Origin of the sequence: Amycolatopsis sp. DSM 110486 (genome assembly GCF_019468465.1) — a bacterium.
In the GTDB taxonomy this organism is placed as follows: domain Bacteria; phylum Actinomycetota; class Actinomycetes; order Mycobacteriales; family Pseudonocardiaceae; genus Amycolatopsis.
Map to the genome: position 1 here is coordinate 6,395,872 of NZ_CP080519.1, position 57,026 is coordinate 6,452,897.

Consider the following 57,026-nt stretch of genomic DNA (forward strand, 5'->3'; position numbering starts at 1 on the left):
TGATCACCGAGGCAGAACCGTCCTACGACGATCAGCTGGCCGCACGGAAGAAGAAGTACATCATCATGATGGTGTGCCGCATCCCGTGCCTCATCCTGGCCGGGCTGACCTACCACACGTGGTGGCTGGCGCTCACGTTCCTCGTGATCTCAGTGCCGCTGCCGTGGATCGCGGTGCTGATCGCCAACGACCGGCCGCCGCGCAAGACGCAGAACGTCAACCGCTACGAGCGGGAGGCGAAGCAGATCGAGAACCGCGAACACCGGGTGATCGACGGCTGAAGGCCGCTCGTGGGTGCTGCCGCCGGTTCTCGCCGGCAGCACCCACGGGTTTTCAGGCTGAGGGCTGGGGGCCGAGGCGGCTCACGGCCAGCGCGCCCAGCCGCGTCCCCGCGCGCAGGACGTCCACAGTGGACTGCCCGGCGAGCCAGGTGGTGAGCACACCCGCGTCGAACGCGTCGCCCGCGCCCGTGGAGTCCACGCACGCGGCTTCGACCGCGGGCACGGTGGTCACGCCGTGGGCGTCGACCCAGGCGGCGCCGCCGAGGCCGGCCGTCACGACGACCGCGCCGACCGTGCCGAGCAGTTCCTTGGCCGACAGCGGATCGGTCGAACCCGTGAGCGCCACCAGTTCCTCGGTGTTGGGCATCAGCAGGTCGGTGCCGCGCACGTCGTCGAGGAACGCCGCCGGGTCGTGGATGTGCGCCGCCGCCTGCGGGTCGACCGACGTGGTGAGCCCGGCTTCCTTCGCCGCCGCCAGCGCCGCGAGGCCCGCGGGCCGCGACGACGGGTCGAGCAGCACGTAGCCCGACAGGTGCAGGTGACTCGCGCCGGCCAGCGCCTCGGGCGTCACGTCCTCGGGCCGGAACCGCTTGTTCGCGCCGCGGTCGGCGAGCATGCTGCGCTGTCCTTCGGCGTCCACCATCACGACGACGCAGCACGTGGCCGCCTCGGGGTCGACCGCGAACGCGCAGCGCACGCCCGTCGCCTCCAGTTCGGCCTTGATCAGCCGGCCGCCCGAGTCGTCGCCGATGCGGGCCACCAGCGTGGTGTCGGCGCCCAGGGAACGCAGCCACAGCGCGGTGTTCGCGCCCGCGCCGCCGCCGGTGAAGCGGATCTGCGCGCGGGCGTCGCCGCCGTGGGGGAGCGGTTCGTCGTGGCGGGCGACCACGTCGAGGCCGGCGTCGCCGACCACCACGATGCCGGTCACGCGCGCACCGCCAATGCGACGGCGACCTCGGTGGCGAGCTTGGCGTTGTTGAGCACCAGGGCTTCGTTGGCGTCGATGCTCACGCCGCCGCTTGCGGTGTGGAAGTGCTCCAGCAGCACGGGTGTCACGTCGGAGCCGTGCACGCCGCCTTCGCGCAGCTTCGCGAGCCCGTCGGCCAGCAGCCGGTCGTGCACCTCGCGGTCCATTTCGGACTCTTCCGGGATCGGGTTCGTCAGCAGCACACCGGAATTCGCGTACGCGCGGTGCGCGGCGATCACGGCGGCGGCTTCCTTCGCGTCGTCCACGCGCCAGCCGACCGGGTGGCCCGACGAGCGCAGGTAGAACGCGGGGAACTCGTCGGTGCGGTAGCCGAGCACCGGTACGGAGTTGGTCTCCAGCACTTCCAGCGTCGCCGCGATGTCGAGCACCGACTTCACGCCGGAGCACACCACGACCGTCGGCACCTTCGCGAGCACACCGAGGTCCGCCGACACGTCCCAGCTCTGCGCCGCGCCGAGGTGCACCCCGCCGAGGCCGCCGGTGGCGAAGACGCCGATCCCGGCCGCGGCGGCCAGCGCCGACGTGCCGGCCACGGTGGTCGCGCCCGAGCGGCCGAGGCCGACGGCCGGGCCGAGGTCGCGCAGCGAGAGCTTGTCCAGCCCGGCGCCGGGCGCGCACACGCGCTCCAGCTCGGCGGGCGACAGTCCGATCACCGGACGCCCGTCGAGCACGGCGATCGTGGCCGGCACGGCGCCGCCGTCGCGCACGACCTGCTCGAGGCGGTGGGCGACGTCGAGGTTGCGGGGGTGGGGCAGCCCGTGGGAAAGGATGGTGCTCTCGAGGGCGACGACGGGGTGGCCGTCACGCAACGCCGAGGCGACCTTCTCGTGGAGGAAGAGTTGTGTGGTCACGGACGGACATCATCGGTGATCGCCGGCGTGCTCCCGCCGGCGGGTCAGCTCGGCCGCCAGGTTGCGCCGCGCGGCCGTCTCCCAGCGTGCCCGCGCGGTTTCGCTGCGGTATAGCAGGGGCCGGGCCAGCAGGTTCGCCAGCACCGCGGCGCGCCCGGCGGCCCAGGCCGGGTCGTCGTACTTCGCGTACTCGCGGCGGACGGCGGCGGCGTACCCGGCGTAGACCGCGGGCGTGGCGCCGAGGATGGCGAGGTCGGCGTCGAGCACGGCGGTGGCCGCTTGGTCGTCTTCCGGTGCTTCGTGGGCCGCGGTGGCGAGCACGAGGGCCTCGGCGCGCGCGACGTGCTGCGCGCCGGCGCCCGCCCGGGTGAGCCAGTGGCACAGCCAGGCGGCGCTCGCGCGTTCGTCCTCGCCCGGCACGGCGTCGTAGACCACGTCGTGCGCCCACGCGGCCAGCGCGACGGCGGCGCACTCGTCGGGGCCGAGGCCGGCTTCGGCGGCCAGCTGCGCACCGTCGCGCGCGACGGCCGTGGCGTGGGCGAGGTCGTGGTAGTGGCGGTGTGGTTCGCCGTAGCGTGCTTCGAGCTCGCGCCAGGCTTCGCGGGCCACGTCCTCGTCTCCGCCCACGTGCGCGACCGCGGCGCCCCAGGCCGTCACGACGTGAACTCCCAGCGCGTCGGGGAAGTCGTGAAGTCCTTCTCCCGCAAGGCGAACACCGTCTCGGGCCGCACCCGCACAGACGCGTTCACGGCCGGGTCGAGGAAGTCGATCCCGTACGCCGTCTCGTACTTGGCGTTCATCGCGTCGAGGAATTCGCGGATCTCCTTCGCGTCGGCGACGAGCTCGGCCGGGCCACTGACCACCACCGGCTCTTCGGGGTCCTCCGTCGCGACGGACACGGCCGAGCCGGCCGCGACGTTGCGCGCCTTCACCGAGCGCAGCGACGAGGAGAACCACAGCACCTCGCCGGTCCACACGGCCCACACCGGCATGAGGTGGGGGAGGCCCGCGGGCGTGACGGTGGCGAGCCAGTAGTCGTGGGAGGTGCACAGCCGCTCGTCGGCCCAGCGCCACGGCAGCAGCCCGGCCGAAGCGGGTGCGATGCCGTAGCCCGGCATGTGCGGCCTGGTCGCGATCGGTCCGTCCATGACGCGGCTCCCGCCGTCCGGTGCCCTCGGCGCTCCTGGGGCACTGACGATAGTCCCGCGGCCGGTGATTCCGGCACCCGCGCGACTGAGGCATGATGGACGCGTGAGCACCGAGACGCTGACGAAGCCGGAGACCGACAGCACCGAGTCGACCGACGACGACTCCCCGAAGATGTTCCACTACGTGCGCAAGAACAAGATCGCCGAGAGCGCGGTCATGGGCACGCACGTGGTGGCGCTCTGCGGCGAGGTCTTCCCGGTCACGAAGTCGCCCAAGCCGGGTTCCCCGGTCTGCCCGGCCTGCAAGGAGATCTACGACGGCCTTCGCCCCGGCAAGGACAAGTAGGCACCACGAGCAGGTCCCGACGACCCGCCCCGGGCGTGGCCCCTCAGGCACGCCCGGGCGAACAAACGTGAAAATCATTCACCCGGTGGCTGTGGAGCCGGGAAAGAACTGGTAGATCTGCGATCCCGCCAGTTCCTTCCCGCAGCAGGAGACCTCCACATGCGCAGAACCGGGATCGTCCTCGCCCTCGTTGTGGTGCTCGCGGCCGCCGTGCCGGGCCTCGCCCAGGCCGTCACCGGGTGGACCGCCGTCGGGTCCGACCGCGCCCGCCCGCTCGACGAGAGCCAGGGCCTCGCCACGATCGTCCGCCCGTCGGGCACCACCATCCGCTACACCGGCGTCGCCACGGTCGACGTCGGGCTGGCCGTGCAGGGCTGGAACCACGTCGGCGACCCGGGTTCGGCGCAGGGCTGGTACGTGGAGCCCTACCAGCGCGACGACCGCGGCGCGAAGCTCTTCCGCGTGCAGGCGCCCGACGGCACGCAGACCGACTACAAGCACGCGCTGGAGCCGTGGGAGGGGAGCAACAACTCCTTCGCCGCCGTCTCGCCCGACGCGCGCTGGCTGGTGGCCGGCGAGTGGGGCACGATGGACCGCCTCCTCGTGCACCCCATGCCCGGCGTCGCCTTCACCGACCCGTCGCAGAACCTGCCCTACGCCTCCGCGATCCGCCTCGACCACCAGGTCCGCGACGTGCAGGGCTGCGACTTCGTCACGGCCACGCGCCTGATGTGCGCCTCCGACGACCCCGAGGGCAGCCTCTTCGGCACCACGAAACCGCTCCTGCAGGTCGACCTCGACGCGCCGCTGTCCAGCTCTGACGTGACCGGCCACGTGACGTCGCTGGGCCAACTGCCGCTGCAGAGCGGGTGCGGCGGCACCTTCGAGGTCGAGGGCATCGACTTCGACGAGCGCGACAGCACCCTGCGCGTGATCGTGATGTCGCCGAGCGTCTGCATCGCCGTGGACAGCAAGACCTGGCGGTTCCAGCAGCGGTGACCGAAGTCCGTGAGGGGCACCGCTACGGAGCCGGGGTGCCCTTCACGGCAGCTTGCGCACGGCGTCGTGACCGGACTGGTCGGGCAGCTCGCCCGCCGCGTCCTCGTCCGGAACCGCTTCCTCGTGCGGCTCTTCGGGTTCGGCGTCCGCGGCACGTTTGGGGCGCCGCAACGGGATCGTGGTGCGGTCCCAGAGCGTGCGCCCCTCCTCGGCCCGCATCCGCTCGTTGGCCCGCTCCATCTCGAGCCGGCGCCACTTGCGGCGCTGGCGCCGGGTCGCCTTGGCGGGCCACAGTTCCTGGATCGCGCTGTTGAAGTACGCGCCGCCGACCACGGCCAGGCCGATGAAGAACATCAGCAGCAGGAACGCGATCGGCGCGGCGAGCGCGCCGTAGGTGTAGCCGGTCTTGGTGATCCAGTTGAGGTAGATGCGCAACCCGATGCTGGAGACCAGGAACACGAGCATCGCGAGCACCGCGCCCGGCAGCCCGCGGTGCCAGGGCAGCCGCCGCGGCAGCGCCAGCTTGTACAGCGTGGTCAGCGCCAGCACGATCATCACGCCCAGCACGGGGTAGTAGAGCGTGCCGACCCACGCCGACACCGTGTCGCGCCAGGCGAGGGGGAAGAACTCCGGCAGCAGGTCCGGCCCGATCGCCAGCAGCGGCAGCCCGACGACGAGGATCACGAGCCCGCACAGGTACAGCAGCAGCGCGAAGATCCGTTGCCACACCTCGTTGCGCACGCCGTACTGGTCGTGGGCCACGGTGATGGCGTCGACGAACGACGACATCGCCGACGAGCCCGCCCACAGCGAGATGACGAAGCCCACCGACACGATCTCGCCCTTGCCGACCGTGAGGATGCTGTTCACCGTCGGCTCGATGATTTCCTGCACCGCGTTGGTGCTGAAGATGGTGCGGCTGAAGGTGATGATGCGGTCGTGCACGGCCGCGACCACGCCTTGGCCGAACCACTCGCCGACGAAGCCGAGGCTGCCCAGCAGCCCGAGCAGCAGGGGTGGGAGCGAGAGCGTCTGCCAGAACGCGGCTTCGGCGGCCTCGGAGAAGATGTTGCCGTCCCAGGCCTTGGCGAAGGTGCGCGTGATGAGGCGCCACGGCCCTTTGCGTGCCGTCTTCGTCGCCGTCGCCGCCTCGGCGTCCGGTCTCACCTCACCCATGGTGGGTCCCAGCATGGTCCATTCGCGGGAATTTGGCTCGTCGCGGGTCCCCTCCCCGGGCGTGTCGGGGGACATCACCCGTGGCGGTGCCGGGCGCCGCGGGGCCCGGAAGGTAAGCTGCCCGAAGTGCCCTCACCGCAGTCGCCGGCGTCGAAGCCGGTACCACAGTGGGGGTTTTCGCACGTCACGGCCGCGACTCGCGGCCTGGGGAGGGGGTGAGCGAGGTTGTCCGAGACGACGACGCAGGGGGTCCTCGGGGCACCACCCGCCGAGCAGGACACCACCGCGCGGCCGCTGCGCGCGTGGCAGCGCCGGGCGCTCACGAAGTACCTCTCGAGCAAGCCGAAGGACTTCCTCGCGGTCGCGACGCCCGGCGCCGGCAAGACCGTGTTCGGTCTCCGCATCGCCGCCGAGCTGCTGTCGGACCGCACCATCGAGGCCGTCACGATCGTCACGCCGACCGAGCACCTCAAGCACCAGTGGGCGGGTGCGGCCGCGGCGGCGGGCATCGACATCGACTCGAACTTCCGCAACACCACCGGCGTCACGTCGTCGGACTATCGCGGCGTCGCCGTGACCTACGCGCAGGTGGCCGCGCACCCGACGCTGCACCGCGTGCGCACGGAGAACCGCAAGACCCTGGTGATCCTCGACGAGGTGCACCACGCCGGCGACGCGAAGTCGTGGGGCGACGCGACGCGTGAGGCGTTCATGCCCGCCGTGCGGCGCCTCGCGCTCACCGGGACCCCGTTTCGCAGCGACGACTCGGCCATCCCGTTCGTCACCTACGAGCCCGACGAGGGCGGCTTCCAGCGCAGCAAGTCCGACCACAGCTACGGCTACGCCGACGCGCTCGCCGACGGCGTGGTCCGGCCCGTGGTCTTCCTCGCCTACTCCGGCGAGGCCTCCTGGCGCACGAGCGCGGGGGAGGAGTTCACGGCGCGCCTGGGCGAGCCGCTGACCGCAGAGCAGAACGCACGAGCCTGGCGCACGGCGCTCGACCCGTCGGGCGAGTGGATCCCCTCGGTGCTGCAGGCCGCCGACACGCGGCTGTCGCAGGTGCGCCAGAGCGTGCCCGACGCGGGCGGGCTGGTCATCGCCACCGACCAGGAGTCGGCGCGCGCGTACGCGAAGATCCTGGAGCGCCTTTCGGGCCAGACGCCCACGCTCGTGCTCTCGGACGACCCGAAGGCCTCGGGCCGCATCAAGGAGTTCTCCGACTCCACCGACCGCTGGATCGTCGCGGTCCGCATGGTCTCCGAAGGCGTCGACGTGCCGCGCCTGGCGGTCGGCGTGTACGCCACCAGCGCGTCGACCCCGCTGTTCTTCGCCCAGGCCATCGGTCGCTACGTGCGGGCCCGCAAGAAGGGCGAGACGGCGAGCGTCTTCCTGCCCAGCGTGCCCGTGCTGCTGGAGCTCGCCAGCGAGCTGGAGGCGCAGCGCGACCACGTGCTCGGCAAGCCCCACCGCGAGAAGGACGGCTGGGACGACGAGCTGCTCGCCCAGGCCAACCGCACGGAGGACGAACCGGGCGAAGAGGAGAAGGCGTTCACCTCGCTCGGCGCGTCGGCCGAGCTCGATCAGGTGATTTACGACGGTAACTCGTTCGGGACCGCCGTCTTCTCCGGCTCGGACGAGGAGCAGGAGTACCTCGGCCTGCCCGGGCTGCTCGAACCGGACCAGGTCCGCGCCCTGCTGCGCAAGCGGCAGGAGGAGCAGCTCTCCGACGAGAAGCGCCGCAAGCCCGAGGCCGAGAAGGCCGCTCCGGCACCCGCGCGGCCCCAGTCGGTGAGCGAGCGCCTCGGCTCGCTGCGCAAGGAGCTCAACGCGCTGGTCGGCGTCTACCACCACCGCACGAAGAAGGCCCACGGCGCGATCCACAACGAGCTACGCAGGGTGTGCGGCGGCCCGCCGACCGCCATGGCGACCGTGGAGCAGCTCGAAGAGCGGATCGTCACGCTCCGTTCCTGGTGACCCCTGCTCCCTCGCCTCCGATCCACCCAAACACCCCAATGTGGCGTTGGGTGCGCTGAACGCACCGAACGCCGCATTGGGTGCGCTGAACGCAACCAACGCCACATTGGGGTGGAGTGGAGGGGCGTGGCGGGGTTTGGTTACTGAACGTGTGTGGGCGACCCCGTTGAGGCGTGAGGCTCACGAAGAGTCAGCGAAGTCGATCTCATCACACTCGGTGCGCACTGGCGATCACTCCGTCAGTGGATTTACCCTTTCCGGGCTGTGGTCGGGCCGTGTTGCGAAACCGTGTCCAATTGGTGTCATTTAATCGATCCAGCTATCTTCCGCGAAGCTGCTCAGCGGCATATGTTGTCGGCCACAACATATGCGCGTCGGTGCGCCGGGTCTTCCGGATCACCGCCCCGCGAGCATGATCCGGAAGGAACGAGGATGCGCAGCAGAACCCTTACCCTCCTTGCCGCCACGGTGAGCGCCGGCCTGGTGCTGACCGCGTGCGGTGCCAACTCGAACTCCGGGGGCACGGGGGACAGCTCCGCCTCCGGCTCGGCCTCCGCCCCCGCCGGCGGCGGCGCGAACGGCAAGGTCGGCGTGATCCTGCCCGAGACCGCCACCTCCGCCCGGTGGGAGGCGTTCGACAAGCCGATGCTCCAGGCCGCTCTCCAGGCCCAGGGCTTCACGGCCGACATCCAGAACGCCCAGGGTGACAACCAGAAGTTCTCGACCCTGGCCGACGGCTTCATCAGCCAGGGCGTGAAGGTCCTGGTCATCGCCCCGTCCGACCCGGCCGTCGGTGCCGCGATCGAGGCCAAGGCGAAGACCGCGGGCATCCCGGTCATCGACTACGACCGCCCGAGCCTCGGCGGTTCGGCCGACTACTACGTCTCGTTCGACAACGAGAAGGTCGGCGAGATCCAGGCCCAGGGCATGGTCGACGCGCTGAAGAACAAGCCGGGTGCCTCGGTCGTCCAGATCGAGGGCGCTCCGACGGACAACAACGCCACGCTGTTCGGCGACGGCCACGACAAGGTCCTCAAGCCGCTGTACGCCTCGGGCGCGCTGAAGCTCGTCCGCAAGCAGGCCATCAACGACTGGGACCCGCAGCTCGGCGGCACGACCTTCGAGCAGATCTTCACCTCGGCCGGCGGCAAGGTCGACGGCGTCGTGGCGGCGAACGACGAGCTCGCCGGCGCGGTCATCACCGTGCTGCAGAAGAACGGCCTCAACGGCAAGGTCCCGGTCACCGGCCAGGACTCGACCGCGGCCGGCCTGCAGGCCATCCTGCGCGGCGACCAGACGCTGACGATCTTCAAGCCGATCAAGCAGGAGGCCGAGAACACCGCGAAGCTGGCCGCCGCTCTGGCCAAGAATGACAAGGCCGCCGCCGACGCGATCGCGACCGGCACGCTGCACGACCCGCAGAACAACCGCGACATCAAGTCCGTTCTGCTCACGCCGGAGCTGATCACCGTCAACGACATCAAGACCGTGGTCCAGCAGGGCTACGTCAAGGCGTCGGACATCTGCACCGGCGACCTCGCCGCCAAGTGCACCCAGTACGGCATCTCCTGAGCTGACTGAGTAGCACACCCCAAAACAGCCGGGCCGGGATGCGTTCCCCGACAACGCATCCCGGTCCGGTACCCACGCGAGAGATATGCGAACCCCATGAGCGAGCCCATTCTCGACATCAAAGGTCTGAACAAGAGCTTCGGCCCGGTCCACGTCCTCCACGACGTGGACTTCGCTGTGCGAGCGGGTGAAGTGACCGCGCTCGTCGGCGACAACGGCGCCGGCAAGTCGACGATGGTCAAGTGCATCGCCGGCATCCACCCGTACGACACGGGAACCGTGCGGTTCAACGGCCAGGAAGTCCACATCCACAGCCCGAAGGACGCGGCCGATCTCGGCATCGAGGTCGTGTACCAGGACCTCGCGCTGGCCGACAACCTCGACATCGTCCAGAACATGTTCCTCGGCCGCGAGCGCGGCAGCCAGTGGCTGCTCGACGAGGCCAGCATGGAGAAGGCCGCGCGCGAAACGCTGGCCTCCCTGTCGGTGCGCACGGTGAAGTCCGTGCGCACGCCCGTCTCCGCGCTCTCCGGTGGTCAGCGCCAGACGGTCGCGATCGCCAAGTCGGTGCTGTGGAACAGCAAGGTCGTGATCCTCGACGAGCCGACCGCCGCCCTCGGTGTCGCACAGACCCGGCAGGTGCTGGACCTGGTCCGCCGGCTCGCGGAGCAGGGCCTCGGCGTGGTGCTGATCAGCCACAACATGGCCGACGTCTTCGAGGTCGCCGACCGCATCGACGTGCTGTACCTGGGCCGGCTCGTCGCCGAGGTCCAGACCAAGGATGTGACCACGAGCCAGGTGGTCGAACTCATCACCGCCGGCCGGTCGGGCGATCTCGGCTTGGCCCGCCCCGAAGCCGTCGTGCTGTGAGCAACGAGAAAGAATCGCAGATGACTGAGACCCCAGCCAAGGCCCCGCAGCCGGACCAGGCGAACGCGATCGCCGACTTCGGTATCGACACCACGTCGATGTCGACGGGCGAGGCGATCAAGGACTACTTCGCGCGGATGAAGGACGGCCAGCTCGGCTCGGTCCCGGCCGTGCTCGGCGTGATCGTCCTGGCGATCCTCTTCAGCGCCCTCTCGAGTGACTTCTTCACGCTTCGCAACATCGCGAACCTGCTCGCGCAGGGCGCGGGCCAGACCATCATCGCGATGGGCATCGTGTTCGTGCTGCTGCTCGGTGAGATCGACCTGTCGGCCGGTACGGCCTCCGGTGTGTGCGCCTCGCTGATGGCGCTGCACTACGTGCACAACGGGAACCTGCTGGGCACCATGGGCGGCGGCGTGTTCATCACGTTCATCGCCGTGCTCGCGCTCGCCGTGATCCTGGCCGTGCTGCAGCGGATCTGGGCCGGGGCGGTGGTGGCGGGGATCGGCATCGTGGTGATCCTCATCGGTGTCCCGGTGAACGCGTGGCTCGAGATGCTGATCGCGATCTGCACCGGCACGGCCATCGGCTGCATCACCGGTTTCCTCGTCTCGAAGATCGGCATGCCGTCGTTCGTCGTGACCCTGGCGCTGTTCATCGTGTGGCAGGGCGTGATCCTGCAGTTCATCGGTGAGGGCGGCACGCTGCCGATCAGCACGAGCCAGACGCTGAACGCGGTGGCCAACGGAAACCTGTCGGTGCTGGGCAGCTGGATCCTCTTCATCGTCGCGGCGGGTGGTTACGCGCTCGTGGCTCTGGGGCAGCACTTCTCGCGGCTCAAGCGCGGTCTCGTGGTGCAGCCGACGCCGATCGTGCTGTTCAAGGTCGGCCTGGTCGCGGTGATCGCGGGAGTCGCGACGTACCTGCTCACCGTCAACCGCTCGTCCAACAACCTCGTGGTGATCGAGGGCGTGCCCTACGTCGTCCCGATCGTGCTGGCGCTGCTCGTCGCGGGCACCTACGTGCTCAACCGGACGCGCTACGGCCGGCACCTCTACGCCGTCGGTGGCAACCAGGAAGCGGCCCGCCGCGCCGGTATCAACGTGCCGAAGCTGCGCACCAGCGTGTTCGTGATCAGCTCGACGTTCGCGGCGATCGGCGCGATCGTGTACTCGTCGAAGATCGGCTCGGTCAACCCGCAGTCCGGTGGCCTCAACACGCTGCTGTTCGCGGTAGGCGCGGCGGTCATCGGTGGTACGTCGCTGTTCGGCGGCAAGGGCCGGGTCATCGACGCGGTGATCGGTGGTGCCGTGCTGGCGATCGTGAACAACGGCCTGGGCCTGCTCCAGCAGACCGCCGCCGTGGTGAACATCGTCACCGGTCTCGTTCTGCTGCTCGCGGCCACGGTCGACGCGCTGTCGCGGCGCCGAGCGGCTGCGTCGGCACGCTGACGCCCGATGCCACGTTCAAGCCGGTGACGAGCTCGTCCGTCGCACGACCCGACGAGGTGCGCCGGCACAACCGCACGACCTTGCTCCGCTTGCTGCACGTCGGCGGGCCGAGCACCCGGGCGACCCTGGCCGCGGAGCTGGGGCTCAACCGGAGCACGATCAAGACCCTCGTCGACGGGCTCGCGGAAGCGGGCGTCGTCGAGGAGAAGGTGCCGAGGCCGGGACGAGGGGCGGGCCGCCCCTCGCTCCTGGTCCTGCCCCAGCCGCACGCGGCGGTCGTGCTCGCGGTCGACCTGCAGGTCGAGCACGTGGCGATCGCGCTCGTGGGGCTGGGCGGCCAGATCCTCGGCCGCAACAGCTGGAACCTGCGCGGCCGGATGCGCGAGGCCGACGAGGTGATCACGCACGTGATCGAGTCGGCCGCCGTGCTGGCCGGCGACCTCGGGGTAACGCCCGTGGCCGTCGGGGTGTCGGTGCCCGGGGTCGTGCGGCGCGCCGACGGCCACGTGCACGAGGCGCCGAACCTGCGCTGGACCGACGTCGCCCTCGGCGAGCGCCTGACCAGCGTGCTGCGCATCCCCGTGCTGGTCGGCAACGACGCCGAGCTCGGCGCGGTCGCCGAGCACCTGCGCGGCGCGGCCCGCGGGTCGTCCGACGCCGTGTTCGTGTCCGCCGACGTCGGTGTCGGCGGCGGCGTCATCGCCCAAGGTTCGTCGCTGCGGGGCGGTGCGGGCTACGTCGGGGAGATCGGCCACATGGTCGTCCGCCCGGGCGGACGCCCCTGCTACTGCGGCAGCAGCGGCTGCTGGGAGACCGAGATCGGCGAGGCGGCCCTGTGCCGGGCCCTGGGCCTGCCGGAGGACACCGCACGGGGCGCGATCCTGTTCGAGCTGCGTGAGCTGGCCCGCGACCCCGAGGCGGCGCTCTCCCGGCTCGAGGAGTTCTCGGAGTGGCTCACTCTCGGGCTCGTCAACGTGGTCAACCTGCTGGGCCCGCAGCTCGTCGTGCTGGGCGACCTGCTCACGGTGCTGCCGGACTCGGTGATCCGCGCGGTGGCCGCCGAGGTCCGCCGGCGCAGCCTGGTGAGCCGGGCCGTCGGCGGGACGCGGATCGTGAGCTCGGCGCTGGGCGCGGACGTGAAGCTGCTGGGCGCCGCCGAGGTGGCGTTCGAGGTCGTCCTCGACACGGTCTAGGCAGGTTCGTGAAGGGCACCTTGCCGGACTCCGAGTCCCGCAAGGTGCCCTTCCCGGACTTCCCGGCGATTGCCACGGGGAATTGCCGGGTGTGGCGTTTGCCACTGAAGTGCCTGGTATTCGGTTTCGGTGCGGTTTCGAACCGGACAGGAATTGTCAATTCAGCACCCGGTGCAAAACGTGAAGTTGCAAGTGGCGAAGTCGCCGGGGTCTCGGTTTCACCGCGAATGGGTCTCGATACGCCGAAGGCGGCAGGTGCATCGGGCACCCGCCGCCTTCGGGCCGAGTCGTTCGTCTCGGCGTGGTCTCTCGAGACCCCTACTTCTGGATCTCCGCGGCCAGTTCCTTGAGCTTGGCCTCGTGCTCACGGGCGTGGTGCCCGCAGAAGAGCAGCTCACCTCCGGAGCTGAGGACGGCGCGTACCTGAGCCGCAGCCCCGCACCGGTCGCATCGGTCGACGGCGGTCAATTCGGGGCGGGTGAGCGTGGGTGATGTCATGGGGGTCTCCCTCCGTCCCGGTACTGGTTGCCCAGTACCTAGATCCAGCTACGCCCACTTCGGAACTGACGCCCTCGGCGGGATCGCCTCCGGCTCCGCGGTGTTCGTGCTTCCACTGTTCCAGACGTTTCGCGGCCCGCAAGTGTTCCCGCGCCGGTGGGACCTGTGTCACGCCGATTTACCCCAGTTGTCGTAGTCCCATCCCGCTCCTTAGGACAAGGGTGCCTGTGCGTAGTCGTTTTCCGAGGTCAGGCACCATGCGCGAGTGGGTTCTGTGCTATCCGGAAAACGTGCGACGGCCATTCCGGCCCCGGTCTTGTTCGTTCTCAGCGGAATTTCGATGTATGCCGGGGCGGCCATCGCGGTCGGGCTTTTCGGGCACGCCTCCCCCTCGGGGGTGGCCTGGCTGCGCTGCCTGGGCGCCGCTGTGGTGCTGCTCGCGTGGCGCCGGCCCGCCCGCGCTGCGTGGCGGGGCCGGCGGTTCCTGCTCGCCGCCGCGTTCGGCGTGGTCACCGCCGTCATGAACGTGGCCTTCTACGAGGCCATCGCCCGCCTCCCGCTCGGCACGGTCGTGGCGCTGGAGTTCGCCGGGCCCGTGGTCGTGGCGGCCGTGGGGTCGCGCACGCGCCGCGACCTCGGCGCGCTGGCGCTGGTGGCCGTCGGCGTCGTCGCGATCGCCGACGTGCGGCTGGAGGGCAGCGCGCTGGGCGTCGTGTTCGCCCTGGCCGCGGCGGCCGCGTGGGCCGGGTACATCGTGCTCGGCAAGCGCGTCGCGGTGGCCGGCGACGGCGTGGACAGCCTCGCGGTGGGCTTCGCCGTGGCCACGGTCGTGCTCTCGCCCCTGGCGCTCGGCACGGGTGAGGTGTGGTCTTCGCCACGTATGCTGCTGCTCGGCATCGGCGTGGGCGTGCTGTCGACGGTGGTGCCCTACGTGCTCGACCAGTTCGTGCTGCGGCGCGTGGGCCGGGCCGGCTTCGCGGTGCTGCTGGCGCTGCTCCCGGTCACGGCCGGAGTCACGGGGTACGCGCTGCTCGCGCAGGTGCCGAGCCTGCCGGAGGCGCTGGGCACCCTCGCGGTGGTCGCCGGGGTCGCGCTGCGCCGCAGGGACGAGCCCACGTTCGACGATGTCTCGCCTGAGCCGCGATACTGACCCGAACCCCCGGAGGTGGCGATGACCAAGGCGGCGTCGGCGGTCGCGAAGGACCTGGCCTTGTCCGGGGTGGGCGGAGTGCACCTGTCCTGGGCCGACAACAACGGCATCCCGCGCTCGCGCATCGTGCCCATCCACGGCCTCGCGGGCGCCGCCGCCCGCGGCGTGGGCGCGACCTCGCTGTTCGCCGTGTTCGACAGCCACGACGCCATCACCTACGGCCACGCGGGCCTGGCGACGCCGTCCGGCGACATCCGGCTGGTGCCGGTGCTGGAACGCCTGCGGCGTCTCGCCGGCCAGCGCGCGCTCGCCTGGGCGCCCGCGCGGCAGGTCGCCGCCGACGGCTCGCCCTGGCCCTACTGCCAGCGCTCGGTGCTGGAACGCCAGGTAGCCGAGGCCGGCCGCCGGGGGCTGGAGTTCCTGGCCGGCTATGAGCTCGAGTTCGCCGTGACGCCCGCCGGCAGCACCGACGTCGTCGCGGCACCCGGGCACCCCGGCCCCGCCTACAGCCCGCACGCGCTCGTCCGCCTCGACGGGTTCGTCGCCGCGCTGCTGCACGACTTCGCCGCCAACGGCCTGGAGATCGGCCAGCTGCACGCCGAATACGGCCCGGCCCAGCTGGAGCTGTCGCTGGCGGCCACCGACCCCGTGTCGGCCGCGGACGACCAGCTCCTGGCCCGCCAGACCATCCACGCCGCCGCGCACGCCCACGGCCTCGCCGTGAGCTTCGCGCCGCTGGTCAGCCTCGCGGCCGCCGGCAACGGCTGGCACCTGCACACGTCCGTGCGGCGCCGCGGCCGCAACCTGCTCGCGGGGGAGGGCCGGCCCGGCGATCTCGCGGGCGAGGGTGCCGCCTACCTCGGCGGCCTGCTGCGCGACCTGCCCGCCCTGACGGCCGTCACGGCCCCGAGCGTGCCCTCCACGCTGCGGCTGCGCCCGGGCTACTTCGCCGGCGCGTACGCGTTCTGGGGCGTGGAGAACCGCGAAGCGCCCCTGCGGTACGTGCCGGACTCGGCCCTGCTCGGCCCGGACCACGCGAACGTCGAGCTCAAGGCTTCCGACGCGTCGGCCAACCCGTACCTCGCGCTGGCGGTCGTGCTGGCCGCCGGGATGGCCGGCATCGAGGACGGCGCCCCGCTGCCCGAACCGATCGCCGAGGACCCGGGCGGCTGGACGGCGGGCGAACGCGAGACCCGCGGCGTCCTGCCGCTGCCCGCGAACCCCGCCGACCAGGCCGCGGCGCTGCTCGCGTCGCCCCGCGTCTCGGGCGCCCTCGGCGACGAGCTGCTGGGCGCGTTCCGCGCGGTCCGCGCGTCGGACGCGGCGTGGGCCGCGGACCGCACGCCGGAGGAGATCGTCGCGGCCCACGCTTGGCGGTACTGACCGCGTGGCCGCGGCCGAGCTCTCCGCCGTGCACTGGCTGCCCGGCGCCGCGCGGCTCATCGCCGAAGCGCGCGCCGAGCTGCCGCAGAAGGACGGGCTCTCGGCTGCCTTCGCGGCGCTGGCCGTGCTGCGGGCGGCCGGCTGCGCCGTGGCCGACCAGGACGAGGTCGCGGTGGCGGCCGGCACCGTGCGCGCGCCGGGCGAACCGCCGGCCGGGGCGAAGAACCGGGACGACTTCCGGCTGCCCGTCCCGTGCGACGCCGCGACGGCGGGTACTGAGCCACAAGCGCTGGCCGCCGCCGTGGAAGCGTTGTCGGGCAAGCGGTTGCGGGTCGTCCCGGCGACGGGGGAGTGGTCCCCGCAAGCCTTGGTCGACCTGCTCGTGGCGCTGTGGGACCTGCCGCGCGTGGCGGTGCTCGCGCGGCTGGACCCGGCCGAGCTGGGCTCGCCCGACACCCCGGAACGCGCGCTGCTCGACTACCTCCACACGGGCGTCCCTCCCTTGTGGACGAACCGGTGGCGCCCGCCGGGCCACCACCACGTCCTGGTGGCCGGCGTGCGGATCGGCGCCGAAGGCACGCTGCTGTCCGTTGTGGACACCTATGCCGTGCTGGGGGACAACGGGATCCACGACCAGCCGGCGGAATGGGTCACGGCCGCGCTGGCCGCCTCGGGAGTGCTGCTGCTCGTCGCGGACGCGGCCCACGCCGGCGAGCTCGCCGAAGCGGTCGCCGGCGCGGGCCTGCGGCCCGGCTTCGCCTAGGTGGGCGACCCGGCCCGGTTGCCCGGCGCGAGGCGGGAGTGCTTGCGGCCGTAGAAGAAGTAGATCAGCAGGCCCAGCACGAGCCACGCGGCGAAGCGGATCCAGGTGAGCACGTCGAGGTTCAGCATGAGGTAGAAGCACGCCACCGCGGCGATGATCGGCACCACGGGGGAGAACGGCACGCTGAACGGCCGCTTCAGGTCAGGGCGGCGCTTGCGCAGCACCGGCACGGCCAGCGCGACGATGATCATCGCCGAGAGGGCGCCGATGCTGACCATGTCCGACAGCGCGGAGATCGGCACGAACGCCGCGAGCGCCGCGATCAGGATGGCGCCCAGGATGGTCATGCGGTGCGGGGTGCCCCAGCGCGGATGGGTGGTGCCGATGGCCTTGGGCAGCAGGCCGTCGCGGCCCATCGCGAAGCCGATGCGGCCGATGGTCACCAGCTCGACCATCATCACCGACGTCAGGCCGGTCACCGCGCCGAGCGAGATCAACGCGCCGACCCAGTGCTGGCCGACGCTGTCGAACGCGGCCGCGAGCGGGGCGCCGGTGTCGATGTCGGTGAACGGGATCATGCCCGTGAGCACGATCGAGACGGCGATGTAGAGCACGGCGCACACGGCCAGCGCGCCGAGGATGCCCACGCGCAGGTCCTTGCGCGGGTTGATGGTCTCCTCCCCGAGGTTCGCCAGCGCCTCGAAACCGGTGTAGGCGAAGAACACCACGGCCGCGGCGGTCACGACACCCGCGATGCCGTACACGGACTGCTCGAGGCCGAGCGCGGCCTGCACCACCGGCTGTTCCAGCACGCCCGAGCCACCCGAGGGCGGCTGCGCCGGCGGGATGAACGGCGTGAGGTTGGCGCCCTTGATGAAGAACACCCCGACCACGATGATCAGGATGCACACGGCGACCTTCACGCACACCAGCACGTTGGTGAGCCACGCGGATTCCTTGATCCCCAGCACTGCCACCACCGTCAGCACGGCGATGATGATCACCGCGCCGATGTTGACCTTCGCGTCCTCGCCGAACCACGTGGGCGAGAGGCCCAGCAGGTTCGCGAGGTACCCGGACCACCCGCGCGACACCACGGCTGCGCCGAGCGCGAACTCCAGCAGCAGGTCCCAGCCGATGATCCACGCGAACACCTCGCCGAGCGTGGCGAACGCGTAGGTGTAGGCGCTGCCGGCCGTCGGCACGCTGGAGGCCAGTTCGGCGTAGCAGAGCGCCGCGAGTCCCGCGACGACCGCGCCGATCACGAACGACAGCGTGACCGCCGGGCCCGCGTGGGTCTTGGCCTCGACGCCGGCGAGCGTGAAGATCCCGGTCCCGATGATGATCCCGACGCCGAACCCCACCAGGTCGCGTCCCCTGAGCCGCCGCTTCAGCTCGCCCGAGTCCTGGCGCTTCAGGACCTCGTCCACGTCCAACGTTCTCCGCACACCCATGGAAGAACGTTAGAAGCTCACGGGCCGGCCTGCAGATCGGCTGCTCGACGCGGACTTCAGTTCAGCGCGAGCCCGGCTTCCTGCGCGAGGATCGCGACCTGCACCCGCGAGCGGAGGTCGAGTTTCGTGAGCACGCGCGACACGTGCGTCTTCACCGTGGTCTCGCCGATGTGCAGGCGGGTGCCGATCTCGGCGTTGGACAGGCCGGCGCCCAGGCAGCCCAGCACCTCGCGTTCGCGGTCGGTGAGGTCGTCCAGACCAGAGGGCGCGGTGACGGGTTTCCCGGCCGACTGCGCGAAGGCCGTGATGAGCTTGCGCGTCACCTGCGGCGCCAGCACCCCCTCGCCCGCGGCGACGAGCTTCACGGCCTCGATCAGCCGCGGCGCTTCGACGGACTTGAGCAGGAAACCCGCGGCACCGGCGCGCAGGGCGGCGTGCACGTACTCGTCGAGGTCGAACGTCGTGAGCACGAGGGCCTGCGCCAGCCCTTCGGCGACGAGCTCGCGGGTGGCGGTGATGCCGTCGGTGCCGGGCATGCGCACGTCCATCAGCACGACGTCGGGCCGCAGCGCCCGCGCCTGCCGGACCGCGGCGGCCCCGTCGGCGGCCTCGCCGACCACCTCGATGCCTTCGGCGTTGCCGAGGATCAGCACGAGGCCCGCCCGGATCGCCCGTGGTCGTCGGCCACCAGCACCTTGACCGTCACGCGTGTCCGACCACCAGTGGCAGCTCGGCGCGGACCACCCAGTCCGAGCCCGACGGGCCCGCGCTCAGCGTTCCGCCCACGGCACTCGCGCGTTCGCGCATGCTCAGCAGCCCGTGGCCCGTGCCACCGGTGCGCGCGGCCGCCGAACGCAGCTCGTTGCCGATCTCGACGGTGAGTATGCCGCCGTCGCAGCGCAGGTCCACCATCACCCGCCCGCACGGCGCGTGCTTCACCGTGTTGGTGAGCGCTTCCTGCGCGATCCGGTACGCGGTGAGGTCGACCGCGGCGGGCAGGCCGGCAGAGGAGTCCACTGTGGATTCGACGACGAGCTCCATCCCCGTGGCGCGCGCGGATTCCACGAGCCGCGACAGCTCAGCGAGCCGCGCGGGGGCGGTGGTCTCGTACTCGTCATCGCCCGTCTCTGACGCGGCGCGCAGCAGGCCGATCATCGTGCGCATCTCGTCGAGCGCGCTCACGCTGTTCTCCCGCACGGCCTCGAGCACCGCGCGGGACATCTTCGGGTCCTCGGCCATCGACAGCGCCGCCTCCGACTGGATCGCGATGGCCGAGAGGTGGCCCGCGATCACGTCGTGCAGGTCGCGCGCCATCCGCGCCCGCTCGGCGGCCACGGCGGCGCGCTGGTCGAGCTCGGCGATCTTCGTCAGCTGGTCGGCGTTGGCGCGTTCGGTGGTGGCGATGTCGCGCTGCTGGCGCACGTTCGCCGCCCACCACACCGGCACCAATAGGAACGGCAGGATCCCCAGCGCGCCGATCACGGCCACGCGCCACTGCGCGGACACGGCCAGCGCGGCGACCAGCACGCCCAGCGCGGCTGTGGCCGCCACGCCGATCATCACCCGGCTCATGCGGCGCGACCCGTAGAGCGTCGCTGCGTAGAGGAAGTCGGTGTACACGGCCACGACCGGCAGCGACGGGCCCAGCACCAGGTCGACCGCGAGCACACCCGTGACCAGCAGCAGGCCGCCCGGCACCCAGCGGCGCAGGAACGACAGGCCGCACAGCACCGCGAGCTCCACGAGCTGCACCCACAGCCCGAAGTGGTCGGGGCCGGGGATCAGGCGGTGCTGCACATCGCGGCGAGCGCCGTGCTGCTCGCGGTGGGCGCGGCCGTGCTGTTCGCCGGACAGGCTCGCAAACGCCGGCGCGATCACCTGTGACGCGGCTTACACTGGACGCGTGGCCGACGCGACCGGCAGCGTGGCCGGGCCTCTCGTCCTCTTCGCCGTGGTCAGCTTCGCTCCCTCGGCCCTTTTCTGGTGCGCGCTGCGCATGCCCACCCTCTACCGCTGGCTGCGCGACCGCCGCCGCGAGCAGCTCCAGCCGGCGGGCCCGCCCGTCGAACGTCTCTCCGCGGACCTGCGACGGGTGCACCGCGTGCTCGCGTCGTACCCGCCCGGCACTCCGGCGGCCCGGCGCATCGGCACCCGCCAGGCTTACGACGAGCTGCTGCAGACGGCCTGCCGCGCGGTCGGCGTCGAGCACCGGCTCGAGTCGCTGCCCGAGGGCATCGACCGCGATCTCGAACGGCTGCGCATCGAGGAGTCGTTGAGGCGCGAGGGTCTGGCGGTGCCCTGAGCGGCCGGGGTGCGGAGTGTGATCGAGTGCCGCTGACGGGCCTGCCAGGATGAGCCCATGGACTTTCGCCCCCTCGACCGCCCGATCGGGGCTTTCCAGCAGCAGCTCGGCCCCGAACAGATCCAAGCGGTGTGCGAGCGCGTGTTCGGGCCCGCCACCGTGGTCCGCGCCGCGATCGAGCTGGGCTGGGGCGGCTACAACACGACCTACCGCGTGGAGCTCGCCGACGGGCCGGTGATCCTGCGCGTGGCCCCGGCGCCCGCGCGCCAGGCGCGGACCGAGTGGCAGTTCATGCGCAACGAGTACGTCGCGGCGCCCTACTTCGCGCCCATCGCGCACCTGCTGCCGCGCACGATCGCGGCCGACTTCACCCACGAGGTGCTCCCGCGCGACTACGTGGTGCAGGCCGTGCTCACCGGCCGCGCCGGGCCCGACGTCCTCCCGACGTACCCGCCGGCCGAGCGCGGGCCGTTCTACCGCGAGCTGGGCCGCCTGACGCGCCTGGTGCACGACGTGCGCGGGCCCGGCTTCGGCCCGGTCGCGGGGCCGCACTTCGCCACGTGGAGCGAAGCGCTGGTCGCCTTCTTCGCCGACAACGCGCTCGACCTGGAGGACCGCGGCCTCGACGCCGCCGACGTGCGGGAGATCGGCAAGCTCGCCGCCCGCGACTCGGCGCTGCTCGACGAGGTCACCGAACCGCGCCTGCTGCACGGCGATCTGTGGACGATCAACGTGATGCTCGCCGACGATCTCCGCGTCACCGGCGTCTACGACCACGACCGCAGCTGGTGGGGTGACCCGGCGGCCGACTGGCCGATCCGCATGGCGCTGGCCAAACCCGGTACGGAGCGGGACACGTTCTGGGAGGCCTACGGCCCGCTCGACACCTCGCCCGGGGCCCGGCGGCGCATGCTCTACTACCGCGCCCGGCACCTCGGCGCGCTGCGGCTGGAGCGCCACCGCCTCGACCAGGCGGAGAAGCTCGCGGACTCCTACGACGAGCTGGCCGCCGTCCTCGGGGAGCTGGGCTCAGACTGACGGGTCGGAGCCGCGCAGCGCGGCCCACCAGAACCCGAACGCGGCGACGAGCACGGTGACCACGAGCCACCCGCTGAAGCCGCTGCCGTCGACGAAGGCCCAGAACACGCCGACCACGGGGGCGACGGCCAGCACCGGCAGGTCGGCGCGGAACTGGCGGATCAGCGACACCGGGCGCGCCGCGGCGAGCGCGCGTTCCTCGTCCGGCTCGGCGGGGTTGTCGGTACGGCGGCCGCGCGGTTCGGTGGCCCGCACCGAGCCGGCCGAGTACAGCAGCTCGTCGCCGACTTCGACGGCGACGAGCCGGTCGCGCCGCACGTCGCCGCGGACCACGACCTTCGTCGGCGCGGGCAGGCCGATCAGGGTGGGGGAGAAGTACACCGGGATCCAGCGCGGCGACGCCGTCTCGGTCTCGAGCCAGGACCGCGTGAGCAGACCGCGTTGCACCTTCACCCGCCGCACCGGGATCGGTGACGTCGACGCCGCGGCTCGCGCGGGCCGGACGAAGCGCGTGAAGAACAGGAAGAGGTCGACGGCCAGCACCGCCGCGGCCGCGACCACGGTCACCGTGGCGTAGGTCGTCGCGCGGTCGGCGGTCACGATCGGTGTCGCGTCGCGGATCAACGCGCGGGACGGCTGCGCGGGGTCGTACAGCACGGGCACGCTCGTGCCGGCCTTCGGGGCCGAGCTGTCGAGCGCGACATCCGCCGTCGCGAGAGACCCGCCGGCCACCGGGAAGCGCACGGTCGCCGAGCCTTCGCCGCCGCGCACCACCGTGCCCGTGGCCTGCGCCGTGATGCCCCGGACGTCGGCCTGCGCGTGGGAGAACTCCAGCAGCTGCAACACGAACACGGCCGCGCACGCGAGCAGCACCACGCCGCTCGTCACGAGGACGTGGCGCACCGGCCGCAGCCGCAGGAAACTCCGCATGAGTGCCACCTTAGGTGTCTACAAAGGAAAGAGCGGCGCGGGCCGGGGCCCGCGCCGCTCTCCCGGGGGTACAGCGTTACTTCACGAAGCCGATCTTGGTGTAGTCGTACGGGTTGTTCGCGTAACCCGGCGAACCGAAGTTCGCCAGCGTCTTGCGCGTCGCGAACGCGCCCGGCGACTGGAAGATCGGGAGCTGGTGCCCGATGGCCCAGATCTCCTTGTCGGCGGCGTTGATGTCCGCGGCCCGCTTCGTGTCGTCCAGTTCTTGCGCCGCGGTGTCGAGCAGCTGGTTCAGCTTGTCGTCACCGATGCGGCCGTAGTTCTGGTTGATGTTCTTCGGGTCGAGGTAGTAGATGCCCTTGCTGCCGCCGATCGGGAACGAGTTCGAGATCCAGCGGAAGATCGTCAGGTCGAAGTTGCCGACGTTGACGTAGTTCTTGAAGAACTCGGTGGTCGGCACGGCCTGGATGTCCAGCCCGACACCGATCGCCTTGAACTCCGACTGCAGGATCTGGCCGATCTGCTGGCTGATCGGGGTGCCCGACGGGATCACCAGGCGCACCTTGAGCTGCTTGCCGTCCTTGGCCCGCGTGTCACCGTTGAGCTTCCAGCCGAGCTTGTCCAAGTCGGCCTTCGCGCCATCGGCGTTGAACTTGTACGGACCGGAGTTGTCCTCATAGGTCTTGGAGCCCTTGAGGAACAGGTGGTTGCCGATCGGCGTGGTGTCCTTCTGCATCTGACCGAGGATCGCCTTGCTGATCCCGACCGTGTCGACGCCCTTCATCAGCGCCAAGCGCAGGTCCTTGTCGGCCAGGATCGAGCTGGACGCACCATTGAAGGTCAGGTGCGTGTAGTCCGGGTAGGTCGACTGCCGGACGACCGCGTTCGGGTCGGCCTGGGCGCGCTTGAAGGTGTTGATGTCGTTGTTCAGGTTGTAGAAGTCGATCTGGCCGTTGGCGAAGGCGTCCGGCTGCGCGGCGCGGTCGACGACCTTGTAGGTCACGGTGTCCAGCTTCGGCTTCGCGCCCCACCAGTTCGGGTCACGCTCGAAGACCGCGGTCTTGCCGGTCTGGTCGATGCTCTTGACCTTGAACGGGCCCGCGGTGATCGCCGGCTTCGCGGCCCAGCTCTTGTTGAACGTGTCCGGGTCGGAGTTCAGCTCCTTGGGGTAGAGCGGGCTGAACAGCGACTTCCACTCCGCGAACTTCTTCGCGAAGGTGATCTTCACGTCGAGGTCGTCGGCGCCCTTCTCGACCTTGGCGATGTCCTCGTAACCCGTGGTGCCCGACACCTGGTAGGCGGGGTTCTTGCCGCTGAGCACGTTGGCCTGCGCGGCGTAGTCCTCCCACGAGAACTGCCGGCCGTTGCTCCACTTGGCCTTCGGGTTGATCTTCAGCTCGACCACCTGCGGGTCGGTGCTGACGACCTCGGCCGAGGTGAGGTAGTTCTGGTCCAGGCCCACCGACGCGTCGGCGTTCTGCGGGAACGGGTAGGGCAGGATGGCGCCGAACATGTTCGCGCCGTCGAGCACCGTGCCGTCAACCTCGTTGTAGTTCCAGTTGTCGGGCAGCGAGTCGATCGGCCACTTGAGGTCGCCGCCGTCCTTGAGCTGGTCGACCGGCATCGCGTTGATGTCCGCGGTCTTGACCTGCTGGGTGCCGGCGTCCTGCAGTCCGCTGTTACCACTGCTGGAGGAGCCGCCGCCACAAGCGGCGAGCAGGAGCCCCAGAGCGGCAACGGGAGCCACGAGTGCGGCCATTCTCCGTCGCATCATGTTTACCTTTCTTTCCCTGTGTGCCAACGGATGCGTGGCTACACGACTTCGCGGGTCTTGGCGTAGTGGCAGGCGACGTCGTGGTCGTCCGCGCGGGACTCGCGCGGCGGCTCGACGTCGATGCACTTCTGCTTGTCCTGTTCGGACAGTTGCGAGAACACGAAACAGCGCGTGCGGAACCGGCAGCCCGACGGCGGGTTCGCCGGGCTGGGCAGGTCGCCGGTGAGGATGATCCGGGTCCGCTCGCGTTCCTTGATCGGGTCCGGGATCGGGATCGCGGACAGCAGCGCCTGCGTATACGGGTGCTGCGGCGCGTCGAAGACCGTCTCCACGTCGCCGATCTCGACGATCTTGCCGAGGTACATCACGGCCACGCGGTCGGCGATGTGCCGGATCACCGAGAGGTCGTGGGCCACGAACAGGTACGACAGGCCGAGCTTCGCCTTCAGCTCGTCGAGCAGGTTGATCACGCCGGCCTGGATCGACACGTCCAGCGCGGACACCGGTTCGTCGAGCACGATCAGCTTCGGCTCGAGCGCGAGCGCCCGGGCGATGCCGATGCGCTGGCGCTGCCCGCCGGAGAACTCCGCCGGGTACCGGTCGGCGTGCTCCGCGCGCAGCCCCACGAGCCCGAGCAGCTCAGGCACGCGTTTGGCGATGTGCGCCTTGCCGTAGCCGTGGGTCACCATCGGCTCGGCGATGATGTCGCCGATCGGCAGCCGCGGGTCGAGCGCGGCCATCGGGTCCTGGAACACCACCTGCAGGTCGCGCCGGATCTCCTTGCGCCCCTTGCCGTTCAGCTTCGCGACGTCCCGGCCGAGCACCGCCACCGACCCGTTCTGGGGGGCGGCCAACTCGAGGATCTCCATCAGCGTGGTCGACTTGCCACAGCCGGACTCGCCGACCAGGCCCAGTGTCTCGCCCTCGACGATGTCGAAGCTGACGCCGTCGACCGCCTTGACCACACCGGCCTTGCGCTTGAGCACCGCGCCCTTGGTGATCTGGTAGTGCTTTTGCAGGTCCTGCACGTCGAGCACGGCGGTGCGCTGCGCGCGCGGCAGCTTCGCGACTGCCGCCTCCTCGATCACCTCGGCGCCGTAGACCTCGGCCGCGTCGGCCTTGGGGCCGGCCAGCTCTTCGGTACGGATGCAGGCGGCCCGGTGCGTGGTGTCGACCGGAGCGTTCGGGTTGCCCGGCGTGATCGTGAACAGCTCGGGCTCGGCCTGGTGGCACGCGTCGATCGCCAGCGGGCAGCGCGGCGCGAACGGGCAGCCCGAGGGCAGGTTCACCAGCGAGGGCGGCTGGCCCTCGATCGGCACCAGCGGCTGCTTCTCGTGCGCGTCGACGCGGGGGATCGAGCCCAGCAGGCCCAGCGTGTACGGCATCCGCGGCTGGGCGTAGATGGTCTCGACCGGGCCCTGCTCCACGGCGCGCCCGGCGTACATGACCATCAAGCGGTCGGCGAACCCGGCGACCACGCCGAGGTCGTGGGTGATGATCACGATGCCGGCGCCGGTCACCTCCTGCGCGGTCTTCAGCACTTCCAGCACCTGGGCCTGCACGGTCACGTCGAGCGCGGTGGTCGGCTCGTCGGCGATGATCAGGTCCGGGTCGTTGGCGATCGCGATGGCGATCACCGCGCGCTGGCGCATGCCGCCGGAGAACTCGTGCGGGAACGCCTTGGCGCGCGCGGCGGCGTTCGGGATGCCGACGAGGTCGAGCAGCTCCACGGCCCGGTTGTTCGCCTGCTGCTTGGTCATCGAGCCCTTGGCGTGCACCAGCAGCGCCTCGGCGATCTGCGCGCCCACGGTGTACACGGGCGTCAGCGCCGAGAGCGGGTCCTGGAAGACCATCGAGATCTTCTTGCCGCGCAGCTTGGACAGCTCGGTGTCGGACTTGCCGATTAGCTCGCTGCCCTGGAACCGGATGGAGCCGGAGATGCGCGCCTGCGGCGGGAGCAGGCCCATGACCGCGAGCGACGACACCGACTTGCCGGAACCGGACTCGCCGACGATGCCCAGCACCTCGCCGGCCGCGACCTGGTAGGAGAGCCCGCGGACCGCGTGCACGCGGCCGGACTCGGACGGGAACGACACATCGAGGTCGGAGACTTCCAGGACCGTGCCGGTGGGCTTCTCGGTCTCCGCGCCCAGGGTGAGTGCGGCGGTCATGCTGTGACTCCTGTGGTGCTGGGGGACTTCGTTTTCTCTTCGATGCGCTTGCGTTCCTTGCGCCGCGAACGCGACGACGACGGGTCGAGCGCGTCGCGCAGGCCGTCACCCGCGTAGTTCACCGCGAGCACGGTGACCACGAGGAAGCCCGCCGGGATGTAGAACAGCCAGGGGAAGGTGCGCACCGCGTCGGTGCCGCTCGCGATCAGCGTGCCGAGCGAGACGTCGGGCGACTGCACGCCGAACCCGAAGAACGACAGCGAGGTCTCGGTGATGATCGCGACGCCGACGTTGATCGTCGCGTCGATGATCAGCAGCGAGGCCATGTTCGGCACGATGTGCTTGGCGATGATCCGCCACGACGGCTGGCCCATGAACTTCGCGGCCTTCACGAACTCGCGTTCGCGCAACGTCAGCGTCATGCCGCGCACGATGCGGGCGGTGATCATCCACTGGAACAGTGCGATCAGGCCGACCAGGATCAGCCACGTCTTGCCGCGGAAGGCGGGCGAGAGGATCGAGATGATCAGGAACGGCGGCAGGATCAGCAGCAGGTCCACGACCCACATGGCGATGCGGTCGGTCCAGCCGCCGAAGTAGCCGGCGGCCGCACCGACGATCGAGGCGACGCCGGTGGAGAACAGCGCGGCCAGCAGGCCGATCGTGAGCGACTTCTGCAGCCCGCGCATGGTCTGCGCGAACATGTCGCCGCCGATCTGGTTCGTGCCGAACCAGTGGTTCCCGTCCGGCGGCAGCAGGTTCGACAGCGGGTCGAGCTCGTCATACGACCAGGGCGAGTACCAGGTGTAGGTGAAGGCCAGCACGTAGAACAGCACGATCACGGCCAGCGAGATGACCGCGAGCTTGTTGCGCAGGAAGCGGCGCAGCACGAGCTTTCCGCGGCTGGAGGACTTGCTTTCGGCCTCACTGCGCGGGTCGACCGCCAGCACGGCGGAATCGGCGATGTCGGCCTCGTTCACGGGAGCGGCCATCAGATCCTCACCCTCGGGTCGAGCGCGGCGTAGAGCACGTCGGCCAGCCACCCGGCCAGCAGCACGCAGATCGCGATGAACAGCGTCACGGTCGCGACGATGTTGGTGTCCTGCTTCTGGATCCCGGTCACCAGCCAGTCGCCCATGCCGTACCAGCCGAAGATCCGCTCGGTGAAGATGCCGCCCGTGATGAGCAGGCCGAAGCCGAACGCGAACAGCGTCGCCATCGGGATCAGCGCCGTGCGCAGGCCGTGCTTGAACAGCGCGCGCCGGCGGGTGAGGCCCTTCGCCTGAGCGGTGCGCAGGAAGTCGGAGCCGAGCACGTCGAGCATCGCCGAACGCTGGTAGCGGCTGTAGTACGCGACCTGCGTCAGCACGATCGCCAGTGTCGGCACGATGATGTGCTGCAACCGGTCGAGCAGCACGTCGCCGAAACTGCCGTCGATCCCGCTCGTCTCGCCCTGCACGATGAAGAACTGATACCCGCCGAGCAGGTTGTCGTTCACCGACTGGGCGCCCGCCTTGAGGATCGTGGCGATCACGAAGACCGGGGTGGACAGCACGACGAACGAGAACGTGGTGGCCACGTAGTCGCTCACCTTGTACTGCCGGATCGCGCTCACCACACCGACGAGCACGCCGATGATGATGCCGATCGTGATGCCCAGCAAGAACAGCCGAAGGCTCACGCCGGCACGGCGGAAGAGCTCGTCGGTGATCGGCTGGTCGGCGACCGTGCGGCCGAAGTTCCCCTGCAGCACTCCGCCGAGCCAAGTGAAGAAGCGCTCGGGGATGGGCTGGTTCAGGTAGAGCTCGGCCGCCTTGGCGTCGATAGTGGACTGCGGAGCCGGTGGGTTCCGCAGCTTCAGCGCGTCGAGCGGGCTGAAAGCCAGCGACGCCAAGGAAAAGGCCGCGAAGGTGGCGACCAGGCACAATGCCACGTAGTTGACGAGGCGGCGGAGGAGGAAGCCGATCACGGTTTCCTCGATTCACCGGGAACGGAGGTTCCACTCCGTACCGACGGCCACGCCTGACTCTCGCCCCATTGAGTTTTCGTCGAAAACACTAGCCGGTGCTGCCTTCCGAATGCTGCTGACGCTCGTTGTCGGCGCAGCATAATCCGGAGAAGGCCCTCCGATCTTCGTTCCCAGGCAACCAAATAATCACGATTTCCGCCGCAGGCACGTGAAGGACCGACTTTCGGCTGTTGCGGTGGACAGGGGCCGCGAGGTATTCACTACGTGCGGTTCGTCGCGGTGGGTGTGTGGGCGAATACCGCGGATCACGTTCCGGAAATGTTTCCGGCGGCGGACGGAAATGTTGAAGACGGCCGCGGAACACTGGAAACGGACATACCGGTCATGGTTTGGACCTTTGCGCCTGCCGGTGACCCGCCGGCAGAGGTCCAGTCCTGTGCGCCGGCCCCTCTTCGTCCACAGTGGCCGGTCGAGCCGGTGCTTGATCGAAGCGTGCCGAGCGGAGCGTGCCCGATCGATCAGTGCCGATCGATCAGCGCCCGATCGATCAGTGCCCAGTGGATCTTCGCGCACAGCAAAGAACCCCGTCACCGGATTCCGGTGACGGGGTTCCTCGTCGAGACCGAGCGATCAGTCCAGGTAGTCCCGGAGGACCTGGGATCGCGACGGGTGCCGCAGCTTCGACATCGTCTTCGACTCGATCTGGCGGATGCGCTCACGCGTGACGCCGTAGACCTGGCCGATCTCGTCGAGCGTGCGGGGCTGTCCGTCGGTGAGGCCGAAGCGCAGCCGGACCACGCCCGCCTCGCGCTCGGACAGCGTCTGCAGCACCGACTGGAGCTGGTCCTGCAGCAGCGTGAACGACACCGCGTCGACCGCGACGACCGCTTCGGAGTCTTCGATGAAGTCACCGAGCTGCGAGTCGCCCTCGTCGCCGATGGTCTGGTCCAGCGAGATCGGCTCACGCGCGTACTGCTGGATCTCCAGGACCTTCTCCGGCGAGATGTCCATCTCCTTGGCGAGCTCCTCGGGCGTCGGCTCGCGGCCGAGGTCCTGAAGGAGTTCGCGCTGTATACGGCCGAGCTTGTTGATGACCTCCACCATGTGCACCGGGATGCGGATGGTGCGGGCCTGGTCGGCCATCGCGCGCGTGATCGCCTGGCGGATCCACCACGTGGCGTACGTCGAGAACTTGTAGCCCTTGGTGTAGTCGAACTTCTCCACCGCGCGGATCAGGCCGAGGTTGCCCTCCTGGATGAGGTCCAGGAACGCCATGCCGCGGCCGGTGTAGCGCTTCGCCAGCGACACCACGAGCCGGAGGTTCGCCTCCAGCAGGTGGTTCTTGGCGCGCTCGCCGTCGCGCACGATCCACTTGAGATCGCGGCGCATCTGGGTGACGAGCTTCTCGCCCTCATCCTCGGCGGTGCGCACGCGCTCGGCGGAGTAGAGACCCGCCTCGATGCGCTTGGCGAGCTCCACCTCCTCCTCGGCGTTGAGCAGCGCGACCTTGCCGATCTGCTTGAGGTAGGCGCGCACCGAGTCGGCCGAAGCGGTGAGCTCGGCGTCCTTGCGCGCCTGGCGCAGCGCCTCGGACTCCTCCTCGTCCCAGACGAAGTCGGGGTTGTCCGAGGCGGACTTCGGCCCCTTCTCGGCGGCTGCGTTGCTACGGCGGCGCGCGGCGGGCGTCTCCGTCCCCTCGGCTTCTTCTTCCGAGTCGTCGGAGTCTTCTTCGGCGGCCTCGTCGTTGACCGTCTCGTCGACGACGTCGACCTCGACCTCTTCCAGGTCGGACAAGTCCGGGCTGTCGAGTTCGGCCTCGTCGAGGTCGACCGGGCCGTCCGGGTCGCCGTCTTCGGTCTTGGACGCCTTGGTGGTGGCCTTCTTGGCCGGCGCCTTTTTGGCCGGAGCCTTCTTCGCGCCGGCGGTCTTGGGTTTCGCCGCGCCGGTGGCTGCCTCGTCGGCCGGCTCGCCGGCTGCGGTCGCTGTCTTCGTCCCGCTTCGGGTTGCGGTTCTTGCGGCTGCCACTTACGCCCTTTCGCAGCGGTCGATCATGACGAGCCGAGGTATCGCCACCTCGGCTGCCTCACATTCGGGGAACACGCCTCGGCCTGCGGTTTTCACTCCCGCAGCCGTGGGCCGCGTTCCATTGTAACGACGGCCGGGCAGTGCGTCGCGAAGCGATCACCCTCCGGCCTGCCGCACGGTACCTGCACGTGACCTTCCCGTGACCCGCGCGTAGGTTTCGCGGCCGTTCACGGGCGGGTCCGGGTCAGTGCGCGATGCCCTCGACCGCCGCCGCGGCGGCGCCGACGATGCCCGCGTTGTTCTGCAACGAAGCCACGATCACCGGGGTCCGGACGTCCAGCAGCGGCACCCACTTCTCCGCCTTCTTGCTCACGCCACCGCCGACGATGAACAGATCCGGCCAGATCAGGTTCTCCAGCACGGTCAGATAACGGTGTACCCGCTTGGCCCACTGGTGGTAGCTCAGGCCCTCGTTGTCCTTCACCGACGCCGCGGCGCGCTTCTCCGCGTCGTGGCCGTCGACCTCGAGGTGGCCGAACTCGGTGTTGGGCACGAGCTTGCCGTCGTGGAACACGGCGCTGCCGATACCGGTGCCGAAGGTCAGCAGCGCGGTGACGCCGGTGCGCGCGGCCTCGTCGCCGAAGCGGATCTCGGCGATGCCGGCCGCGTCGGCGTCGTTGAGCATCGCCACGTCCGCGACGCTCTTGCCGAGCCGCTTGGCGAACAGCGCGTCGGCGTCCGTGCCGATCCAGGCGTGGTCGATGTTGGCCGCGGTGTGCGCGACCCCCTTCTTGACCACCGACGGCAACGTCACGCCGACCGGTCCGTCCCACTCCGCGATGTGCACGATCTCCGCCACCACGTCCGCGACGGCTTCGGGCGTCGACGGCTGCGGCGTCTCGATCCGGTGTCGCTCGCCGATGAGCTGTCCCGTTTCCAAATCGACCAGCGCGCCCTTGATCCCGCTGCCGCCGATGTCGATTCCGAAACCTCGGGTCGCCGTCACTGACGTGGTCCCTTCTCGCACGATTCAGATGTCTGCTCCGGAGACTTTAACCGGATGTGGTGACATGTCCGACGTGGGAGCTGACGAGTCGTTGCTGAAAAGCGTTGCGGAGCAGGTGGCGGTCGAGGCGGCCGGGCTGGTGCGGGCGGCCTGGACCGCCATGCAGGCGGGCGGCGTGGTCCGCGTGGACACCAAGTCGGCGGACACCGACGTGGTCACCGCGATCGACAAGGAGTCCGAGGAGCTGGTGCGCGAGCGGCTGGCCGAGCTGCGCCCGGGCGAACCGGTGCTGGGGGAGGAGGGCGGCGGCGCCGCGGCCGGGTCCGGCGTGACGTGGGTGGTGGACCCGATCGACGGGACCGTGAACTTCCTCTACGGGCTGCCGGCGTTCGCGGTGTCGCTGGCCGCGCAGGTCGACGGGGTGTCGGTGGCCGGTGCGGTCGTGGAACCCGTCAGCGGCCGCCGCTGGACGGCCGCGCGGGGCCAGGGTGCCTGGCTCGACGGCCGGCGCCTCTCGGCGTCCTCGCCGACGCGCTTGGACCTGTCACTGGTGGGCACCGGGTTCGCCTACGCACGCGATCGTCGCGTGCGCCAGGGCGCGCTCGCGGGCGAGCTGCTCGGGCACGTGCGGGACATCCGCCGCGGCGGAGCGGCGTCGCTGGAGCTGTGCGCGGTCGGCGCGGGCTGGCTCGACGCGTACTTCGAGCACGGCCTGCACCGCTGGGACTGGGCCGCCGGGGCGCTCGTCGCGGCCGAGGCCGGCGCGACGATCCTCCTGCCGGGCTCGGCACCCGATCTGGGCGAGGACGTGACCTTCGCGGCGGCGCCCGGCATCGCGGAGCCGCTGCGGCAGGTGCTGGCCTCGCTGGACGCCAAGAGCGTCTGACGCCCGCCCTGGACCCCCGCCCGGGGGTCCAGGGTCAGCAGGCGACGTCGCGGGCCGCGGCGAGCAGCGTCTGGTCGATCACGGGCGCGCCGGGGCCCGAGGACTGCTCGTTGCCGCCCCCGCCCTGGTGGGACTTGGACCAGTCGGCGAGCTTCTGGAGGATCTGGCGCGCCTCCGGGCGCGGGCGGACGTCGTCGAAGAGCGTGCCGGTGACGAGGTCGACGCTGGCGTCCTTGCGGTTGTCGCGCACGAGTTCGGCGCACGGCACCACGAGGCTCACCGTGCGGGCGGCCGCGGCGCCGTTCTCGCCGTAGCGGATCTGGCCGCGGCACCTGGCGTCGCCCTTGGGGTAGGCCGGGTCGTTGGCCGGGTCGCCGATGGCGGTGAAGCCGAGCTCGCGCAGGGCCGTGGTCGTGATGCCGCCCTGGCCGCGCGTGGTGCTGGCGTTGAGGACCTTCAGCGCCACCTTGTCGGGCGGCACGGGGGAGCGGTCGTCGAGGCCGTTGTGGGCCACGGTCGTGTAAGTGGTGCCCGGAGGCGGAGTGGGGGCCGGCGTGCAGAGCACGGCCTCGTCGACGTCCCCTCGATCGACCACGGCGTTCACCCACACGAACACCGCGCCGAGGGCGAGCACCCCGATCACGATGAGCGCGGGCAGCGGCCGGTGCTTGCGATAAGGCCGCGCACCACGGTCCCCCGAGCCGTTCCCCGACGCCACCTGCCCCGTCCCTTCCCGAACGCGGAAACCCCGTCCGCGGACCCCGCCCCGCAGGACCCCACAACCCCGTGGCGCCGCGCGCCCCGGTCGATGTCGTCCCCCGGTGTCGTCCCCGGTGTACCAGGCGACGCTGTGAGGGCCGCCGTGGCCGCCCAGCCTAGGCGTTCCGCGCCGCACCCGGTGGCGCGGGTCACCCTGTGCCCGCCCCGTCCCCGCCGAGGCCGGGCCGCGAATCGCCGGTCCGCCGATCGCACCACGGAGACCTCCGCGGGAGCAAGCGGACAACGCTGCCGGGTGATCTTCGCGACCCGTGGGCAACCTCAACGGACGCCAGCCGTCTCACCTGCGGATTCCCCCTGTCGGGTGACGAAATTCAAGCAATGCGCGACTCGGTGCGGAGCTCGGCGAACGGTGAGCTACCCTTCCCGGGCTCCGGCCGCAGGAAGAGGGGCACCTGGCTGAGACCTCGGTCACTGCGGGCGCCGGGCACAAACAGGGGCCCTGGAACGTTGACCAGCGGCACGACCGGCTCACGGGTACGCCCGGGGGACCGGAAGAACAAGACAAGCTGATTCGCAGGGGTGAGGGACACATGGCTACCGACTACGACGCTCCGCGCCGCAGCGAAGCCGACGAGCTGGCCGAAGACTCGTTGGAGGAGCTGAAGGCCCGGCGGAACGAGAACCAGTCCGGCGTCGTCGACGTCGACGAGGACGCGAACGCCGAGAACTTCGAGCTTCCTGGTGCCGACCTTTCCGGGCTTTCCGGTGAGGACATGACCGTGAAGGTCGTGCCGAAACAGGCTGACGAGTTCACCTGCTCGGTCTGCTTCCTGGTGCACCACCGCAGCAGGCTCGCCGAAGACAACGGCGGCCGGCTGATCTGTCGCGACTGCGCCTGAGCACAGCCTGCGCCTGACGGCGTACGGGGATCTCGTACAGGACTTCAGGGAAACACAGGTTTTTCAGGGGAAACACAGTCGCGGCGGTCCGGGGAAGCTCGCTCGCGAGCTGGGTAAAGGGGGTCGGCCCACCAGGCCGGCCCCCTTCCGCGTCCGCGGGACCGGTTCCGCGAACGAGAGGCGCGTCCGCTCAGGAACGGGCGCGCAGCAGTTCGGCGACGCGCTTCGGCTTGCGCGTGCTGAACAGCCAGTACGGCGTGGGGTCGGCCGGATCCGTGAGCTGCACGCGGACCGCCGGGCCCACCCAGCCGCGGTGCAGGACGAACGCGGCCGGGTCGCCGTCGCGCCCGAGGGCGCGGCGCTTGTCGTCCTTCTCGAGGATCTCGACCACGCCGGCGAAGCGCAGCGGCAGGTGCGCGTCGCCGACCCACAGCTCCGGCTCGTCACCGCCCGTCACGCGCACGCGGGAGCGGCCGAGCGACAGCACCAGCGCACCCATCACCACGATGGCGATGGGCAGCGGGATCCATACCGGGATCGAGGGGTACCCGAGGTGGATCTCCACGCCGAGCAGGATCGCGCCGAGCATCGGCAGCGGCCAGCCCCACCACGGCACGTACAGCCGTTCGGAGTGCGCCAGTCCGCGCTTCACGGCGGTGTTCACGGTGTCAGCCACGCGACAAGGGTAGTCTCGCCGCCCGTGTCCAGCGTTCAGGTACTCCTCACCCGGCTCGACCCCGGCGTCCCGTTGCCCGCGTACGCGCGGCCCGGCGACGCGGGCGCCGACCTCGTCACCACCTCGGATATCGTGCTCGGGCCCGGCGAACGCGGGGTGGTGGGAACCGGTGTCGCGATCGCGCTGCCGCCGGGGTTCGCGGGGTTCGTCCACCCGCGCTCGGGACTCGCGGCCCGCGTGGGGCTTTCGGTGGTGAACACCCCCGGCACGATCGACACGGGGTACCGCGGTGAGATCCGGATCTGCCTCATCAACCATGATCTCCAAGAGCCGGTGGTGCTCGCGCGCGGCGACCGGATCGCGCAGCTGGTGATCCAGCGGGTCGAGCAGGCCGTGTTCGTGGAGGTCGCCGAGCTCGGCGACACCGAACGTGGCGCCGGTGGTTACGGCTCGACGGGCGGGCACGCCACACTGGTCCCGGACGTGCCCGGCGCGGACGCGGGCACTGGGGAAGGAACGGAGAAGTAGTGGGGATCTTCGGACGCAAGCGCAAGTCCGACAGCGGGGTCGACGGGGCGACCGAGTCCGCCGACGGCGCCGCGGGCGACACCGGGGCGGACGCCGACGACGCGATCGAACCCGAGAACCAGCTGTCGGAGACCGAGCAGGGGCCCTTCGACGTCGCCGACGCCGAAGAGGACGGCATCCCGCGCATCGACCTCGGTTCGGTGCGGGTCCCGGTCCCGGACGGCTCGCAGGTGCAGGTCGAGATGGACCCGGAGGCCGGCGGTGTCCGCGCGGTCCACGTGGTGACCGAGCAGGGCCAGATCACGGTCAGCGCCTACGCGGCGCCGCGTTCCGGCGGTCTGTGGCGCGAGGTCGGCACCGAGCTGGCCGACCAGCTGCGGGCCGACGGCGCGAAGGTGACGGTCGGTCGCGGCGAGTGGGGCCTGGAGCTGTCCGCCATCGTCGGCGACGTCGCGCTGCGCTTCGTCGGCGTGGACGGCCCGCGCTGGATGCTGCGCGGCGTGATCGCCGGCCCGCAGTCGCAGTCCGCGCAGGCTCCCGACGTGCTGCGCATGATCGTGCGCCACACCATCGTCGACCGTGGCGACTCCCCGATGCCGGTGCGCACCCCGCTCCCGATCACGCTCCCGGAAGCCGTCGCGCAGCACATCGCCGAGCAGCAAGAAGGCTGACAGCCAAGCGAAGGACGGCCCCGGCACTCACCCGTGCCGGGGCCTTCCTTCATTCATTTCTTTTCACCACCTGGTTTCATCGCAGGTCTCCGGCGGACCCGAACCAGCCCTTCAGGAACCCGATCAGGCTCGCGCGCCCCAGCACCTCGCGGTCCCGCCCGAAGGCGGCCAGCTCGACCACGCCCAGCTCGCCCCTCGGCAGCACCCCGGCCCACTCGCGGGCCACCGTCACGGGGTGCACCAGGTCCCCGGCGCACCCGCCGATCCCGGCCGGCACGGCGACCGTCGCGAGCTCCGTCAACGACGGCGCCCGCCGTCCCGCCGCGACCCGCAGCCCCGCCACCAGCTCGTCGCCGTGCCGTCGCCAGGCCCGCGACAGCTCGTCGACCAGCCACCCCGGACTCCCGGCGGCCACCGCGGCCAGCGCGCCGTCCACCCCCTGGGAGGTCACCAGATCCGCTGAGGCCCGCGCGGCGACGGCCGCGGCCGCTGATCCGGGTTCGCCGTTCCAGGCCGGGAGCGCGCACACCAGCCCCTCGCAACGGCCCGGGTTCGCCGCCGCCCACTCCGCGGCCAGGTGCGCGCCGAACGAGACGCCCCCGACGACCAGCGATCCGTGGACGCGCGCGAGCCGGTCGAGCTCTTCGAGGTACCCGTCGGCGAGCGCGGCGCCGGGTGGCGGGGGCGGCGCGATCAGCCGGGCGCCCACCAAGGCCAACGGGCCGGTGAACACCGACTGAATGAACACCTCGTCGGACCCCGTACCGGGCAGCAGGACCACGGGGAGGTTCCGGATTGCGGACGTCACGTTGCGATCTTGGCGCAAACCCGTTTCGCTGATGTGAACCACAGCTACGCTGGATTACGCACGGGCCGCGAAGTCGGAGGCCCCGGAGCACAGGAGCACACCATGTCCGCCAAGGACGGCGGCTACTTCAGCCGGTTGGTTCGCAAGCTGACCAGCGACGTCGAGGACCTCGACGCCGACGAGATGTCCGAGAGGTCCGGGGCCGAGGGTGCTCGCCGCGCCTGTGACTGCCGGTCCGGCGAAGAGGCGACAGTGCTCGGCAGGCTTCGCAGCGTCGAGCTGTGCCCGAGCGAGGGAACTCCGACGCTCCAGGCCGAGCTGTTCGACGGGACACAGGGCGTGACGCTAATCTGGCTGGGCCGACGCCGGATCCCCGGTATCGAGCCGGGTCGGACCATCAAGGTCCGCGGCCGGATGGCAGAGCGTGACGGCCAGAAGGTGCTGTACAACCCGTACTACGAACTCCAGAGCCCGGTAGGTTGATCGACTCCCGTGACTGAACCCGCTCCCCGCGACGAGACGCACGTGCCCGAAGGCGGGGACGAAAAGCACGACACGGACAACGACACCGAGAAGCCCGAACCCACGTTGCTGGAACAGATGGGCGGCGTGTCGGGCCTGTTCTACTCGTCGGTACCGGTGATCGTCTTCGTGCTGGTGAACGCCTTCTTCGGGCTCACCGCGGCCATCTGGGGCTCGGTCGGCAGCGCCGTGGCGATCACGGTGCTGCGGGTCGTGCGCAAGGAGCCGCTGCAGCCGGCGATCTCGGGCTTCTTCGGGGTCGCGATCGCGGCGTTCATCGCGTTCCGCACGGGTTCGGCCAAGGGCTTCTTCCTCTTCGGCATCTGGGCGAGCCTCGCCTACTGCGGCGTGTTCGTGCTGTCGATCCTCGTGCGCTGGCCGATCGCCGGCGTGGTGTGGAGCGCGCTCAACGGCGCCGGCCAGGCCTGGCGCAAGGACAAGCCCTCGCGCTACGGCTACGACGTCGCCACGCTCGCGCTGGCCGTGATCTTCGCCGCCCGGTTCGTGGTGCAGCGCTGGCTCTACAACAGCGACTACACCGGCTGGCTCGCGTTCGCGAAGATCGCCATGGGTTACCCGCTCTACGCGCTGGGCCTGCTCGTGGTCGTCTGGGCGGTCCGCCGCTCCGACAAGCGGCTCAAGGCGCTGGCCGAGACGGAACCGAAGCCGGAGACCGACGCGGACGTCGAGGCCCGGCTGCGCGAGAAGTACGCGCAGACGCCGACTCCGGAGGCTTAACGGCCTGCCCCAAGACACAGGAAAGGCCCCTCACTCGCTCGTGAGGGGCCTTTCCTGTGTGCCTCAGTATCCCAGGGCCGTGCGGATCTCCGGCTCGACGTCCGACGTCGCCACGAACAGCAGCTCGTCACCGGCTTCCAGCGGGTCCTCCGGCTGCGGCACGATCACGCGGTCGCCGCGCAGGATCGTGACGAGCGCGGAGTCGCGGGGCAGCGCGATGTCGCTCACGGGCTTGCCGGCCAACGGGGTCTCCTCGGGCAGCGTGAGCTCCACGAGGTTCGCCTGGCTCTGGCGGAAGGTCATCAGCCGAACGAGGTCGCCGACGCTCACGGCCTCCTCGACCATCGCGGCGAGCATGCGCGGGGTCGACACGGCGACATCGACGCCCCAGGCGTCGGTGAAGAGCCATTCGTTGGCGGGGTTGTTCACGCGGGCCACTACGCGGCGCACAGCGAACTCCGTCTTCGCGAGCAGCGACACCACGAGGTTGGACTTGTCGTCGCCGGTCGCGGCGATCACCACGTCGCAGCGCTCGATGCCGGACTCCTCGAGGTTCGAGAGCTCGCACGCGTCGCCGAGCACCCAGTCGGCCTGCGGCACGCTGTCGGGCTCGAACTGGTCCGCCTCACGCTCGATCAGCATCACTTGGTGCCGCCCGTCGATCAGCTCGACGGCGATGGAGCGCCCGACGGCGCCGGCACCCGCGATCGCGACCCGCATCAGTTCTCCTCCTCCGGAGCGCGAGCGGCCACGCTCGTCACGTCGCTGACGGTGCCGGAGCGGGCCGCGACGTACACGACGTCGTCGGCCTGCACCATGGTCTTGTTGTCCGGCAGCACGCCGTTGCCGAACCGCATGATGAACGCGACGCGCGCACCGGTGGCGTCCTGGAGGTCGCGCACGCTGCGCCCGACCCAGCCCTCGTTCAGCGGCAGCTGCAGCAGCGCGACGTTGCCCGACGGATCGCGCCACACCGACGCGACGCCGTCCGGCAGCAGGGTCCGCAGGAAGCGGTCGGTGGTCCACGGCACCGTCGCGACGGTGGGGATGCCCAGCCGCTCGTACACCGCGGCGCGCTTGTGGTCGTAGATCCGCGCGACCACGTGCTCGATGCCGAAGTTCTCGCGCGCGACCCGCGCGGAGATGATGTTGGAGTTGTCCCCGCTGGACACGGCCGCGAACGCGCCGGCCTCTTCGATGCCGGCTTCGATCAGCACCTGCCGGTCGAAACCGACGCCGACGATCTGCTGGCCGTGGAAGTCGTGCCCCAGCCGGCGGAACGCCTGGGGGTTCTTGTCGATGACGGCCACCTCGTGGCCGAGACGCTCCAGCGCCGCGGCCAGAGATGCGCCGACCCGGCCGCACCCCATGATCACCACGTGCACGCCTTGCCTCCTCGTAGGTGGGGGTAAACCCGTCCGTAGGTACCCTCGCGCACCAGCGCCGAACCTACCCTGCGGGGTGGCAGTTACGCTTCCGTGGTGTCGAAGTTCCCGACCGTGTTGAAGCGCCTGGTTCTCGGACGTCCGTTCCGCAGTGACAGGCTCGGCCACACGCTCTTGCCCAAGCGCATCGCGCTGCCGATCTTCGCCTCGGACGCGCTTTCCAGCGTCGCGTACGCGCCGGAGGAGATCTTCCTGACCCTGAGCTTCGCCGGGCTGTCGGCGTACGCGTTCGCGCCGTGGATCGGGGTGGCCGTGGCGCTGGTCATGCTGACGGTCGTGGCGTCGTACCGGCAGAACGTGCACGCCTATCCGAGCGGTGGCGGTGACTACGAGGTCGCCGGCACCAACCTGGGGAGCAAGTTCGGCCTCACGGTGGCGAGCGCCCTGCTCGTGGACTACGTGATGACCGTCGCGGTGTCCACTTCGTCCGGTGTCGCCAACATCGGCTCGGCGATCCCGTGGGTCGCCGAGCACAAGGTGATCACCTCCGTGGTGATCGTCGCGGTGCTGACCGCGCTGAACCTGCGCGGAGTGCGCGAATCGGGCAAAGCCTTCGCAATCCCCGTCTACGGGTTCATCATCGGCATCCTGGTCATGGTCGTATGGGGGCTGATCGAGGCCGCGACGGGCACGACGATGCGGGCGGAGAGCGCCGGGTTCACGCTGCACTCCGAGGGCACGTGGACCGGGTTCGCGTTCGTCTTCCTGATCCTGCGGTCGTTCTCCTCGGGCGCGGCGGCGCTGACCGGGGTCGAGGCGATCAGCAACGGCGTGCCGGCGTTCAGGAAGCCGAAGTCGAAGAACGCGGCCACCACGCTGCTGCTCATGGGCGTGCTCGCGGTGACGATGCTCATCGGCATCATCACGCTCGCCGTGATCACCAAGGTGAACTTCGCCGACAATCCGGCCGAGCAGCTGCAGGGCGCGCCGCAGGGGTACCAGCAGAAGACGATCGTGACGCAGATCGCCCAGGCCGTGTTCGCCGGCTTCCCGCCGGCGTTCTACTACATCTCCTTCGCCACCGGCATCATCCTGCTGCTGGCGGCCAACACGGCGTTCAACGGTTTCCCGGTGCTCGGCTCGATCCTGGCGCAGGACCGCTACCTGCCGCGGCAGCTGCACACGCGCGGCGACCGGCTGGCGTTCTCCAACGGCATCCTGTTCCTCTCGGTCTTCGCGCTGGTGCTGATCATCGCGTTCGACGCGGAGGTCACGCGGCTCATCCAGCTCTACATCGTGGGTGTGTTCGTGTCGTTCACGATCAGCCAGACCGGCATGGTTCGGCACTGGAACCGCTTGCTGGCCAAGGAAACCGACGGCGCGGTGCGGCGGCGGATGCGGCGCTCGCAGACGGTCAACGCGATCGGTCTCACGATGACCGGCACCGTGCTGATCATCGTGCTGATCACCAAGTTCCTGCTCGGCGCGTGGATCGCGATCGCGGCGATGGTGGCGATCTACGCCTTGATGACGGCGATCCGGAAGCACTACGACCGTGTTTCCGAGGAGCTGAAGGAGCTCGGCGACACCCCGACCGTGCTGCCTTCGCGCAACCACGCGATCGTGCTGGTGTCCAAATTGCACCGCCCGACGCTGCGTGCACTCGCCTACGCCAAGGCGATGCGGCCCGACGTGCTCGAGGCCGTGACCGTGAACGTCGACGACGCCGACACCCGCCGGCTCACCGCCGAGTGGGAGGCGCACAAGTTCAAGGTGCCGCTGAAGGTCGTCGAGTCGCCCTACCGCGAAATCACGAAGCCGGTGCTGGACTATGTGAAGCGCGTGCGCGGCGACAATCCGCGCAACGTGGTCACCGTGTTCATCCCGGAGTACGTCGTGGGCCACTGGTGGGAGCAGGTGCTGCACAACCAGAGTGCGTTGCGGCTCAAGGGAAGGCTGCTGTTCCAGCCGGGCGTCATCGTCGCGAGCGTGCCGTGGCAGCTCGAGTCGTCGGCGAAGGCGGCCGAGCGCGGTCGCCGGGCCCGGCCCGCGGCCGGTGACGTGCGGCGCGGGTTCGCGGCGAGCGGCGGCGCAGCGGCCGCGAAGCCTGTGGAAACCCCGAAACAAGCCAAGGAACCTGCTGAATGACGGAAAACTGGCTCGGCCGCGTGCTCGAGCTCGAGATCGGCCCGGTCGCCCACGGCGGCCACTGCGTGTCGCGTGTGGACGGACGGGTGGTGTTCGTGCGCCACGGGTTGCCGGGCGAGCGCGTGCGCGCCGAGGTGACCGAGGACAAGGGCGGTTCGTTCTGCCGGGCGGACGCGGTGGAGGTGCTCGACGCTTCGGAGCACCGCGTCACGCCGCCCTGCCCGCTGGCCGCGCCGGGTGGCTGCGGTGGCTGCGACTGGCAGCACGCCGACCCGGAGTACCAGCGCTCCCTGAAGGCGGCCGTGGTCGCCGAGCAGCTGGAACGCCTGGCGGGCATCACGCGCGACGTCGTGGTCGAGCCGCTCGAGGGCGGCCCGCTCGGCTGGCGCAGCCGCGTGCGGCTCGTGGCCGGCCGCGACGGACGCGCCGGGCTGCGCGCGCACCACAGCCACCGCGTCGTCGCGCTCGACGACTGCCCGATCGCGGTGCCGGGCACGCTCGAAGTGGCGCTGGCCAAGCGCTGGCGCCCGGGCACCGAGCTCGAGACGACCACCGACGGCGACGGGCACACGCACCTGCGCGAGCTCTCCACCGTCCACGGCCGCAACAAGTCGCGCCAGCTGTCCGGCGGTCTCGCCGTGCAGCACGCGGCAGACCGCGACTGGCGTCTCGACGCCCACGGCTTCTGGCAGGTGCACCCCTTCGCGGCGGACACGTTCGCGCAGCTCGTGCGCGAGTGGGCCGAGGCCCCGCGCGGCGGGGTCGCGTGGGACCTCTACGCCGGCGTCGGGTTGTTCGCCTCGGTGCTGGCCGAGCAGGTCGGGCCGGACGGCCACGTGCTCGCCGTGGAGTCCGGCCGCCAGGCGGTGACGGACGGCGAGCGCAACCTCGCGGACCTGCCGCAGGTGTCGTGGCGCGAGGGCCGGGTCGAACACGCCCTGGCGGACGCGCCGAAGCCCGTCGACGTGGTCGTGCTCGACCCGCCGCGCAAGGGCGCCGGGCGCGCGGTGGTGGACGCGATCGCGGCGGGTTCGCCCGACCGGATCGTGTACGTCGCCTGCGATCCCGCGGCGCTCGCCCGGGACGTGGCGACCTTCGCCGACCACGGGTACTCGCTCACGGACCTGAGGGCGTTCGACGCGTTCCCGATGACCCATCACGTGGAGTGCGTGGCGCTTCTCCAGTAACCCCCTTCCGCACCCACGGCGCGAGATCGCGCCGGCTTGTGGATCGAGTGGTGCGATCGGCCGCCAGGCCGATCCGACCGCTCGATCCACAAGCCGGCTCAAAGGCGATCTCGCACGCCCCGCCGGAGGCGGGGCCAAATCACAGCGCACCGGCGATCTTCGGCACGACCTCCTTCAGGCCGTAAGGCACCGATAGCGCCGACGGGAATGCCAGCGCGATCGCCGTGGTCAGGTCGAGTGCGACGTACGAGCCGCGGCGCACGGCGGCGAGCTGCTGGAACAGCGGCAGTGCCTCGGTCTGCGCGCGGCTGCCCGGTGTGGTGTAGGTGAGCACGAGGACGTCGGCGTCGATGAGGTCCAGGCGTTCCGGGCTGATCTGCGAGCGGCCCGGGATCGAGGTCTGGGGCAGCGACGTCACCTTCGGCGAGAGCACCAGGCCCAGCTGCGCGAAGAACAGGGCGGACGCGTCCTGGGCGCTGCTGATCGTGGTGATCGTGCCGTCGCCGGTGACCGGGCCGATGGTGAACGTGCGCCCGGCGAAGCTCGGGTTGGCGTCCTTGGCGGCCTTGATCTGGGCCTCGACGTCGGTCACGAGCTTCTCGGCCGCGTCAACCCGGCCCAGCGCCGTGGCGACGCGGCGCGTGGTGACCTGCCAGGTGTCCTTGTTGTACCCGGAGACGGACGACAGCGTCGGGGCGATCGCGCTGAGGGTCTTGTAGTCCTGGGCCAGCGTGGACCGGTCGGTGCCGAGGATCAGGTCGGGCTTGAGCGCGGCGATGCGCTCGAAGGGCAGCTGCGTGTCGGCGAACAGCTCCGGCGGGTGGGCGCCCGCCTTTGCCTTCAGCCACGGAGACATGCCGCCCGGCAGGAACTTGCCCAGGTCAGGGGTGATGAGCGGCACGACACCCAGCGCCACGGCCGCGTCGGAGTCGCGGTACTGGCCCACCGACACCACGCGCTGCGGCGGCCCCGGGATCGTGGTGGTGCCCTCGACGCCCTTCACGTCGACCGGGAAACCCGGCGCGGACGGGCCGCTCGGCGAAGCCGCCTCTCCGGTGCTCGAACAGGCCACCAGTGCCAGTCCCGCCGACACCCCCACTGCGGCTTTGAGCACGCCACGCCGCCCCACCAGGCCAGAAGTCATGCGGGGATATTAGGTAAGCATTGCCTACTCTGACAATGCGTCAGCGGCGCTTCGCGGCGAATCCGGCTGCGAGCCCCATCACGGTCAGCAGCACGCCCACGCCGAGCAGCAGCCACGCGCCCAGCGCCGGCCGGACTTCGGCGGAGGGGAACACCTCGGCCGCCGCCGGCAGCGTCCGCACGAGGTAGCGCACGGCGATGCCGCACACGATGAGCCCCGGCAGCGTCGCGAACGCCAGCGGCTCGTCGCTGTGCCGCCGCAGCGTGACCCACGCCAGCGCGAACGCCGCGGCCATCGCCACCGCGCACACGAGCCGCAGCGCCAGGTCGAGCTCCGGGCCGGGGGCGATGTCGGTCAGCCGGTCGGACAGGGCGTGGGCTGTCGGCATCACGAGGGCCACCACGCCCGCCACCGCGGTGGCGGCCACGACGACCGCCCGCGTCCTGCGCAGCGACCCACCGCTCACGACACCTCCACCAGGCCCGGGGACCCGAGTCTACGGGCGTCGGCACCGGTTCCACTGCCTCCGGACGGACGCTTGTGGACGGTGCCGCTCACCGGAAACCCGGCCCGGCCCGTCCGGTCAGGTCAGGTCAGGTCAGCGGCCGGCCTTCACGAGGTCCGCGCACTTCTCGCCGATGGCCATCGTGGTGATGCACGGGTTCACCGCCACCAGGAACGGCATCACCGAAGCATCCGCCACCCGCAGGCCCTCGACGCCGCGCACGCGCAGGCGGGCGTCCAGCACGGCCCCGGGGTCGCCGTCCGGGCCCATCCGCGCGGTGCAGGCGGGGTGGTAGACGGTGTTGTGGGTCTTGCGCAGGTAGTCGGCGATCTCGTCGTCGCTCACGCAGTCGCGGCCCGGTGAGAGCTCGATGCCGGCCCACTCGTCCAGCGCCGGCTGCGCGGCGATCTCACGGGCCAGCTTCACACCGCGGGTCATCACGCGCATGTCGTGCTCGTCGGTGAAGTAGCGCGGGTCCACGCGGGGCTTGTCGCGGAAGTCGCGCGTGCGCAGGCGGACGGTGCCGCGCGAACGGCTGCGCGTGACGTTCGGCGTCAGGCAGAAGCCGTTCTCCGTGGTCGGGTAGCCGTGGCGCAGCGTGTTCATGTCGAAGGGCACCGAGCCGTAGTGGAACATCAGGTCCGGCCGGTCCAGACCTTCCTCGGTGCACGTGAAGATGCCGATCTCCCACCACTGCGTGGATTCGGTGACCATCGGCTGCAGCGCGTCCCACTGGACCAGGCCCTCGGGGTGGTCCTCCAGGTTCGAGCCGACGCCGGGGGAGTCCACGAGCACGTCCACGCCCACCTCGCGCAGGTGCCCGGCGGGCCCGATGCCCGAGAGCATCAGCAGCTTCGGCGTGTCGATCGCGCCGGAGCTCACGATCACCTCGCGCCGTGCCGTCACGGTCGTGCGGTGAATCAGGTCGGGGTGCTGCAGCTCGACGCCGGTGCAGCGGCGGCCGTCGAACAGCAGCCGCTTGGCCCGCGCGCCGGTGCGCACCTCGAGGTTCTCGCGGGTGCCCAGGATCGGGTGCAGGTATGACACCGAAGCCGAAGATCGCACGCCGTCCTCGCGCGCGTTGATCTGGAACCAGTTCGCGCCGTGGGTCACCGTCTTGCCGGAGTTGAACTCCGTGGTCGGGATGCCTGCCTGCGCGCACGCGGCGAGCATCGCGACACCCGCCGGGTCGTGCGGCGGCACGGACCGGATCGTGACGGGTCCGGAGCGGCCGTGGTGCTCGCCGGGGCCGTCGTTGGTCTCGAGTCGTTGGTACAGCGGGAAGATGTCGGCGGCCGACCAGCCCGGCAGGCCCAGCGCGGCCCACTCGTCGAGGTCCTCGGCCGGCGCCCAGAACGCGATGCACGAGTTGTGCGAAGAGCACCCGCCGAGCACCCGGGCGCGGGCCTGGCGGAGGTAGGAGTTGCCGGCTTCCTGCGGCTCCACCAGGTAGTCCCAGTCGTAGCCGGATTCCAGCAGCGCCATCCAGTTCGTCAGCTCGAGCACGGCGGCGTCGTCCACATCGGACGGTCCGGCTTCCAGCAGGCAGACGGTGACGTCCGGGTCCTCCGAAAGTCTCGCCGCCACCACCGCACCCGCCGTGCCGCCGCCGACCACCACGTAGTCGAACTCGTTCACCGGGACTCCTCCTTCTGAGACGACGGCACCGAGGCGTGGCCGGCCAGCACCCCGATGCGGTGGCGCTGCACGAACCAGTAGTAGGCGAACCCGCCGGCCGCGAACACGCCGACGAAGAGCACCGAGCTCCAGCGCAGGTACCAGTGGAACGGCGGGGCCGCGTTGTAGATCTCCGTTCGCGGCCACGCGAGGTTCACGGTCATCCCGATGCCCCACAGCACCGCGAGCACGTTCACCGGCAGGCCCCAGCGCCCGAGCGAGAACCGCCCCGGCGGGCAGTCCTTGCGCGGCCAGCCGCCGCGCAGGCGCTTGATCAGCATCGGGACCGTCACCAGCAGGTAGGCCAGGTAGATCAGGATGATCGCGAGGCTCGTGACCGCCGAGAAGATCTGCGACGAGTTGATGTTCACCAGGAGCAGCGCGATCGCGATCACGCCGATCACGATCGCGGGCAGCACCGGCGTGCCGGTCTTCTTGCTCACCCGCGCGAGCCGCGAACCGCCGGGCAGCGCGTTGTCGCGCGCCATCGCGAACGCGATGCGGATCGCCGCCGTGTGCACGGCCAGCACGCACACGGTGATCGCGATGAACACCACGAACAGGAAGATCCGCCCGATCGCCGGACCGAGCGCGTCGGTGAGCACGAACTGCAGGCCGACCGTGCCGAGCTCCGGCGCGTGGATGTTGCCGACGGCCATGAGCGCGAACAGGATGATCAGCCCGCCGAGCAGAAAGGACGCCACGAGCGCCCGCATGATCGCCTTCGGCGCGTTGCGGTGCGGGTCCACCGACTCTTCACCGAGCGAGGCCGCCGTGTCGAACCCGTACATCACGTAGGACGACGCGATGGCCGCGATGAGGAACGCGCCGAGGTAGCCGCCCGCGTGCCCGGCGCCGGTGCCGTTCGTCTCCGTGACCACGCCGGGACCGCGCACGAAGTGGAACGCCAGGAACACCACCAGCAGCACCGCGAACAGCAGCTCGATGAACACGCCCGCGCTGTTGATCCGCGCCATCAGCTTCACGCCGAACGCGTTGACCAGCGTGGTGAACACGATCAGGAAGGTGGCCAGCAGCACGCCGTTGGCCGCGTCGCTGGAGCCCGACCCGTCGCCGATGAACTGGAAGAACGAGGTGATCTGCGGCAGCGTGCGCTGGTACGCCAGCGCCGTCGCGGAGATGGACACGATCGAGGCCAGCAGCATCATCCAGCCCGCCAGCCACGCCACGTGCCCGTTGCCGAGCTTCTTCGCCCAGTTGTAGACCGACCCGGCCACCGGGTACTGCGCGGCCAGCTCCGCGAAGCTCAGCGCCACCATGAGCTGGCCGGCGAACACCATCGGCCACGACCACCAGTACGCCGGGCCGCCTTGCGAGATGCCCAGGTAGGAGAGCTGGAAGACGCCCGTGAGCACCGAGATGTAGCTGATGCCGGCGGCGAAGGTGTGGAAGCTGCCCAGCGTTCTCTTGAGCTGGTTGGTGTAGCCGAACTCGCCGAGTTCCTGATCGCTGGTGTCCGCGTTGCCACGGCCGCCGGTGTCGGTACTCACGGGCACTGGTCCTTTCGGTGGTTCTCGATCGGACTAGGGCTTGAAAGCGCTTCTTCAGCGCGCGGGTGTCAGCCGGCGAACCACTTCTGCGGGCCGGGACGGAGGTTCTGGTAGATGTGCTTGGCCTCCGTGTACTCGGCCAGGCCGGTCGGGCCCAGCTCGCGGCCGAAGCCGGACTGCTTGTAGCCGCCCCACTCGGCCTGCGGCAGGTACGGGTGGTAGTCGTTGATCCAGACCGTGCCGTGGCGCAAGCGGTTCGCCACGCGCTGTGCCTTGGCCGCGTCGTTGGTGAACACGCCGCCGGCCAGCCCGTAGTGGGTGTCGTTGGCGATGCGCACGGCGTCGTCCTCGTCGGTGAAGGTCTCGACCGTGAGCACCGGTCCGAACGACTCCTCGACCACGGCGTGGCTGCCCTGTGCGACGTTGTCGAGGATCGTCGGCAGGTAGTAGAAACCGTTCTGCAGCTCGGGGTCGTCGGGCCGCTTGCCGCCGGTCCGCAGCACCGCGCCCTCTGCCAGGGCCGTGGCGACGTAGCGCTCGACCTTTTCACGGTGGGCGGCCGAGATCAGCGGTCCGGTCTCGGCGTGGTCGTCGAACGGCCCGCCGAGGCGGATCCGCTCGGCGCGGCGCACCAGCTCGTCGACGAACTCGTCGTGCCACTCGCGCTGCACGATCAGGCGCGCGCCCGCGGAGCAGACCTGGCCGGAGTGCAGGAACACGGCGGTGAGGGCGTAGTCCACGGCGGTCTCGAAGTCGGCGTCGGCGAACACCACGTTGGGGTTCTTGCCGCCGAGCTCCAGGGCCACCTTTTTCACCGTCGCGGCGGCGTTGGCGGCGATCACGCGGCCGGTGGCCAGGCCACCGGTGAACGAGACCAGGTCCACGTCCGGATGCTCCGAAAGCGGCGCGCCGGCTTCCGGGCCCGCGCCGAGCACCAGGTTGGCGACTCCGCCGGGCAGGCCTGCCTCGGTGAGCAGCTTCATGAGCAGGATCGACGTGTGCGGCGTCAGCTCGCTCGGCTTGAGCACGAACGTGTTGCCCGCGGCCAGCGCGGGCGCGACCTTCCAGGTGGTCTGGAGCAGCGGGTAGTTCCACGGCGTGATGAGCCCGCACACACCCACCGGTTCGTGCACGATCCGGCTGAACGCGTCGGCGCTGCCGGTGTCGACCACGCGGCCCGCGTCGTTGGCCGCGAGCTTGCCGAAGTACCGCAGGCAGGCGGCGATGTCGGCCATGTCGTAGCGGCTCTCCACCAGGCGTTTGCCGGTGTCGAGCGATTCGGCGCGGGCGAAGGTCTCGGCGTCGCGGTCCAGCAGGTCGGCTGTGCGCAGCAGCAGGTCACCGCGCTGAGCGGCGGGCGTCGAGGGCCACGGGCCGGTGTCGAACGCGCGCCGGGCGGCGGCGATCGCGGCCTCGGTGTCCTCGCGCGTGGCCTCGGCCACCTCGGCGACCGGCGACCCGTCGGCCGGGCACCGGATTTCGCGCCGGCCACCTGCCTTCGCGTTCACCCATTCGCCGCCGATGTACAGGTCCGCCATGAGGTCCTCTCGATCTTGGTCCGGTTCGGATTATCGGGGCCACTCGCGGTAGCCGCGACTTGGCCGAAGACTCCATGTTCACACCCGACCGTGGAGTTGCGCGGGGCCTCGGCGTGTGATCCGGGACGCGGGCGGCGCGGCGGTGGTGGCGCGGATCCGTAGACTGGCCCGAACTGGCGGGAGCGAAGGGAACCAGGCGAGGTGGAGCTGTGACGATGCTGGACTCCGTGCACGGACCGGCGGACCTGAAGCGCATGAGCGTCGAGGACCTCGACGAGCTGGCCGCCGAGATCAGGGATTTCCTCGTCGAGAAGGTGCGGCGGTCCGGGGGTCACCTGGGCCCGAACCTGGGTGTCGTGGAGCTCACGCTCGCGCTGCACCGGGTGTTCGACTCGCCACGCGACGCGATCGTGTGGGACGTCGGTCACCAGGCGTACGTGCACAAGATCGTGACGGGCCGGCACACCGAGTTCGACAAGCTGCGCCAGCTCGGCGGGCCGACCGGGTACCCGTCGCGCGCCGAGAGCGAGCACGACCTGGTGGAGAACAGCCACGCGTCCACCGCGCTGTCCTATGTGGACGGCCTGGCGAAGGCGTTCGAGCTGTCCGGCGGTGCCCCGCGCCACGCCGTGGCGGTCGTCGGCGACGGCGCGCTGACCGGCGGCATGTGCTGGGAGGCCCTGAACAACATCGCGGCGAACCGGGACCGCCCGGTCGTGATCGTGATCAACGACAACGGCCGCTCCTACTCGCCGACCATCGGCGGGCTCGCCGACCACCTCGCGGCGCTGCGCCTGCAGCCCGGCTACGAGCGTCTGCTCGACGGCGGGCGCGAGATCCTGCGCAACACCCCCGTGGTGGGCAAGCCGATCTACGCCGCGCTGCACGCCGCGAAGGCCGGCATCAAAGACGCGCTGAGCCCGCAGGTGATGTTCTCCGACCTGGGCCTGAAGTACCTCGGCCCGGTCGACGGCCACGACCTGGTGGCGCTGGAGAAGGCGTTGCAGAGCGCCCGCGCGTTCGGCGGCGCCGTGATCGTGCACGTGGTCACCGAGAAGGGCCATGGTTACGCGCCCGCGGTGAACCACCAGGCCGACCAGATGCACCAGACCGACCCGATCGACCCGGAGACCGGCCTGCCGCCGGTGAAGGGCCCCAGCTGGACCGGCGTGTTCGGCGACGAGCTGGCGAAGATCGGCGCCGAGCGCGAGGACGTGGTGGCGATCACCGCCGCGATGCTGCGCTCCACCGGCCTGGAGAAGTTCTCCGAGAAGTTCCCGGACCGCTGGTTCGACGTCGGCATCGCCGAGCAGCACGCCGTGACGTCGGCGGCGGGCCTCGCGATGGGCGGCTACCACCCGGTGGTGGCGGTCTACTCCACGTTCCTCAACCGCGCGTTCGACCAGGTCCTGATGGACGTGGCGCTGCACCGCCAGCCGGTGACGTTCGTGCTCGACCGCGCCGGCATCACCGGTCCCGACGGCCCCAGCCACCACGGCATGTGGGACCTCTCGCTGCTCGGCATGGTGCCCGGCATGCGCGTGGCCGCGCCACGCGACCCGGGCACGCTGCGCGAGGAGCTGCGCGAGGCCGTCGCCGTACAGGACGGCCCGACCGCGTTGCGCTTCTCCAAGGGCACCGTCGGCGCCGACCTGCCCGCCGTGGAACGCCTCGGCACGGTCGACGTGCTGCGCCGCCCGCGCGAGTCCTGCACCCCCGACGTGCTGCTCGTCGCCGTCGGCTCGTTCGGCAAACTGGGCCTCGCGGCCGCCGACCGCCTGGCCGACCAGGGCATCGGCGTCACGGTGGTCGACCCGCGCTGGGTCGTCCCGGTGCCGGCCGAACTGGTCGCCCTCGCGGAACAGCACAAGCTCGTGGTGACGGTCGAGGACAGCGGCCGCCATGGCGGCTTCGGCTCCGCCCTGGCCGCCGTCCTGCGCGACGCCGACTGCGACGTCCCGCTGCGCGACCTGGCCGTGCCGCAGAGCTTCCACGACCACGGTTCGCGGGACGAGGTGCTGGACCGGGTCGGACTGACCGCACAGGACGTGGCGCGCCGCATCACGGAGTGGGCGTCGGGTCGGTTGGGTGTGGCGCAGGATGTACCGGCGGAGAATCCGCGGGGCTGAGTCTTTCGCTTTTCGACGGCGGGTCCTTTCGTGAAGGGGCCCGCCGTTCGGCGTTCAGACCACTGCGGGCGTCCGGCGGTCATCGCCTTGTCGACTTCGGACTGTCCGGAGAGGTCGACCGTGCCGAATGCCCCCCGGGGTCACCGCCGCTCCAGGTGGGTCGGGGCGAACATCTTCAGCACGGCGGGCAGCACGACCACCGACGGTCCGGGCGTGCGCAGGGCCTTCGCCAGGTCGGCGCCGACGGAGTCCGGTGTGGACAGCACGGCCGGAACCCCGAACGACTTCGCCAGCGCCACGAAGTCGGGCCGCGCCAGCTCGGTCGCGGTCGTCTCGCCGAAGGCGCCGGTGAGGTACTCGCGCAGGATGCCGTAACCGCCGTCGTCGATCACGAGCCACGTGACGTCGAGGGCGTGCTGCTTCGCGGTGGCGAGCTCGGCCAGGCCGTACATCGCGCCGCCGTCGCCGGAGACGGCCAGTGTGGGGATGCCCGTGACGGCCGCGCCGAGCGCGCCGGGCAGGCCGTAGCCGAGGCCGCCCGCACCCTGCGCGGTGTGGATCGGCGCGCCGTCCGGCTGCCACGCCGACCACGCCCAGTAGGCGGCGATCGTCATGTCCCAGAACGTCTGCGTGCCGTCCGGCACCGCCGCGCGGAGGTCGTCGACGAGCTTGCGTTCCGCCGCCAGGTTCTGACTGTCCAATCGCGACTCGACGCGGGCCAGCAGGTCCTCGACGGCGGCTTCGGCGCGTCCGTCCGCGGTCCTCGGGGGAACTTCCAGCGCCCGCAGGAACAGCCGCACGTCGGCGTGGATGCCCAGCGCGGGGTAGTTCGACTCCAGCTTCCCGAGGTCGGCCTCCACCTGGATCACCCGCCCGCGTGGCGCGAACTCGCGGTAGTTGCTCGACAGCTCGCCGAGCCCGGAACCGAGCACCAGCAGCACGTCCGCGCCGGCCAGGAACTCCGTGGTGTGCCAGTCCTCCAGCCACGAGCGCGCCGAAAGCTCGTGGTTCCACGGGAACACGCCCTTCCCGCCGAACGTCGACACCACCGGCGCCCGCAACGCCTCGGCGAGCGCCTGCAATTCCGCACGCACACCGGACCGCAGGGCGCCACCGCCGGCGAGGATCACGGGGTTCTCGGCCGCGGCCAGCAGCCGGGAAGCTTCCGCCACCAGCTCCGGCAACGGTTCCAGCGGCACCGGCGTCGCCGTCACGTCGTGCAGCGGCGGCAAGGAAGCCGGCGCCAGCAGCACGTCCTGCGGGATCTCCACCCACACCGGCCCGTACGGCGCGGTTGCCGCCGCCGTCCACGCTTCGCGCAGCGCCGTCGGGATCTGGCCGGCGGTCCGGACCACGTGCACCGACTTCACGACGTCGCGGAAGCTCGCCTGCTGGTCCGGCAGTTCGTGCAGGTAACCGTGCCGCCCGCCGCCGAGCCCGGCGACGGGGATCTGGCTGGAGATCCCCAGCACCGGCACCGACGCGGCGCGCGACTCCTGTAGTGAGGCCAGCGTCAGCAGCGCACCCGGGCCGGTCGACACGATCATCGGCGTCACCGGCACCGGGCCGCGGGGGTCCGCGGCCAGCCGCGCGCGGGCGAACCCGTCGGCGGCGAACGCGAGGTTGTTCTCCACCCGCGAGCTCACCACGCGCACGTCGTCCGCGCGCCGTAGCGCCTCGAACAACCCCAGCGCGTGCTGGCCCGGCAGGCCGAACACCGTGTCCGCACCGAGCGCTCGCAGCGTCTCGACGACGACGTCGCCCCCGATGCGCGTCATTCGCTCTTCTCCAGCGCCAGCAGGCTCACGAGGTCGTAGGCCACGTGCGAGGCCGCGATGGCGGTGATCTCGGCGTGGTCGTACGCCGGGGCCAGCTCGACGACGTCGGCGCCCACCAGGTGCAGGTCGCGCAGCCCGCGCAGGATCTCCAGCAGCTCGCGGCTCGTCATCCCGCCCGCCTCGGGCGTGCCGGTGCCGGGTGCGTGCGCGGGGTCGAGCACGTCGATGTCCACCGAGATGTACAGCGGGCGGTCGCCGATGCGCTGCCGCAGCGCGTCGACGGTCTCGTCGATGCCGCGGCGCAGCACGTCGCCGGAGGTGACGATGCCGAAACCGAGCCGGCGGTCCTCCTCGAGGTCGCGCTTGCCGTACAGCGGGCCGCGCGTGCCGACGTGCGAAAGCGCTGCCGTGTCGAGGATTCCTTCCTCGACGGCGCGGCGGAACGGCGTGCCGTGCGTGTAGGGCTCGCCGAAGTAGGTGTCCCACGTGTCGAGGTGCGCGTCGAAGTGCAGCAGCGCGACGGGACCGTGCTGCTTCGCCGTCGCCCGCAGCAGCGGCAACGCGATGGTGTGGTCGCCGCCGACCGTCACGAGCCGCGTGCCGCCGGCCATGAGCGCCTCGGCGTCCTGCTGCACCTTCTCGATCGCTTCGCCGATGTGGAACGGGTTCGCCGCGATGTCACCCGCGTCCACGACCTGCCGTTCGGCGAACGGCGACACGTCCAGCGCCGGGTGGTACGGCCGCAGCAGCCGGCTCGCCTCGCGCACGGCGGCGGGACCGAAGCGCGCGCCCGGCCGGTACGACACGCCGGAGTCGAACGGGACGCCGACCACGGCGACGTCGGCGCGCTCCACCTCGTCGATCCGCGGCAGCCGCGCGAAGGTCGCGAAGCCGGCGAAGCGCGGGACGCGCGACGAGTCGAGCGGGCCGATCGGGGGCAGGTCACTCACTGCGGTGTGCTCCTCGTGGTTGGGGGTGTTCAGGCCTTCGCGGCGGACGGGGTCTCCGCTGCCGCTTTCTCTTCGTCTGCCGCGGAACCGTTCAGGCGCCGCGTCCAGACCGACAGGATGGCTTCGGGGGTGCGCGGCGTCGCGAGGCTCACCGCGACGTACACGATCAGGCTCGCGCCGAGGCCCCAGTAGATCGGGCTGTTGGCCGCGACCCCGTCGATGATCATGAACGCGACCACGAACCCGGTGCCGGCCACCATCGACGCGTACGCGCCCTGGCGGGTGCCGCGCTTCCAGAACAGCGCGCCGAGGATCGTGACCAGAAGGCCGCCGACGAGGATGTCGTAGGCGATGGTCAGCGCGTTGACGACGTCGTCCACGACCATCGCGATGCCGATGGCGACGATGCCCAGGACCAGCGTGGTGACGCGGTTGCGCAGCACCTCGCCGCCCTTGAGGCCGATCTTGCGCAGCAGGTCCGACGTCGTCGTGGTGGCGCACGCGATCAGCGCGCCGCTGGAGGTCGACATGAGCGCCGACAGCGCGGCGGCCAGCACCAGCCCGCGCACGCCGGTCGGCAGCAGGCGTTCGGCGATGGTGGCGAACGCGTCCTGCGCGCTGCCGAGGTCGGGGTAGAGCACCTTCGCGGCGGTGCCGATGAGCGCGCCGGCCACGCCGTAGACGAGGCAGTAGACGCCGGAGATGATGCCGCCGCCGGTCGCGATGCGCGGGGTGCGGGCGGTGAACACCCGCTGCCAGATGTCCTGCCCGATGAGCAGGCCGAAGGTGTAGATCAGGAAGTAGGTGAGGATGGTTTCGCCGCCGATCGAGGTGAACTCGAAGTAGGTGGCGTCGAGCTTCTCGGCCATCCCGCCGAAGCCGCCGGCGGAGACGAGGGCGATCGGCAGCAGCACGAACAGGATGCCGATCGTCTTGATCACGAACTGCGCGATGTCGGTGAGCGTGATCGACCACATGCCGCCCAGCACCGAGTAGAGCACCACGATCGAGCCGCCGATCGCGATGCCGGCCCAGCTCGGGATGGCGAACAGGACCTTGAAGATCGACGCGAACGCCAGCGTCGAGGTCACGGTGAGCATGAGCGTGTAGCCCCACATGACGACCCCGGACACGGCGCTGGTGCGGCCGCCGTAGCGCAGGTCGAGCATCTCGCCGACGGTGTACACGCGCAGCTTCACCAGCCGCCGCGCGAACACCGCGTGAAGCACGAGGATGCCGACGCCGATGGTGACCACGAGCCAAGCGCCTGAGACGCCGTAGGTGTAACCGAGCTTCACGCCGCCGACCGTGGACGCGCCGCCGAGCACGACGGCCGACATCGTGCCGGAGTACATGAACCAGCCCAGCCGCCGGCCCGCCACGAGGTAGTCGGACTTCGTCTTCGCCAGGCGCAGGCCGATCCAGCCCACTCCGATCATGCCCGCGATGTACAGCGCGATCACCGCGTAGTCGCCGCCCACGGGGTCCTCCTCGGTTCTCTGCGGGGTTGTTCGGGCCACCGTAGGTTCGTGCGCCACCGCTGCGGCATGGGACGATCCGGCCAAGAACCTTCGAAAGCCGGGATGGAATGACCCAGAATCTCGCGCACGAGTCCGCGGAAGTGAATGTTCCGTTACGGACGGTTGTCGGCAACCCGGAGCTCGCGCTCGACCTCGTGCGGGAGACGCTGCGGCCGGGTGCGCTCGACGCGCCCGTGCGCTGGGCCCACGTGAGCGAGCTCGACGATCCCGCGCCCTACCTGCTCGGCGCCGAGCTGGTGCTCACCGCCGGGGTGAACCTGCCGCGCGAGCCCGGGCACTACGTCCGCCGCCTGCGCGACGCCGGCGTGACCGCGCTGGGCTTCGGCCTCACGCCGACGGTGTCGGAGACCCTGCCGGAGCCGCTGCGCGACGCGTGCGTGCGCCACGGCCTGCCGCTGGTCGTCGTGCCGCCGCGTACGCCGTTCCTCGCGATCAGCCGGGCCGTGGCCGTCGAGCTCGCCGAGGCGGGGCAACGCGAACAGCGCCGGACGGCCGTCGCGCGTGAGGCCCTCACGCGCGCTGCGGGCGACGGCATGGGGGCGCTCGTGACGACGCTGGCCGAGCGGCTGCGGGGCTGGGTGGCGCTCGTCGGGCCCGCGGACGCGCTCGTGGCGGGGCACGACGCGCCGCAGCCGTTGCCGCGCGAAGTCACGGACCTGCTCACGACGTTGCGCGCGGGCACCGGCATCCGCAGCGCGACCACCGAGCTGCCCGACAGCACGTACGTGGTGGCGCAGCCGGTGTACCCGCAGGCGACGGCGGCGCACCTGCTCGTGCTCGGGCGTCGCCGCCGGTTCGACGGTGGTGACCGCGCGATCCTCGCTGTCGGCGCGGCTTTGCTCGGGCTCGTCGGCCGCGCCGGGTCCGACACCGCGCAACTCGGCGCGGCGGCCACCGGGTTGTTGCTGGGGCAGGGCGGCGCGGACGTGCTGGCGACATTGCTGGGCACGGGGGAGTGCCGGCTCGTGGCCGGGGTCGCGCACCGCCGGGGTCCGGACGAGGTCGCCGTGCGCCACGACTGGCTGCGCGCGCGGCTCGACACCCCGCTCGTGCAGGTGCTGGCCGGGCCGCGGTTCCTGGCGGTGGTGGGTGCGTCGCCGGAGCTCGACGGGTTGCGCGAGCACGGCTGGCTCGCGGTGGCAGGCTCGCCCGTGACCGCGGACGGGCTGCCGGGCGCGCTCGCGGAGGCGGAGCTGCTGCTGGCCCGGGCGCAGGCCCTCGGGCGCCCGGTGGTGGCCGCGGATCCGCTGGGTTTCGACGCGCTCGTCGCGCCCGGTGCCGCGGCGGGGTTCGCCGAGCGGGTGCTGGCGCCGTTGCGGGAGCTGGACCGCGCGCACGACCGGGAGCTGGTGCCGACGCTGCGCACCTGGCTCGCGCACCACGGCGGCTGGGACCGCACGGCCGCCGAGCTCGGGGTGCACCGCAACAGCGTCCGGCACCGGATCGGGCAGGCCGAACGGGCGCTCGGCGTGGATCTTTCGGACCCGGAGACGAGGATGCGGCTCTGGTTCGCGTTGCGCTGGTCGTGACGCCGGCTCGACGTTCGCCGTGAGCTGCGCGTGAGGTGACCGGAGTGTCCATTCAGGTCTCTCAGGTGCTCTCAGGAAACTGTGGGATTGTGGTCTCGTGCGTGTTCTGGTAGTCGAAGACGAAGAGCCCTTGGCCGACGCGATCGCCCGCGGCCTGCGCCGTGAGGGCATGGCGGTGGACGTCGCGTTGACCGGTGACGACGGGCATGAGAAGTCGTCCGTCACCCGGTACGACGTGGTGCTG

At 70.9% G+C, this 57,026-nt stretch carries 52 protein-coding genes and 1 pseudogene (2 of these 53 only partly in view); 24 read left to right on the plus strand and 29 right to left on the minus strand.

The genetic code is table 11. From position 1 onward, the window contains the following. Positions 1-281 carry the 3' portion of a DUF3099 domain-containing protein gene (locus tag K1T34_RS31065; protein ID WP_370643415.1) on the plus strand. It extends 46 nt beyond the left edge of the window, so 281 of the gene's 327 nt are visible here — the last part of the coding sequence; its start codon lies off the left edge, out of view; it ends in the stop codon at positions 279-281. A gap of 52 nt (positions 282-333) precedes the next feature. Here the strand turns inward: K1T34_RS31065 and K1T34_RS31070 are convergent, their stop codons facing one another. From K1T34_RS31070 to K1T34_RS31085, 4 genes are read right to left on the minus strand one after another with little or no spacing between them, the layout of a single operon-like run. Then, the gene (locus K1T34_RS31070; RefSeq protein WP_220238313.1) at positions 334-1,209 is read right to left on the minus strand and encodes a carbohydrate kinase family protein; all 876 of its coding nucleotides are present in this window, start codon (positions 1,207-1,209) and stop codon (positions 334-336) included. Next, positions 1,206-2,120: a pseudouridine-5'-phosphate glycosidase gene (locus K1T34_RS31075; RefSeq protein ID WP_220238314.1), complete on the minus strand. Its 915-nt coding sequence runs from the start codon at positions 2,118-2,120 to the stop codon at positions 1,206-1,208. Before K1T34_RS31075 ends, K1T34_RS31070 begins: the two co-directional genes overlap by 4 nt. Before the next feature lie 9 nt (positions 2,121-2,129). After that, complete coding sequence (locus K1T34_RS31080) at positions 2,130-2,777, minus strand: hypothetical protein (protein ID WP_220238315.1); 648 nt, start codon at positions 2,775-2,777, stop codon at positions 2,130-2,132. Next, positions 2,774-3,268, minus strand: coding sequence for a pyridoxamine 5'-phosphate oxidase family protein (locus tag K1T34_RS31085; RefSeq protein ID WP_220238316.1), 495 nt, complete (start codon positions 3,266-3,268; stop codon positions 2,774-2,776). Before K1T34_RS31085 ends, K1T34_RS31080 begins: the two co-directional genes overlap by 4 nt. A 103-nt stretch (positions 3,269-3,371) precedes the next feature. Between K1T34_RS31085 and K1T34_RS31090 the strand changes: the two genes are divergently transcribed. Both K1T34_RS31090 and K1T34_RS31095 read left to right on the plus strand, forming a co-directional pair. Continuing rightward, entirely contained in the window at positions 3,372-3,614 is a 243-nt protein-coding gene (locus K1T34_RS31090) for a DUF3039 domain-containing protein (RefSeq protein ID WP_220238317.1), read from the plus strand. Between the two features lie 159 nt (positions 3,615-3,773). Beyond that, the gene (locus tag K1T34_RS31095) at positions 3,774-4,613 is read left to right on the plus strand and encodes a hypothetical protein (protein ID WP_220238318.1); all 840 of its coding nucleotides are present in this window, start codon (positions 3,774-3,776) and stop codon (positions 4,611-4,613) included. Between the two features lie 42 nt (positions 4,614-4,655). Here K1T34_RS31095 and K1T34_RS31100 read toward each other — a convergent pair whose 3' ends face one another. Continuing rightward, positions 4,656-5,789: a YihY/virulence factor BrkB family protein gene (locus K1T34_RS31100; RefSeq protein WP_255637690.1), complete on the minus strand. Its 1,134-nt coding sequence runs from the start codon at positions 5,787-5,789 to the stop codon at positions 4,656-4,658. A 225-nt stretch (positions 5,790-6,014) separates the two neighbouring features. Here K1T34_RS31100 and K1T34_RS31105 point away from each other — a divergent pair, with 225 nt between their 5' ends. From K1T34_RS31105 to K1T34_RS31125, 5 genes are all read left to right on the plus strand, one after another. After that, positions 6,015-7,763 (plus strand): DEAD/DEAH box helicase, encoded by a 1,749-nt coding sequence (locus K1T34_RS31105; protein WP_220238319.1) that lies wholly within the window; start codon positions 6,015-6,017, stop codon positions 7,761-7,763. 432 nt (positions 7,764-8,195) lie between these two features. Next, on the plus strand, positions 8,196-9,335 hold the full coding sequence (locus K1T34_RS31110) for a sugar ABC transporter substrate-binding protein (protein ID WP_220238320.1): 1,140 nt from the start codon (positions 8,196-8,198) through the stop codon (positions 9,333-9,335). A 96-nt stretch (positions 9,336-9,431) separates the two neighbouring features. Further along, positions 9,432-10,205, plus strand: a complete 774-nt coding sequence (locus tag K1T34_RS31115; protein WP_220238321.1) for an ATP-binding cassette domain-containing protein — start codon at positions 9,432-9,434, stop codon at positions 10,203-10,205. A 20-nt stretch (positions 10,206-10,225) separates the two neighbouring features. Then, the gene (locus K1T34_RS31120; protein WP_220238322.1) at positions 10,226-11,656 is read left to right on the plus strand and encodes a sugar ABC transporter permease; all 1,431 of its coding nucleotides are present in this window, start codon (positions 10,226-10,228) and stop codon (positions 11,654-11,656) included. Positions 11,657-11,712: 56 nt separating this feature from the next. After that, on the plus strand, positions 11,713-12,849 hold the full coding sequence (locus K1T34_RS31125; RefSeq protein ID WP_220247504.1) for an ROK family transcriptional regulator: 1,137 nt from the start codon (positions 11,713-11,715) through the stop codon (positions 12,847-12,849). 318 nt (positions 12,850-13,167) lie between these two features. Here K1T34_RS31125 and K1T34_RS31130 read toward each other — a convergent pair whose 3' ends face one another. Next, positions 13,168-13,347: a hypothetical protein gene (locus tag K1T34_RS31130; RefSeq protein WP_220238323.1), complete on the minus strand. Its 180-nt coding sequence runs from the start codon at positions 13,345-13,347 to the stop codon at positions 13,168-13,170. A 340-nt stretch (positions 13,348-13,687) separates the two neighbouring features. Between K1T34_RS31130 and K1T34_RS31135 the strand changes: the two genes are divergently transcribed. The 3 genes from K1T34_RS31135 to K1T34_RS31145 are packed head-to-tail and all read left to right on the plus strand — an operon-like array spanning position 13,688 to position 16,643. Beyond that, the gene (locus tag K1T34_RS31135) at positions 13,688-14,497 is read left to right on the plus strand and encodes a DMT family transporter (RefSeq protein ID WP_220238324.1); all 810 of its coding nucleotides are present in this window, start codon (positions 13,688-13,690) and stop codon (positions 14,495-14,497) included. Between the two features lie 21 nt (positions 14,498-14,518). Then, positions 14,519-15,880: a glutamine synthetase family protein gene (locus tag K1T34_RS31140; RefSeq protein WP_220238325.1), complete on the plus strand. Its 1,362-nt coding sequence runs from the start codon at positions 14,519-14,521 to the stop codon at positions 15,878-15,880. A 4-nt stretch (positions 15,881-15,884) separates the two neighbouring features. Continuing rightward, positions 15,885-16,643 (plus strand): hypothetical protein, encoded by a 759-nt coding sequence (locus tag K1T34_RS31145; protein WP_220238326.1) that lies wholly within the window; start codon positions 15,885-15,887, stop codon positions 16,641-16,643. Here K1T34_RS31145 and K1T34_RS31150 read toward each other — a convergent pair. The 3 genes and pseudogenes from K1T34_RS31150 to K1T34_RS31160 form a co-directional block, all read right to left on the minus strand. Further along, a complete protein-coding gene (locus K1T34_RS31150) occupies positions 16,640-18,097 on the minus strand; it encodes an APC family permease (RefSeq protein WP_220238327.1) in 1,458 nt (485 codons plus the stop codon). The two genes, K1T34_RS31145 and K1T34_RS31150, sit on opposite strands and share 4 nt — an antisense overlap. A 56-nt stretch (positions 18,098-18,153) precedes the next feature. Further along, positions 18,154-18,803, minus strand: a pseudogene (locus tag K1T34_RS31155) (response regulator). Next, positions 18,800-19,894: a sensor histidine kinase gene (locus K1T34_RS31160; RefSeq protein WP_255637691.1), complete on the minus strand. Its 1,095-nt coding sequence runs from the start codon at positions 19,892-19,894 to the stop codon at positions 18,800-18,802. The pseudogene K1T34_RS31155 and the gene K1T34_RS31160 overlap by 4 nt, the downstream one beginning before the upstream one ends. 106 nt (positions 19,895-20,000) lie before the next feature. Between K1T34_RS31160 and K1T34_RS31165 the strand changes: the two genes are divergently transcribed. Both K1T34_RS31165 and K1T34_RS31170 read left to right on the plus strand, forming a co-directional pair. Next, complete coding sequence (locus K1T34_RS31165) at positions 20,001-20,399, plus strand: hypothetical protein (protein ID WP_255637692.1); 399 nt, start codon at positions 20,001-20,003, stop codon at positions 20,397-20,399. Positions 20,400-20,456: 57 nt separating this feature from the next. Then, positions 20,457-21,437 (plus strand): phosphotransferase family protein, encoded by a 981-nt coding sequence (locus K1T34_RS31170; protein ID WP_220238329.1) that lies wholly within the window; start codon positions 20,457-20,459, stop codon positions 21,435-21,437. Here K1T34_RS31170 and K1T34_RS31175 read toward each other — a convergent pair. The 7 genes from K1T34_RS31175 to ppgK form a co-directional block, all read right to left on the minus strand. Beyond that, positions 21,429-22,367, minus strand: a complete 939-nt coding sequence (locus K1T34_RS31175; RefSeq protein ID WP_220238330.1) for a DUF3592 domain-containing protein — start codon at positions 22,365-22,367, stop codon at positions 21,429-21,431. The genes K1T34_RS31170 and K1T34_RS31175 overlap by 9 nt on opposite strands. Positions 22,368-22,443: 76 nt before the next feature. Beyond that, positions 22,444-24,138: an ABC transporter family substrate-binding protein gene (locus K1T34_RS31180; RefSeq protein ID WP_255637693.1), complete on the minus strand. Its 1,695-nt coding sequence runs from the start codon at positions 24,136-24,138 to the stop codon at positions 22,444-22,446. Between the two features lie 41 nt (positions 24,139-24,179). Further along, the gene (locus K1T34_RS31185) at positions 24,180-26,312 is read right to left on the minus strand and encodes an ABC transporter ATP-binding protein (protein WP_220238331.1); all 2,133 of its coding nucleotides are present in this window, start codon (positions 26,310-26,312) and stop codon (positions 24,180-24,182) included. Further along, a complete protein-coding gene (locus tag K1T34_RS31190; protein ID WP_220238332.1) occupies positions 26,309-27,304 on the minus strand; it encodes an ABC transporter permease in 996 nt (331 codons plus the stop codon). Before K1T34_RS31190 ends, K1T34_RS31185 begins: the two co-directional genes overlap by 4 nt. Beyond that, on the minus strand, positions 27,304-28,281 hold the full coding sequence (locus K1T34_RS31195; protein ID WP_220238333.1) for an ABC transporter permease: 978 nt from the start codon (positions 28,279-28,281) through the stop codon (positions 27,304-27,306). Before K1T34_RS31195 ends, K1T34_RS31190 begins: the two co-directional genes overlap by 1 nt. A gap of 630 nt (positions 28,282-28,911) precedes the next feature. After that, a complete protein-coding gene (locus K1T34_RS31200; RefSeq protein ID WP_220238334.1) occupies positions 28,912-30,306 on the minus strand; it encodes an RNA polymerase sigma factor in 1,395 nt (464 codons plus the stop codon). Positions 30,307-30,550: 244 nt separating this feature from the next. Continuing rightward, positions 30,551-31,312 (minus strand): polyphosphate--glucose phosphotransferase, encoded by a 762-nt coding sequence (gene ppgK, locus K1T34_RS31205; RefSeq protein WP_220238335.1) that lies wholly within the window; start codon positions 31,310-31,312, stop codon positions 30,551-30,553. Between the two features lie 64 nt (positions 31,313-31,376). Between ppgK and K1T34_RS31210 the strand changes: the two genes are divergently transcribed. After that, the gene (locus K1T34_RS31210) at positions 31,377-32,198 is read left to right on the plus strand and encodes an inositol monophosphatase family protein (RefSeq protein ID WP_220238336.1); all 822 of its coding nucleotides are present in this window, start codon (positions 31,377-31,379) and stop codon (positions 32,196-32,198) included. Between the two features lie 34 nt (positions 32,199-32,232). On the opposite strand, the gene cei is transcribed toward K1T34_RS31210, so the two are convergent. Further along, complete coding sequence (gene cei / locus K1T34_RS31215) at positions 32,233-32,916, minus strand: envelope integrity protein Cei (protein ID WP_220238337.1); 684 nt, start codon at positions 32,914-32,916, stop codon at positions 32,233-32,235. A 592-nt stretch (positions 32,917-33,508) separates the two neighbouring features. Here cei and K1T34_RS31220 point away from each other — a divergent pair. Then, positions 33,509-33,817: a DUF4193 domain-containing protein gene (locus K1T34_RS31220; protein ID WP_204090248.1), complete on the plus strand. Its 309-nt coding sequence runs from the start codon at positions 33,509-33,511 to the stop codon at positions 33,815-33,817. A gap of 190 nt (positions 33,818-34,007) precedes the next feature. Here K1T34_RS31220 and K1T34_RS31225 read toward each other — a convergent pair whose 3' ends face one another. Further along, positions 34,008-34,493, minus strand: coding sequence for a DUF3093 domain-containing protein (locus K1T34_RS31225; protein WP_220238338.1), 486 nt, complete (start codon positions 34,491-34,493; stop codon positions 34,008-34,010). Positions 34,494-34,517: 24 nt separating this feature from the next. Between K1T34_RS31225 and dut the strand changes: the two genes are divergently transcribed. After that, the gene (gene dut, locus K1T34_RS31230) at positions 34,518-35,021 is read left to right on the plus strand and encodes a dUTP diphosphatase (protein WP_220238339.1); all 504 of its coding nucleotides are present in this window, start codon (positions 34,518-34,520) and stop codon (positions 35,019-35,021) included. Then, the gene (locus K1T34_RS31235; RefSeq protein ID WP_220238340.1) at positions 35,021-35,692 is read left to right on the plus strand and encodes a DUF3710 domain-containing protein; all 672 of its coding nucleotides are present in this window, start codon (positions 35,021-35,023) and stop codon (positions 35,690-35,692) included. The genes dut and K1T34_RS31235 overlap by 1 nt, the downstream gene beginning before the upstream one ends. Before the next feature lie 76 nt (positions 35,693-35,768). On the opposite strand, the gene K1T34_RS31240 is transcribed toward K1T34_RS31235, so the two are convergent. Further along, positions 35,769-36,500 carry an alpha/beta hydrolase gene (locus K1T34_RS31240; RefSeq protein WP_220238341.1) on the minus strand — a complete coding sequence of 244 codons (732 nt, stop codon included), beginning with the start codon at positions 36,498-36,500 and terminating at the stop codon, positions 35,769-35,771. A gap of 102 nt (positions 36,501-36,602) precedes the next feature. Here K1T34_RS31240 and K1T34_RS31245 point away from each other — a divergent pair, with 102 nt between their 5' ends. Both K1T34_RS31245 and K1T34_RS31250 read left to right on the plus strand, forming a co-directional pair. Then, positions 36,603-36,983: an OB-fold nucleic acid binding domain-containing protein gene (locus K1T34_RS31245; RefSeq protein ID WP_220238342.1), complete on the plus strand. Its 381-nt coding sequence runs from the start codon at positions 36,603-36,605 to the stop codon at positions 36,981-36,983. Positions 36,984-36,992: 9 nt separating this feature from the next. After that, positions 36,993-37,760, plus strand: coding sequence for a DUF3159 domain-containing protein (locus K1T34_RS31250; protein WP_370643418.1), 768 nt, complete (start codon positions 36,993-36,995; stop codon positions 37,758-37,760). 63 nt (positions 37,761-37,823) lie between these two features. Here K1T34_RS31250 and K1T34_RS31255 read toward each other — a convergent pair whose 3' ends face one another. Continuing rightward, a complete protein-coding gene (locus K1T34_RS31255; RefSeq protein ID WP_220238343.1) occupies positions 37,824-38,480 on the minus strand; it encodes a TrkA family potassium uptake protein in 657 nt (218 codons plus the stop codon). Next, complete coding sequence (locus K1T34_RS31260) at positions 38,480-39,145, minus strand: TrkA family potassium uptake protein (RefSeq protein ID WP_220238344.1); 666 nt, start codon at positions 39,143-39,145, stop codon at positions 38,480-38,482. The genes K1T34_RS31255 and K1T34_RS31260 overlap by 1 nt, the downstream gene beginning before the upstream one ends. A gap of 96 nt (positions 39,146-39,241) precedes the next feature. On the opposite strand from K1T34_RS31260, the gene K1T34_RS31265 reads away from it, so the two are divergent. Together K1T34_RS31265 and K1T34_RS31270 are read left to right on the plus strand one after the other, a co-directional pair. Further along, a complete protein-coding gene (locus K1T34_RS31265; protein ID WP_220238345.1) occupies positions 39,242-41,293 on the plus strand; it encodes an APC family permease in 2,052 nt (683 codons plus the stop codon). Continuing rightward, positions 41,290-42,480, plus strand: coding sequence for a class I SAM-dependent RNA methyltransferase (locus K1T34_RS31270; protein WP_220238346.1), 1,191 nt, complete (start codon positions 41,290-41,292; stop codon positions 42,478-42,480). Before K1T34_RS31265 ends, K1T34_RS31270 begins: the two co-directional genes overlap by 4 nt. Positions 42,481-42,619: 139 nt before the next feature. On the opposite strand, the gene K1T34_RS31275 is transcribed toward K1T34_RS31270, so the two are convergent. The 5 genes from K1T34_RS31275 to K1T34_RS31295 all read right to left on the minus strand — a co-directional run bounded on the left by K1T34_RS31275 (position 42,620) and on the right by K1T34_RS31295 (position 48,855). After that, the gene (locus K1T34_RS31275; protein WP_220238347.1) at positions 42,620-43,624 is read right to left on the minus strand and encodes an iron-siderophore ABC transporter substrate-binding protein; all 1,005 of its coding nucleotides are present in this window, start codon (positions 43,622-43,624) and stop codon (positions 42,620-42,622) included. A 40-nt stretch (positions 43,625-43,664) separates the two neighbouring features. Beyond that, complete coding sequence (locus K1T34_RS31280) at positions 43,665-44,090, minus strand: hypothetical protein (RefSeq protein WP_255637694.1); 426 nt, start codon at positions 44,088-44,090, stop codon at positions 43,665-43,667. A 132-nt stretch (positions 44,091-44,222) separates the two neighbouring features. Further along, positions 44,223-45,767: a GMC family oxidoreductase gene (locus tag K1T34_RS31285; protein ID WP_220238348.1), complete on the minus strand. Its 1,545-nt coding sequence runs from the start codon at positions 45,765-45,767 to the stop codon at positions 44,223-44,225. Further along, positions 45,764-47,317, minus strand: coding sequence for an APC family permease (locus K1T34_RS31290; protein ID WP_220238349.1), 1,554 nt, complete (start codon positions 47,315-47,317; stop codon positions 45,764-45,766). The genes K1T34_RS31285 and K1T34_RS31290 overlap by 4 nt, the downstream gene beginning before the upstream one ends. Before the next feature lie 68 nt (positions 47,318-47,385). Then, positions 47,386-48,855 carry an aldehyde dehydrogenase family protein gene (locus K1T34_RS31295; protein ID WP_220238350.1) on the minus strand — a complete coding sequence of 490 codons (1,470 nt, stop codon included), beginning with the start codon at positions 48,853-48,855 and terminating at the stop codon, positions 47,386-47,388. 209 nt (positions 48,856-49,064) lie between these two features. Between K1T34_RS31295 and dxs the strand changes: the two genes are divergently transcribed. Next, positions 49,065-50,984 carry a 1-deoxy-D-xylulose-5-phosphate synthase gene (dxs, locus tag K1T34_RS31300; protein WP_220238351.1) on the plus strand — a complete coding sequence of 640 codons (1,920 nt, stop codon included), beginning with the start codon at positions 49,065-49,067 and terminating at the stop codon, positions 50,982-50,984. A gap of 140 nt (positions 50,985-51,124) precedes the next feature. On the opposite strand, the gene K1T34_RS31305 is transcribed toward dxs, so the two are convergent. From K1T34_RS31305 to K1T34_RS31315, 3 genes are read right to left on the minus strand one after another with little or no spacing between them, the layout of a single operon-like run. Then, complete coding sequence (locus K1T34_RS31305) at positions 51,125-52,762, minus strand: thiamine pyrophosphate-binding protein (RefSeq protein WP_220238352.1); 1,638 nt, start codon at positions 52,760-52,762, stop codon at positions 51,125-51,127. Continuing rightward, positions 52,759-53,703, minus strand: coding sequence for an agmatinase (speB, locus tag K1T34_RS31310; protein WP_255638805.1), 945 nt, complete (start codon positions 53,701-53,703; stop codon positions 52,759-52,761). Before speB ends, K1T34_RS31305 begins: the two co-directional genes overlap by 4 nt. 38 nt (positions 53,704-53,741) lie before the next feature. Next, on the minus strand, positions 53,742-55,193 hold the full coding sequence (locus tag K1T34_RS31315; RefSeq protein ID WP_220238354.1) for a sodium:solute symporter: 1,452 nt from the start codon (positions 55,191-55,193) through the stop codon (positions 53,742-53,744). 107 nt (positions 55,194-55,300) lie between these two features. On the opposite strand from K1T34_RS31315, the gene K1T34_RS31320 reads away from it, so the two are divergent. After that, positions 55,301-56,782, plus strand: coding sequence for a PucR family transcriptional regulator (locus K1T34_RS31320; RefSeq protein ID WP_220238355.1), 1,482 nt, complete (start codon positions 55,301-55,303; stop codon positions 56,780-56,782). A gap of 97 nt (positions 56,783-56,879) precedes the next feature. Next, positions 56,880-57,026: the 5' portion of a response regulator transcription factor gene (locus K1T34_RS31325; protein ID WP_220238356.1), read on the plus strand. The gene runs 528 nt beyond the window's last position; the window shows 147 of its 675 coding nt (coding positions 1-147); its start codon is at positions 56,880-56,882; its stop codon lies off the right edge, out of view.

What these genes read in the sequence shown, in the direction of transcription:
- K1T34_RS31175 (WP_220238330.1), bottom strand. Translation starts at nt 22,367, where the DNA reads ATGCGGAGTTTCCTGCGGCTGCGGCCGGTGCGCCACGTCCTCGTGACG.
- K1T34_RS31305 (WP_220238352.1), bottom strand. Translation starts at nt 52,762, where the DNA reads ATGACGCGCATCGGGGGCGACGTCGTCGTCGAGACGCTGCGAGCGCTC.
- K1T34_RS31095 (WP_220238318.1), top strand. Translation starts at nt 3,774, where the DNA reads ATGCGCAGAACCGGGATCGTCCTCGCCCTCGTTGTGGTGCTCGCGGCC.
- K1T34_RS31210 (WP_220238336.1), top strand. Translation starts at nt 31,377, where the DNA reads ATGTCCGACGTGGGAGCTGACGAGTCGTTGCTGAAAAGCGTTGCGGAG.
- K1T34_RS31100 (WP_255637690.1), bottom strand. Translation starts at nt 5,789, where the DNA reads ATGGGTGAGGTGAGACCGGACGCCGAGGCGGCGACGGCGACGAAGACG.
- K1T34_RS31170 (WP_220238329.1), top strand. Translation starts at nt 20,457, where the DNA reads ATGGACTTTCGCCCCCTCGACCGCCCGATCGGGGCTTTCCAGCAGCAG.
- K1T34_RS31295 (WP_220238350.1), bottom strand. Translation starts at nt 48,855, where the DNA reads ATGGCGGACCTGTACATCGGCGGCGAATGGGTGAACGCGAAGGCAGGT.
- K1T34_RS31220 (WP_204090248.1), top strand. Translation starts at nt 33,509, where the DNA reads ATGGCTACCGACTACGACGCTCCGCGCCGCAGCGAAGCCGACGAGCTG.
- K1T34_RS31110 (WP_220238320.1), top strand. Translation starts at nt 8,196, where the DNA reads ATGCGCAGCAGAACCCTTACCCTCCTTGCCGCCACGGTGAGCGCCGGC.
- K1T34_RS31320 (WP_220238355.1), top strand. Translation starts at nt 55,301, where the DNA reads ATGACCCAGAATCTCGCGCACGAGTCCGCGGAAGTGAATGTTCCGTTA.
- K1T34_RS31270 (WP_220238346.1), top strand. Translation starts at nt 41,290, where the DNA reads ATGACGGAAAACTGGCTCGGCCGCGTGCTCGAGCTCGAGATCGGCCCG.
- K1T34_RS31180 (WP_255637693.1), bottom strand. Translation starts at nt 24,138, where the DNA reads ATGCGACGGAGAATGGCCGCACTCGTGGCTCCCGTTGCCGCTCTGGGG.
- K1T34_RS31130 (WP_220238323.1), bottom strand. Translation starts at nt 13,347, where the DNA reads ATGACATCACCCACGCTCACCCGCCCCGAATTGACCGCCGTCGACCGA.
- K1T34_RS31190 (WP_220238332.1), bottom strand. Translation starts at nt 27,304, where the DNA reads ATGGCCGCTCCCGTGAACGAGGCCGACATCGCCGATTCCGCCGTGCTG.
- K1T34_RS31140 (WP_220238325.1), top strand. Translation starts at nt 14,519, where the DNA reads ATGACCAAGGCGGCGTCGGCGGTCGCGAAGGACCTGGCCTTGTCCGGG.
- K1T34_RS31135 (WP_220238324.1), top strand. Translation starts at nt 13,688, where the DNA reads ATGTATGCCGGGGCGGCCATCGCGGTCGGGCTTTTCGGGCACGCCTCC.
- K1T34_RS31085 (WP_220238316.1), bottom strand. Translation starts at nt 3,268, where the DNA reads ATGGACGGACCGATCGCGACCAGGCCGCACATGCCGGGCTACGGCATC.
- K1T34_RS31245 (WP_220238342.1), top strand. Translation starts at nt 36,603, where the DNA reads ATGTCCGCCAAGGACGGCGGCTACTTCAGCCGGTTGGTTCGCAAGCTG.
- K1T34_RS31255 (WP_220238343.1), bottom strand. Translation starts at nt 38,480, where the DNA reads ATGCGGGTCGCGATCGCGGGTGCCGGCGCCGTCGGGCGCTCCATCGCC.
- K1T34_RS31115 (WP_220238321.1), top strand. Translation starts at nt 9,432, where the DNA reads ATGAGCGAGCCCATTCTCGACATCAAAGGTCTGAACAAGAGCTTCGGC.
- K1T34_RS31120 (WP_220238322.1), top strand. Translation starts at nt 10,226, where the DNA reads ATGACTGAGACCCCAGCCAAGGCCCCGCAGCCGGACCAGGCGAACGCG.
- K1T34_RS31150 (WP_220238327.1), bottom strand. Translation starts at nt 18,097, where the DNA reads ATGGGTGTGCGGAGAACGTTGGACGTGGACGAGGTCCTGAAGCGCCAG.
- K1T34_RS31275 (WP_220238347.1), bottom strand. Translation starts at nt 43,624, where the DNA reads ATGACTTCTGGCCTGGTGGGGCGGCGTGGCGTGCTCAAAGCCGCAGTG.
- K1T34_RS31185 (WP_220238331.1), bottom strand. Translation starts at nt 26,312, where the DNA reads ATGACCGCCGCACTCACCCTGGGCGCGGAGACCGAGAAGCCCACCGGC.